Raw genomic sequence first — 56,110 nt, 5'->3', positions numbered from 1 at the left:
TGTACCCGAGCAGGCCGACCAGCGCGAAGATCAGGAACGAACCGGTGCCCGGTCCGACCGCACCGTCGTAGAAGCCGATCAGCACGCCGACACCGCCGGCCGCGAGGTAGTGGTCGCGGCCGTCGAACCGCAACGCGGTGCGGGCGCCGAGTGACGGCTTCATCGCGGTGTAGATCGCGACCAGCACCAGCAGCACCAGGACGATCGGCTTGAACCACGACATCGGGATCCTGGTCGCCACCAGCGCGCCGGCCGCAGCGCCGAGCCCGGCGAGGATCGCCAGCGGCAGCACGGTCCTCCGGTCCGGGCGCACCTTGACGCCGAACGTGACAGCGCTGGTCGTCGTACCGCACAGCGACGAGATCTTGTTGGTCGACAGGATCTGCGCCGGGGACGCGTTCGGCAGCCCGAGCAGCATCGCGGGCAACTGGAGCAGTCCGCCGCCCCCGACCACCGCGTCGATCCAGCCGGCCGCGAAGGCCGCGATCACCAGGAACACCAACGTCAGCAACGACACATCAGGCACAGCAGCACGTCCTCACGGCGTCGATGATCGGGTAAGGGCGTAGTACCGCTCAACCCTTACACCGGCGAGTGAGAGACAAACCACGTCCGTGATGCGACATTGGTGCGCATGGCGTCCTCGATCGTCCCGCCGGACGGCGAAACCCTCGCCACCGGCTGGGAGCCGGGCCTCGAACCGGCCGACTCACTGATGCGGCAGGCCGTGCTGGCGCACGCGTCCTGGGCCGTCGACGCCGCCCGGAGGGCCGGCAAACCGTGGTACGACGGCGACACCTGGGCCGGCGCGATCCTCGGCGACCGGAGCGCGCTGACGAACTGGGTGGTGCCGAAGCAACCGGTCGATCCGGCCGGGATCGTCGCCGAAGCCGCCCGGGAGCTGCCCAGCGGGGCGCCGTACCTGTTCGTCAGCGCCTGGCCGACCGGCGACCTCCGCGCGTCCGGCCTGGGGCTGGCCGGACATCCGCCGTTGATGCTCCGGCTGCCGCAGACCACGACCGCTCCCCCGACGACCGACCTCGACGTACGGCGGGTGACGGACGCAGCTGGTCTGGCCGACGCCGAACGGATACTCGTCGAGGGATACCCGCTGCCTGAACTCCAGCCGTTCCGGGCGGGGGCGGTCTACGCACCGTCGTTCCTCGACGGATCGGTGGTCTGGGTGGGGTACGACGGCGACGTACCGCTGGCGACCGCGACGGCGCACAGTGCCGCCGGGGTCACCGTCGTCGAGAACGTCGCGGTGATGCCGGCCGCGCGCGGCCGTGGTGCGGGCGCGGCCGTCACGTGGGCGGCGACCACGGGGTACGCCGATCAACCCGCCTGCCTGATCGCGTCCGACGACGGGCAGCCGGTGTACCAACGCCTCGGGTACCTGCGCGTCGTGCGCTGGACCGTCTGGGTTCGGTCCTGACACCTCGTCCGGGACAATGGCGGGGTGAAGTTTCTACTGCTGGTTCACAACAACCTCGAGGCACTCGAGGGACTGACCGAAGACCAGTTGACCGAGCTGGCCGGTGGACGGGAGCAGGTCGCCACGCTCACGCGCGAGCTGCTGAAGAGCGGCGAGCTGGTGACCGTGCTCGCGCTCAACGAGCCGGCCGAGACCAAGGACGTCCAGCTGGTCGCCGGTACGCCGGTGATCTCGGACCGCCCGCTGCTGGAGACCAAGGAGTTCCTGGCGGGCGCGCTCGTCGTGAACTGCGCGTCGCAGGAGCGCGCACTGGAGCTGGCGGCGATGATCCCGCTGGCGCAGTTCCGGCGCGTCGAGCTCCGTGAGATCCGGATGGACCAGGACGACTTCCTCCTGGAGCTCGATCAGCTGTGAGGACGTCGGCGCCCGAGCTGGAGGCGGCGATCCGCGCCGCGGCCCCGCGGGCGCTGGCGACGCTGGTCCGGCGGTACGGCGTGTTCGACCAGTGCGAGGACGCGGTGCAGGAGGGGCTGCTCGAAGCGTTCGTGCAATGGCGCGCGAACGGCGTACCGGAGCAGTCCGTCGGCTGGCTGATCAGCGTCGCGACGCGGCGGATGATGGACGGCTGGCGACGGGACAACGCGCGCAGGCAGCGCGAGCTCAACGACTTCCTCCGGGCCGCGGATCCTGACCCGGACGACTACCACGAGGACTCCGACGACACCGTGCGGCTGCTCGTGCTGTGCTGTCACCCGGCGCTGACCCCGGCGTCGCAGATCGCGCTCACGCTGCGCTCGGTCGGCGGTCTCACGACGGCCGAGGTGGCAGCCGCGCTGCTCGTCAGCGAGACGACGGTGGCGCAGCGGATCAGCCGGGCCAAGAAGACGATCGCGGGCGCCCGCTTCGAGCTCCCGACCGCCGACGAGTACGACGAGCGGCTCCGCGCCGTACTGCAGGTTCTCTACCTGATCTTCAACGAAGGCCACACCGCCAGTGCCGGCGACTCGCTGCAACGCGTGGATCTCGCCGAGGAAGCCCTCCGGATCACGCGCCTGCTGCAACAGGCCGTCGGCGGTCCGGGTGAGGTGACCGGCCTGCTGGCGCTGATGATTCTCACGCACGCGCGCCGTAACGCGCGGACCGGTCCCGGCGGCGACCTCGTCCCGGCCGACCGGCAGGACCGCTCCCGCTGGTACGCCGACGAGATCGCCGAAGGCACGCGGCTCGTCGAGGAGACGCTGCGCACCGGCGCCGTCGGCCCGTACCAGCTGGAGGCGGCGATCGCGGCCGTGCACAGCGAGGCCGACTCGGTCGAGACGACCGACTGGGAACAGATCGCCGGCCTCTACCGCGTCCTCGAGAAGGTCGACCCGAGCCCGATGGTACGGCTCGGGTCAGCCGTGGCCGTCGCGATGACCGAAGGCCCGGACGCCGGCATCGCGATCGTCGAAGAGCTGGCCGCCGACCGGTACCTCGGCGACCACCACCGCCGGCTGTCCGTCCTCGCCCATCTGCACGAGCTCGCCGGCCGCCCGGACCTGGCCCGCTCCAACTACCTCGCGGCGCTGGAGCGGACCCGGAACACGGCCGAACAGAACTATCTGCGCGACCGCATCGCCCACCTCATCAGGTGACGGCGGCCGCCGCTCCACTCGGGGCGCGGCGGGACGCTCAGTTCGCTGCGGAACACGTGGCCCGGATCCACCGCCTGCTTGAGCGCGGCGAGCCGGGCGCGGTGGTCCTGCGGGTAGCAGAGGTCGAGGTCGGCGTCCGTCGGGTTCGACAAGAAGTTCACGTAGGCCCCCTGAGGCTCCAGCGTCTTCCACAGCGCGTCGAACTCCTCGGGCTGCGAGCCCTGCTGCTCGGGCGATCCGACCACGACCGAGTTCACCAGGAACCGGGCGTCGCGGTGCGCGAACGCCGTCGCGTCCGCCGGCATCGCGGCGAAGGCGCCGCCCAGCGCCCGGATCTCGATCGCCATTCCCGGGATCCGCCCGCGGGCCTCGAGCAGCCGCTCCCCCAGCTCGGCCGGCACCGTCTCGAAGAAGCCGTTGCGGATCCGGGGCCGCCAGTCCGCGGGCATCTCCATGGCGGTGAACACCTCGGCGTACGGCACCTCGGCCACCTTGTCGGTGAGCAACGAGCCGAGGTTGCGCAGCGGCTCCAGGATCGCGTCGCGCGCGGCGGGCTCACCGGCCACGCACACCATGATCGCGACCGGCACCTGCCCGTCGGCCATCATCGTCGGCGCCAGCTGCAGCGTGGCCGTCAGGTCCTCGGGCGCGGTCGTCATGTACTCCGCCCAGCCTTGGAGGACCTGCGCCGCCTGCTTCCACGGGTACAGCAGCGCACCGAAGTGCACCGTGGGCTGCGGTGTGGCGGTGATGTCGTACGACGTGACGACGCCGAGGCTGCCCGCCGCGCCGCGCACTCCCCAGAACAGCTCCGGTTCGCTCGCGGCGTCCACCCGGCGAACCGAGCCGTCGGCGGTCACCACCTCGGCGGCGACCACGTTGTCGATCGCCAGCCCGTGCTTGCGGACCATCCAGCCGATGCCGCCGCCGGCCATCAGCCCGCCGACCCCGACGCCGGCCGTGTCGCCGGACGAGATCGCCAGCCCGGCCTTGCCGAGCCGCTCGGCCACCCTGCCCCACGTGCCGCCGGTGCCGATCCGTACGACGTTGTCCGGCAACAGCCGGACCTCGTCCATCGGCCGGACGTCGATCACGACACCGCCGTCGTTGGTGCCGAACCCGGCCGCGTGGTGCCCGCCGCTGCGGACCGCGATCGGCAGGTCGTTCGTCTCGGCGTACTTCAGCGCCGCGACCACATCACCCGCCCCGGTGCAGCGCACGATCACCCGCGGCCGCCCCTGGGCCATCACCACGCGCCCGGCGTCCGCGTATCCCGCGTCCCCGTCCACGAGCACCTCGCCCAGGACCGCCGCACGCAGCTCGCCGAGCCCGCCCTGGGCCACTACAGATTCCGTCATCGTCAACTCCTGACTCCCGGACGCCCCCTCAGGCGCCACACCCCGGGATCGGAGCCGACCTGCGTTCCTCGACATCCCCGGCCGAGAATCTTCCGGCCGTTCGAGGGGTTAACAACGCAGCTTGCCCCTCCACCCCTCGCAGACGGAGGGGAAAGGGGCATCGCTGGTGGTTAACCACTCAAGTGGCCACGGGGCGCGCCGGGCTGGCCGGCCGCGGAGTGGGGCGGGTCAGGCGCGGACTGTGGTGACCAGGTGGTCGACGACGTCCGCGACCGGGATGTCGGCGCGGTCGCCGGAGCGGCGGTCCTTGACCTCGATCGTGCCGTCGGCGAGGCCCTTGCCGACGACCGCGATGGTCGGGACGCCGATCAGCTCGGCGTCCTTGAACTTCACGCCCGGCGAGACCTTCTCGCGGTCGTCGTAGATGACGCTCAGCCCGCGGGCCTCCAGCTCGGCGGCAATCTCTGCGGCCTTGGCGAAGACCTCGCCGTCCTTGCCGGTGGCAACCAGGTGGACGTCGGCCGGCGCGATCTCCCGCGGCCAGACCAGACCGAGCTCGTCGTGGTTGCCCTCGGCGATCGCGGCGACCGCGCGGGTGACACCCACGCCGTACGACCCCATGGTGACCGTGACGAGCTTGCCGTTCTGGTCGAGGACCTTGAGGTCGAGGGCATCGGCGTACTTGCGGCCGAGCTGGAAGATGTGGCCCATCTCGATCCCGCGCGCTGTCTCCAGCTCGCCCGAGCCGTCCGGCGCCTGGTCCCCGTCGCGGACCTCGGCAGCCTGGATGGTCCCGTCCGCGGTGAAGTCCCGGCCGTGCACCAGGTTGACGACGTGGAAGCCGGACTTGTCCGCGCCGGTGACCCAGGCCGACCCTTCGGCGATCCGTGGGTCGAGCAGGTAGCGGATGCCGGAGGCGTTCTCCTTGCCGAGCACACCGGGGCCGATGTAGCCCTTCGCGAGCGACGGGTGCTTCTCGAAGTCCGCCTCCTCGAAGGCGACGACCTCGGCCGGCTCCATCTGCGCGCCGAGCCGCTTCTCGTCGATCGCGCGGTCGCCGGGGACGCCGATCGCGAGCGGCTCGCGGCTGCCGTCGGGGTGCACCAGCATGACGAGCACGTTCTTCAGGGTGTCCGCGGCGGTCCACTCGCGGCCGTCGGTGCGCGCGTGCTTGGCGTTCAGCGCGTCGACGAGGGTGTCGATCGTGGGGGTGTCGGGCGTCTCCACGACCTCGGCGGCCGGCACGCCGGACGCGTCGACCGGCGCCGCCTGCGGCACCACGACCGCCTCGACGTTGGCGGCATACCCGCCCGGGGAGCGGACAAAGGTGTCCTCGCCGTTCTCCGCGATCGCGAGGAACTCCTCGGAGCGCGAGCCGCCCATCGCGCCGGACATCGCCTGCACGATCACGTAGTCGAAGCCGAGCCGGTCGAAGATCTTGATGTAGGCGTCGCGGTGCTTCTCGTACGACGCGGCGAGGCCGTCGTCGTCGACGTCGAACGAGTACGAGTCCTTCATCACGAACTCGCGCCCGCGGAGCACGCCGGCCCGCGGCCGCGCCTCGTCGCGGTACTTGTTCTGGATCTGGTAGATCGACAGCGGAAGGTCCTTGTACGACGAGTAGAGGTCCTTCACGACCAGCGTGAACATCTCCTCGTGCGTCGGGCCGAGCAGCATGTCGGCGCCCTTGCGGTCCTTCAGCCGGAAGATGTTCGGCCCGTACTCCGTCCAGCGGCCGGTGGCCTCGTAGGGCTCGCGGGGCAACAGCGCCGGGAAGACCAGCTCCTGCGCGCCGATCGCGTCCATCTCCTCGCGGACGATCCGCTCGACGTTGCGCAGCACCCGCAGGCCGAGCGGCAGCCAGGTGTAGATGCCGGGCGCGGCGCGGCGGATGTATCCGGCGCGGACGAGCAGCTTGTGGCTCGGGACCTCCGCGTCCGCCGGGTCCTCGCGAAGGGTGCGGAGGAACAACGACGACATACGCAAAATCACGGGAGTCTCCAAGCGGGCAAAAATCGAGTACTGGACATCAGAGAGAATATCGGTCCGGTGGTGATGCTCTCACCACGTTATCCACAGGTCACTCGCGGGCAGCTTTCAGCGCCCACCGGATCAGCGGCAGCTGCAGCGGGAGCCGCGCGTACGCGATCGCCTGAGCGGTCCGGGACCCCTTCGTCCGCAGGTCGGCGGCCATCTGGACGTTCGCCGGGAACACCGCGACCAGCAGCCCCGCGCTCGCCAGCCCGGCCAGTCGCCGGGTCCGCGGGTGCAGCAGCCCGGCCGCGCAGGCCAGCTCGGCCGCCCCGGACACGTACACGAGCTCCTTCTTCCGCGGCAGCACCTTCGGCACGATCTGCTCGAACGGCCCGGGCTTCACGAAATGCAACGTCCCGAGCACGCCGAAGAGCGCGGCCAGACCCTTGGTGCTTCGCGATGGCATGCGTCGGAGCTTAGAACAGGATGGTGGCGAAGGTTTCGATGGTGCGGAACCCGACCCGCTCGTACGCCGCCCGCGCCGGCCGGTTGAACGCGTTGACGTAGAGCGTCACGACCGGGGCGATCTGCCGGGCCAGCTCGACCACCGCGGCCATGCCGGGTGCGGCCAGCCCGCGGCCGCGGTACTCCGGGTCCACCCAGACGCCCTGGATCTGGCACACACCGGTTCCGACCGAGCCGACCTCGGCCTTGAACACGACGCGGCCGTTCTCGATCCGCGCGAACGCCCGCCCGGCCCGGATCAGCTCCGCCACGCGTGAGCGGTAGAAGGTCCCGTCCGGACCGGTCTGCGGCGGTACGCCGACCTCCTCGGTGTACATCGCCACACACGCCGGGTACAAGATCGGCAGCTCGACCGGCTCCACCGCGCGCACCAGCGGGTCCGGCGCGATCGTCGGCGGCCCGTCGATCACCATGAACGGCTGATCGTCGCGCACCTCCCGGGCCGGCCCCCAGTGCGGCTCGAGAATGGCCCACAGCTGCTCGACCGAGCGCGCCTGCCCGAGGATCTGGAAGCAGTTGCGGCCGCGCCGCAGCGCGTACGCCGCGAACGCCCGCAGCGCCGCGCCGCCGGCGCCGACCGGCACCATGTTCCCGCCGGCGTGGCACAGGGCCTCGAGCGCGCCCTTCTCGACGTACCCCCAGACCTCCGCACCGCGCCGCGGGTCGAGCCCGGACGCCTGCACGAGACTGTCGACGAACACGTTCACCACCGGATCACGGGCGATGACCGCGCGCGCCGCCGCGAGGTCACGAGGACCGAGAACCCGTACTCCCACGCGCAGAACCTAGCGGATCAGCCCCGCGTTCGTATGCAACGGGGCCGGGTCAGGCCACCTGCGGTTCGTGCTCGGCGGTGATCCGGCGCAGCGGCGACGTCCAGGCGAAGACCACGCCGACGCAGCCGAACAGCCCCATCAGCACCATCCCGGTCCGCGCCCCGAACTCGGTGCCGAGCAGCCCGCCGACGACCGAGCCGAGCGTCCACCCGACTCCCCAGGAGAGCATCCGGCCCGCGGTGTTGACCCGGCCGAGCAGGTTCTCCGGCGTCACCTGCTGGCGGTACGACACCGCGTTCACGATCACCAGCACGTACGCCGAACCCCAGACGAGCAACGCCAGCGCGGCCACGATCCAGTGCGGCGACAACGGCGACAGTACGCCGAGCAGCGCCGACACCGGCAGCGCGTACAGCGTGATCGCCGCGGGCGACATCCGCTTGAGCAACTTCGGGAGGCTGAGCGCGGCGATCAGCCCGCCGATCCCCCACGTACCCCAGACCAGACCGAAGCGGAGTCCCGACGTACCGATGTGCAGGACGCGGTCGCACCAGACCACGATCAGCGCCATGAACCCGCCACCGGCGAAGGACTGGACGCTGCCGACGATCGTCATGGTGCGAACCCCGGCGTGCCGGATCAGGTAGCGCAGACCGTCGCCGATGTCGTTCAGGACCACCCGCGGCCGCAACGGCGGACGCCCGTCGCGGGACTCGGAGAGCGCCCGCACGATCCCGCGGACCGCGAACGCGGACGCCGCGAAGCTGAGCGCGTCCAGCGTCAGCAGGCTGGCCGGATCGAGGACGGCGAGCAGCAGACCGGTCAGCGGCGGCACCAGCAGCTCGATCAGGCTCGAGGCGGTCCAGACCGCGGAGTTCGCCTGGGCGACCCGGGCCCGGCCGACGAGCACAGGGAGCGCGCCGAAGTTCGCGCCGTCGAAGAACGTGTGCACGGCCTGGACGGCGAACGCGACGATCAGGACCTGGACGACGGTGAGCACACCGAGCAGATGCGCCAGTGGCACCGACCCCACCAGCACCGCGTTCACCGTGTCCGCGGTGACCATCACGCGCCGCCGGTTCCAGCGATCGGCCAGCGCACCCGCGAACAGACCGGTCAGCAGGTACGGCGCCGACTCCAGCGCGGTCACCACGGCGGTCAGGACCGTCGAGCCGCTCAGCCGGTACACCAGCACGGGCAGGGCGATCGCCGTCACCATCGACCCGGTGGTCGACAACGCTCGCGCCGACCAGTACCGCCGAAAGTCCGGGTCGTCCCGCAGCCGAGTCATGCTGGGCATCCTGCATCCTCAGGTGCGGTCGAGGTCAAGACTCATCCACATCAATTCGTCCCCGCGGTCGCGGTCGGCCCGGCGTACGGCGATCATCCGTGAACCACCACGAGCTGACCGTCCGGGTCGACGATCTCCAGCCTGTCCTCGGTGCGCGAACCGCCGACCCGCGCGTGTACGTCGTCCAGGTCCTCGGTCGTCACGAGATCGAGCCGTACGTCGAACTCTCCGTCGGCCGGTCCGAACCGGGCGGCCCGCGGCACCCGGAGCGCGTCGAGGAACCGCCGCCACGGCACCTCGTCCGCACCGGTCAGGTACGGCGTGACCGACCAGCGCTCGTCGGGCCTCGCGGTGTGCAGCTTGTAGCCGTACAGGTCGTCGTTGCGCTCGTCGATCCAGATCACCACGCCTTCCGGACCGCTGACCGACAGCACCCGTCCGTACGCCTCGTCGAACACCGTCGCGTCGACGAACCCGACCTGCTCCAGGCGGTCCTTCAACTCGCCGAGATCGTCGGCCTCGAACGACAGCCTCGTCTGCCCCGGCAGCCCGCCCGTCGAACTCGACGCCGCGTCGTGCAGCGCGACCATCCCCCGACCGGCCAGCATGTCGACCCAGCCGCCGCGTTCGGACTCGATCCGCGACCGCAACCCCAGCGTCTCCAGGAACGTCCGCATCGCCTCCACGTCCGCCGTGAACCGCAGCGGCCGGATCACCGTGTTGTTCATCCCCGGGCCTCCCCATGGTTGTCGAGGTACTCCGACAGCGCCTGCTCGACCAGCGCGGACAAACTCGCCCCGTCGTCGATCGCCTTGTGCTTCACCCGCCGCACCAGCGCCGGCGGCAGATACACGTTGAACTGCACCTTCTTGCCCGCGTCGTCCGCCATGGCTATATTGCTAGCATCCTAGATAGCTACCAGTCAATCGAGGAGCCGACGATGACACTTCGCTTCGACCACGTGGGCCTGCTGACCGACAGTCGCGACAAGAACCAGGAGATCGCCGAGTTCTTCTCAGCCGTCCTCGGCCTGGAGATCTCCGGCGACGCCGCCGAGGGGTACGCCGAGGTGAAGGCCGGCGCAACGACGATCGCCCTGCACATGGGCGCGATGACCGACTTCGCCCCGCACGGCGGTACTCTCCTGCACTTCACGAGCGACGACGTCCGCGCCGATGTCGAGGAGATCCGCCGCCGCGGCGGCACCATCGCCCTCGAACCCGTCGAGACCGATTGGGGCACCTCGGCGTACGTCCGCGGCCCGCACGGGATCTTGGTGGAGGTCTACGCAGGCTAGGACCGGATCTGTCCTAAGTGCGCGGCAGCATGGATGCCATGAGAGAGAAGCTGCTGGAGCTCGAAGACCTGCTGTGGAAGGCGAACCGGGAAGGGGACGGGGACTTCTACGAGAGGTACCTGCTCGACGACGCGGTCGCAGTGACCAAGTTCGGGATCATCGACAAGGCGACCGCGGTGCCGGGGATCCGGATCAACCACAACCCGTTCGTGAAGACCGACCGCAGCGACGAGCAGGTGATCACGGTCGACGACCACACGGCGATCGTCACCTACCGCGTCGACGTCACGGCCCTGGTCGACGGCAACGAGGTGCACCTGCCGGCGTACGCGAGCACGGTCTGGACCGACGTCCACGGCGACTGGCGCGTCGCCTTCCACCAGCAGACGGCACTCTGATGCCAACCGGCCTGACCAAAGACGCCGGCTGGAACGTCGGTGTCTCCAGAACGTTCCGCTGCCCCCTCGAAAAGGTGTGGGACGCCGTCATCAGCCCCGAGGGCGTGGCCGTTTGGCTCGGCGCCGGAGCTTTGCTCGAGGACGGAGCGTCGTACGAGACCGACGACGGGACTGTCGGGGCGGTGCGGAGTCTGCGCGCGAAGAACCGCGTGCGATTGACGTGGCAGCCGGTGGACTGGTCGCACGACAGCACAGTGCAGGTCACAGTGTCGGCTTCGAGCGGAGGGACCGTACTGCGGCTTCACCAGGAGCGGCTGGCGTCCGCGGCGGAACGCGAACGCCAGCGAGCTCACTGGTCGCGGGTGCTGGCCGCGGTCGCGGCGAGGTTAGACGGCGGCGAGTAGGGCGTCGTCGAGCTCTTTGAGGAGCTTGTGCTTCGGGCGGGCGCCGACGACCGACCAGATCATCTCGCCGCGGTGGAACAGGATCAGGGTCGGCAGCGCCATCACCCGGTAGCGGGCGGAGATCGCCGGGTTCTCGTCGGAGTTCAGTTTCACCACGGTCAGCTGGTCGTTGCGTTCGGCACCGATCTGCGCGAGGACCGGTGCGATCTGGTGGCACGGCGGGCACCACTGCGCCCAGAAGTCCACCAGCACAGGCTTCTCGGACCGCAGCACCTCCTCGTCGAACGTGGCTTCGTCAACACTGCGCAGGTCGCTCATGGCGTTCTCCAGTTCTCGGCGTCGGTCAGGAGGTCGGTCAGCCGGGCCCGCAGATCGGTCAGCTCGGCGATCCGCCGGTCCACCTCCGCGATCCGCGTCCGGTACGCCGTCAGCGACGCCGGGCACACGTCCGCCCGGGCGTTGCCGGCCCGCAGGCACTCGATGAACGGATACGTCTGCTCCGCGGTCAGCCCGAGGCTCAGCAACGCCTTCACCTCGCGCACGACGACCACGTCGTCCGCGTCGTACGACCGGTACCCGTTGGCCTCCCGCCGCGGCTTGAGCAGGCCCTGCGCCTCGTAGTACCGAACCGCCTTGACCGTCACACCGGCCTCGGCCGCCAGATCGCTGATCCGCATCCCGCCTCCTTCACCCCGACGCTAAACCTTGCCCCCAGGGTCAAGGTCAAGCCCAGTTTAGGAGGTGTGCGAGCGGACCCACTCCCCCAGCACCTTGGCGCTGGCGTCGACGAGGGCCGGCCAGTCGAGTGCGGTTTCGTCGGCTGAGTCCGAGACGTGTTTCACGACGCGGACCGGCACGCCGTACGCGCGGCAGGCGTACACGACGCCGTACGCCTCCATGTCGACCAGGTGCGCCCGCTCGGCCAGCCTCGCCCGGACGGCGGGGTCTGTCACGAACACGTCGCCGGACGCGAGGACCGTGCCGTCGCCACCCTCGACCGGTAGCTCCTCCTGGGGGTCGAGGCCGATCGCCCGGATCGCGTCCGCGTTGAGGTCGTGGTTGACGACCGTGCTCGGCAGGTAAAGCCCGGACAGCCCGTCGCGCAGCGCACCCGTCGTACCGACGTTCAGTACGACCAGTCCGTCGGTGTCCCGCTCCGCCAGGGCTCGTGCGGTGGCGACCGCCGCCGCGGTCTTGCCGACGCCGGTGGTGACGACCGGCAGGTGTTCCGGGACGTACCGAGCTTCTGCGCGGATCGCACTGACGATCAGGTAACTGGTCACCCGTCGAAGCGTAGTCGGCGGATGACCTGCTCTCCCTCGATCAGCTGACGGTGACGGTGGGCTCGGCGCCCTCCGCGGGCTCCATCTGCTCGGCGATGCGCATCGCCTCTTCGATGAGGGTCTCCACGATCGCCGACTCGGGGACGGTCTTGATGACCTCGCCCTTGACGAAGATCTGGCCCTTGCCGTTGCCGGACGCGACACCGAGGTCGGCCTCGCGGGCCTCGCCCGGGCCGTTCACGACGCAGCCCATGACCGCGACCCGGAGCGGGACCTCCATGCCCTCGAGCCCGGCGGTGACCTGCTCGGCGAGCGTGTAGACGTCGACCTGCGCGCGGCCGCAGGACGGGCAGGAGACGATCTCGAGCTTGCGCTCGCGCAGGTTCAGCGACTGCAGGATCTGCAGGCCGACCTTGACCTCCTCGACCGGCGGCGCGGACAGCGAGACGCGGATCGTGTCCCCGATGCCCTTCGACAGCAGCGCGCCGAACGCGACCGACGACTTGATCGTGCCCTGGAACGCCGGGCCGGCCTCGGTGACCCCGAGGTGCAGCGGCCAGTCGCCGCGCTCGGCGAGCATCTCGTACGCCTGCACCATCACGACCGGGTCGTTGTGCTTGACCGAGATCTTGAAGTCGTGGAAGTCGTGCTCCTCGAACAGCGACGCCTCCCAGACGGCCGACTCGACGAGCGCCTCGGGCGTCGCCTTGCCGTACTTCTCCAGCAGCCGCTTGTCCAGCGAGCCGGCGTTCACGCCGATCCGCAGCGACGTCCCGTGGTCCTTCGCGGCCTGCGCGATCTCCTTGACCTGGTCGTCGAACCGGCGGATGTTGCCCGGGTTCACCCGGACCGCCGCGCAGCCGGCCTCGATCGCCGCGAACACGTAGTTCGGCTGGAAGTGGATGTCGGCGATCACCGGGATCTGCGAGTGCTTCGCGATCTCGGGCAGGGCGTCGGCGTCCTCCTGCCGCGGGCAGGCGACCCGGACGATGTCGCAGCCGGCCGCGGTCAGCTCGGCGATCTGCTGCAGCGTCTTGTTGACGTCGTTGGTCGGCGTCGTCGTCATCGACTGCACCGAGACCGGCGCGTCGCCGCCGACGAGCACCTTGCCGACCTTGATCTGGCGGGTCTTGCGACGCGGTGCGAGGGTCGGGGGTGGCAAGGCGGGCATGCCGAGGTTGATGCTCATGTGTCCTTATCCGTTGAACAGCTTGATGGGGTTCACGATGTCGGCGATGACGAGCAGCACGCCCATCACCACGATCGCGCTGGCCGCGACGTACGCGATCGGGAGCAGCTTGGCCACGTCGACGTACCCGGGGTCCGGGCGGCCGAACAGCTTGGCGAAGCCGCGCCGGATGCCTTCCCAGATCGCGCCGATCATGTGACCGCCGTCGAGCGGCAGCAGCGGGATGAAGTTGAACAGGGCAAGGAACAGGTTCAGCGAGGCGAGCAGCATGATCAGGCTCGCGAACTTCGCGCCGACGTCGAGGTTGCTGGAGGCGATCTCGCCCGCGACCCGGCTGGCGCCGACGACGCTCATCGGGCTGTCCTGGTCGCGCTGACCGCCGACGATCGACTTGGCGACGCCGACCAGCTTCTCCGGGAACCGGCCGAGGGCCTGCACCGTGGCGACCGTGTAGGTGCCCATCTGGTCGAACGCGTAGCCGACGCTCTGCCGCTCGAGCTTGTTCTCCGGCGAGACGCCGAGGAAGCCGACCGAGACGTACTTGTCCGACCCCGGCTTGTCCAGCACCTGGTTGACGATCGTGCTGGTCTTCAGGGTCAGCTGCTGGCCGTTGCGCTCGACAACGATCGTGGCGGCCTTGTCGGTGTTCGCCCGGATCAGCGGGGTCAGCTGGTCCCAGCTGTCGATCGCGGTGCCGTTGAACGAGACGATCCGGTCGCCCACCTGGAACCCGGCCTGCTTGGCCGGGGACACCTTGTCCCCGTCCTGGCACTTGCGGTCCGCGGAGGCCTGGTCGGCCGGGATCACGCAGTCGGTGACGGTGGAGATGGTGGTCTGCGGCACCCGGGCGCCGTACAGCGTGAAGAGACCGGTGAACAGCACGGCGGCGATCAGCACGTTGACCAGCGGCCCGGACGCCATCACGATCAGCTTCTTCCACCACACCTTCTGGTAGAACAGCCGGCCGTTGTCCTCGGGCGCGATCGTCTCGTACTCCGCGGACCGGGCGTTCTCGACCATCGACTGGATCGGGCCGGTATTGGCCTTGCGCACCCGTAGCGGCTGAGCCGGGTCCTGGCCCTTGGCGGGCGGCATCATGCCGATGATCCGGACGAATCCACCGGCCGGGATCGCCTTGATGCCGTACTCGGTCTCGCCGCGCTTGGTGGACCATAGGGTCCGCCCGAAACCGACGAAGAACTGCGTGACCTTCATCCCGAACGCCTTCGCCGGGAGCATGTGGCCCAGCTCGTGCAGCGCCACAGAGAGCAGCACCCCGACAACGAACAGCACGATGCCGAGGGTGGTGAGAAGCACACTCATGCCTGCTGGGTCTCCTGTACGCCGGTGATCTCACGAGCCCGGTTCCGGGCCCACGCGTCCGCCGCGAGCACGTCGTCGACAGACAGTTCCTCATACGAGGGTACGTCGTGTTCGGTCACCACCCGGGACACTGTGTCGACGATCGCCGGGAAGGGCAGCCGGCCGTCCCGGAACGCCTGCACGCAGACCTCGTTCGCGGCGTTGAACACGGCCGGAGCGGTGCCGCCGCGGGTCCCGGCCTCGCGGGCCAGCGCCACCGACGGGAACTCTGCGTGATCGACCGGCTGGAAGGTCCAGGTGCTCGCCTCGGCCCAGCTCCACGGCGGCGACGCGTCCGGTATCCGGTCGGGCCAGCCGAGGGCGAGCGCGATCGGCACCGTCATCGTCGGTACGCCGACCTGCGCGATCGTGGCGCCGTCGGTGAACTCCACCATCGAGTGGATCGCCTGCTGCCGGTGGATCACCACGTCGATCCGGTCCATCGGGATCCCGAACAGCAGGTGCGCCTCGATCAGCTCCAGCCCCTTGTTGACCAGTGTGGCGGAGTTGATCGTGACGACCGGGCCCATCGCGAAGTTCGGGTGGTCGAGGGCCTCCGCGACCGAGACGTTCGCCAGCTCGGCGCGCGGCCGGCCGAGGAACGGGCCGCCGCTCGCGGTCAGCAGCAGCTTGCGGACCTCGTCCGGCGAGCCGCCGCGCAGGCACTGGGCGATCGCGCTGTGCTCGGAGTCGACCGGGACGATCTGCCCGGGTTTGGTCCGCCGGGTGACGATCGGCCCGCCGATCACCAGCGACTCCTTGTTCGCGAGCGCCAGCGTGTTCCCGGCGTCCAGGGCGGCCAGCGTCGCGTGCAGGCCGACCGATCCGGTGATGCCGTTGAGGACCACGTCACACGGCATCGCCGCGAGCTCACTGGACGCGTCCGGCCCGGTGACGATCTTCGGGATCCGGAACTCGCCCTGCGCGTACCCCTTCCGCTGCGCCTCGGCGTAGAACGCGAGCTGCAGGTCCTGCGCGACCGTGGCCTTCGCCACCGCCACGACCTCGACACCGAACTCGAGCGCCTGCTCCGCGAGCAGCGCCACGTTGCCGCCGCCGGCGGACAGCGCGACCACGCGGAAGCGGTCGCGGTTGCGCCCGATCAGCTCGAGCGCCTGGGTACCGATCGAGCCGGTCGAGCCGAGGATGACGACGCTGCGCGGGTTCACGGCGCCATTGTTCCAGGTCAGGACAGCAGGATGCGGAACGGGAGCGCCCCGAGCCGGATCTCGTCGCCGTGGACGACCGGCGCCGTCTCGATCGGTACGCCGTTCACCTGGGTCCCGTTGGTGGAGCCCAGGTCGCGCAGCTCGTAGGTGGACGCGTCGATCCGCAACAGCTCGGCGTGGTGCCGGCTGATCTCCTGCCGGTCCACGATCAGGTCGCAGTCCGGCGCGCGGCCGATCCGGACCAGGTCCAGCAGCGGTACGACGTCACCGTCCTGGCCCACCAGCGCGGGCTGCGGACCGGTCTCCAGCGCCGCTGCGATCTCCGCCACACCGGCGGTCCGGATCGACAGCGACACGATCAGGTCGTCGCCCTTCTCCACGAGCAGGTTGTGCTGAGCGCCGTACCCCTGCAGCAGGTCGCCGTACTCGTCGATGACGACGGCGGAGACGTGGTAGTACCCAGGCGGCAGCTGCGCGTACGCCGCCGCGCCGAGTGTCGTGGTCAGCACGACCGCGTCGTACTCGCGGTGACTGACATCGGTGATGGTGATGAGGACCGGATTGTTGGCGGCCAGATGCGCCTCGGCGCCGGTGTCGCCCGGGGTGAACTCGACCGTGATCATCGGAGCCGGGCGGATCTCGTCCAGCCCGACCAGGCGACCCACCGCGGGGACGGTGCCCGCCGGGACCGAGAGCGGTACGTACTGGCCGTGTGAGCGCACCAGCAGGTCGAGCTGCGGCCGCGCACATCCGTTGCGGCGCGCAAGCAGGTAGGCACTGACCATGCCCTTGCCGAAGATGAACGCCACATCTCCGACCACAGCGCGCACGAATCCACTGACCGGCTCCATCGGCACCCCCAGTGCTTCAGTATCCAGGAATCGCCACTCCGGTACGGCGATGCCCGGTGTGCCGCCGCCGTACCGTTGCCGCGTGACTTCTGTACTCATCATCGAGAACGACCGTGACAGTGGACCGGGCCGACTGCTCGACTGGCTCGACGAGCGCGGGATCACCCCGGCCGTCGTCCGGGCGTGGGACGGGGATCCCGTACCCGCGAGCGTGGACGGGCATGCGGCGCTGATCCTGCTCGGCGGCGGGATGCTGCCGGACGAGGACGAGCGCTCACCGTGGCTGCCGGCGGAGCGTGCGCTGTTGCGCGCGGCCCACAGCCGGGTGCCCGTACTCGGGATCTGTCTGGGGGCGCAGTTGCTGGCCCACACGTTCGGCGGCGAGGTGCAGGGGAAGTACGGGCAGCCGGAGAAGGGTGTGACGTCGCTGACGGTGCTCCCGGCCGCCAAGGACGACGTACTGCTGGCCGGCCTCCCGTCGACGGTGCTGGCGGTCGAGAGCCATCAGGACCAGATCACCCGGCTTCCGGACGACGCGGTGCTGCTGATGTCCAGCGAGCGGTGCCCGAACCAGATGCTGCGCATCGGCCAGAGCTGGGGCGTGCAGTTCCATCCGGAGGTGGAAGCTGACCGCGTACGGCGCTGGAACCCAGAGCGGCTGCGGTCCCTCGGGTTCGACCCGGACGCGGTGGTGGCCGACGCGGAGCGCCACGCCGCCGAACTGGACAAGACCTGGTCGGCCGTCGTCGGTCGATTCCTGTCCCTCGTCGGCTGATGCGGCGCTACCTTATGGGACATGAGTCTGGAGCAGCCGCCGCCGAATCACCGGGCATCCGACAACGACCGTGAACGCGCCGCCGCTGTGGTCCAGGAGGCGCACTCCGACGGGCGGCTGGACTTCCAGGAGCTGGACGAGCGACTGACGCAGATCTACTCGGCCAAGACGCAGCTCGAGCTCCGCAACGCGACCGCGGACCTGGTGCCGGTCGCCCACGGCAGCTCCCAGGAACTGACGCTCCGGGCACGGCACAGCGCGCAGAAGCGTGAGGGCGCGTGGGTCGTGCCGGAGCGGCTGACCGCGATCGCGGAACACTCGTCGGTGAAACTCGACTTCACCGAGGCGATCGTGCACTGGTCCGACATCCACGTCGACGCACAGGCCATCCACAGCTCGGTCGTGATGGTCATTCCCGAAGGCTGGAGCGTCGACATCGACCAGGTCGAGGCCAACCACAGCAGCGCGAAGAACAAGGCGGTCGCCCCGCGCCCCGGCGGCGTCCGCCTGCACGTCACCGGCAAGGCCCACCACGCCAGCGTCGTCGTCCGCCACCCGCGCAAGCGCCACTGGTGGTGGCCCTGGTACCGCAAGTGAGCCGACGCACAGCCCAGCGGGGGTTCGAGCGGCTAGCGTGAGCACATGCCTGCTTCGTTGGATCTGGTGGATGTCGACTCCCTGCTGACCTCGGAGGAGGTCGACGTCCGGGAGACCGCCCGGCGGTTCGCGGACGAGCGGTTGCGGCCTTCGCTGCCGCAGTGGTTCGAGACCGGGTCGATTCCGGCGCGCGATCTGGCCAAGGAGCTCGGGTCGCTCGGGTTTCTCGGGATGCACCTGACCGGGTACGGGTGCGCCGGTCTCGGACCGGTCGCGTACGGGCTGGCGTGTCTGGAGATCGAGGCCGCCGACTCGGGGATGCGGTCGCTGGTGTCCGTGCAGGGCTCGCTGGCGATGTACGCGATCTGGAAGTACGGCAGCGACGAGCAGAAGAACGAGTGGCTCCCCCGGATGTCCGCGGGTGCGGCGATCGGCTGCTTCGGGCTGACCGAACCCGACTTCGGCTCGAACCCCGCCGGGATGCGCACGAACGCCCGCCGCGACGGGTCCGACTGGATCCTGAACGGCTCGAAGATGTGGATCACCAACGGCTCGGTCGCCGACGTCGCGGTGGTCTGGGCGCGCACCGACGACGGCGTCCGCGGCTTCGTGGTCCCGACGGCGACGCCCGGCTTCTCCGCGCCGGAGATCAAGCAGAAGATGTCGCTGCGCGCGTCGGTCACCTCCGAGCTGGTGCTGGAGGACGTCCGGCTGCCGGAGTCCGCGATGTTGCCGGAGGCACGCGGTCTGTCCGGGCCGCTCGGCTGCCTGAACGAGGCCCGGTTCGGCATCATCTTCGGAGCGATGGGCGCGGCCCGGGACTGCCTGGAGACCGCGGTCGAGTACGCCGGTGAGCGGATCGTGTTCGACAAGCCGCTGACGGCGTACCAGCTGACGCAGGCGAAACTGGCCGACATGGCCGTCGAGCTGAACAAGGGCATCCTGCTCGCCGTTCACCTCGGCCGGCTGAAGGAGAAGGGCACGCTGCGGCCCGAGCAGGTGTCGGTCGGCAAGCTGAACAACGTCCGCGAGGCGATCGCGATCGCCCGCGAGTGCCGCACCATCCTCGCCGCGAACGGAATCAGCGGCGAGTACCCGATCATGCGGCACGCCAACAACCTGGAATCCGTCCTCACCTACGAGGGCACCTCCGAGGTTCACCAACTGGTGATCGGCCAGGCGCTCACCGGCCAGTCCGCCTTCCGCTGACGCATACCGTTGATTCCTTTTGGGCACAGGGAGTGAGATCGGTTACTCCGCGTTCGGAAGGAGCTGTTTATGCGGATCGGGGCCGGAATCGCACTCGTCGTGATCGGCGCCGTCATCGCGTTCGCCGTCCGGGACACGTCCGAGACGTTCAACCTGACGGCGCTCGGCATCATCATCATGCTCGGCGGCGCGGCCGGGATCTGGCTGTCGTACCGCCTCGCCAACCGGCGTCCGCGCGGCGAGCCCGCGGTCATGGACCCGGACGTCGAGCGGCAGTACCGCACCGATCCGCCGCGGCCCGTCGCCGACGACCCGATCGACGTGACGCCGACGCATCTGCGGGATCAGAAGCGCCACTGATCCCCGCGCCCGGCTAGGCTGCCGCCCGTGAATTCGCGGGTTGGGATCGTCGCCGCTGTCGTTGTCGCTGTCGTCGTGGCCGCTGTGGTCGTCGTACGGCAGGCGGGCGGGCGTGACGACGTACCGACGGCCGGTGCGACGCTGGCGGCGCGCACGACACCTACGCCATCTGTTGTTTCGTCGCCCACCCCTTCGTCGCCCGTGCCTTCGCCCACAGCGTCCAGCCCGACACGGACGGCCGCAGTGGACTCGACGAAGGCGATGCTGGCGGCGAAGCTGCGGATCGTCGCCCAGAACCCGCTCTACCGTGTGGGCCGGCTCCCCGCCTCACGCTGCAAGGAGCCCGCGATCCGCCCGACGTCGGTCGCCAACGTGCGCAAGTACTACGCCGCCTACATCTTGTGCCTCGACAAGGTCTGGAAGCCCGTCGTCGAGAAGGCCGGCTTCACCTTCGAGTCGCCCCGGCTGGACATCTTCACCGGCAAGACCCGCACCGCGTGCGACGTGCAGGACTCGGCGGCGTACTGCGGCAACGGCGTGATCTCGATGAACGCCACGTTCGATATCGACAACTACCGCAAGTACAACAAGCTCTGGGCTCGCACGACCATGGCGCATCTCGTCGCGCACGAGTACGGCCACCACATCCAGCACCTGGCCGGCATCAGCGACGCCTCCGCGACCCGTACGGCGTACGCGAACGGCGTCGACGCCCCGCTCCTGGAGAGCCGGCGCATCGAACTCCAGGCGTCCTGTCTGAGCGGCGCCTACCTCGGCGCCGACCGGAGCTTCTTCCCGGTCAGCGGATCGTGGCGGGAACGCTGGCTCTGGACCATCAGCCATCGCGGCGACGAGTGGGGCACGCAGCGCGACCACGGCAGCGCCAAGAACCACAGCCGGTGGACCCGTCGCGGCTTCGACGCGGGCTCGCCGGCGGCGTGCAACACGTTCACCGCGTCAGCGGCCAGCCTCGCCTAGAACTTCTTCAGCAAGTACTGGCACGAATCGCTGTGCGTCCGGACGACAGTCCCGTCCGCCGCCTGCTCGGTCCAGTGGTCCACGACCCGCGGACCTGACCACGGCTCGTACCCGAGGCGCCCGTACAGCGCGCGAGCCCGGTCGTTGTCGAGACCGACCGCAAGACCGATCGCCGACCGGTGCCACTCCCCCGCGGCGATCTCCTCGGCGGCGCGGATGATCGCCGTACCGATGCCCTGCCGCCGCACGTACGCGTGCAGGGCGTTGATCTCGGCCGGGTCCGCGTCGGCGTGGACCTCGTCGTACTTCGACCGCCGCAGCAGCATCGTCTGCCCGACGATCTCGCCGTCGCGCCACGCGATCAGGTAGACACCCTCGCCCGACTGTTGGACTTCCCAACGAGCCCTGATGTGGTGCTGCCTAGCCGGCTCGCCGTCCCGCGCGCCGATCATCCGGTCGATGTCGGCCCGCGTCGCGAGCTCGATCACCACGCCGGGATCCACTACTTCGCGACCTCGGTCGCCCGGGACTCGCGAACCACGGTCACGCGGATCTGCCCCGGATAGGTGAGCTCCTCCTCGACCTGCTTCGCGATGTCGCGGGCCATCACCTGCGCCGCGATGTCGTCGACCGCGTCCGGCAGCACCATCACCCGGATCTCGCGGCCGGCCTGCATCGCGAACACCTTCTCCACGCCGTCGTGGTGCATCGCGATCTCCTCGAGCCGCTCGAGCCGCTGCACGTACGCCTCCAGCGACTCCCGGCGCGCGCCCGGCCGCCCGCCGCTCACCGCGTCCGCCGCCTGCGTCAGCACGGCCTCGACGGTCCGCACCTCGACCTCGTTGTGGTGCGCCTCGATGCAGTGCACGACGTCGTCGTTCTCGCCGTACTTGCGGGCCAGCTCCGCACCGACGATCGCGTGGCTGCCCTCGGACTCGTGCGTGAGCGCCTTGCCGATGTCGTGCAGGAACGCGCCGCGCTTGCACAGCTTCGGATCCAGCCCGAGCTCGGCCGCCATCATCCCGGCGATGTGCGCCGACTCGACCAGGTGCTTCAGCACGTTCTGCCCGTACGACGTCCGGTACCGCAGCAGGCCCATCGTCCGGACCAGCTCCGGGTGCAGATCGGTGATCCCGACATCGGCCATCGCGTCCTCGGCCGCCCGCTCACACAGCTCCGCGACCTCGCCCTTGCTGCGCTCGTAGATCTCCTCGATCCGGCTCGGGTGGATCCGGCCGTCCAGCACCAGCGAGTCCAGGGTCAGCCGCGCCGTCTCCCGCCGTACCGGGTCGAAGCAGGACAACAGCACCGCTTCCGGGGTGTCGTCGATGATCAGGTTCACGCCGGTGGTCTGCTCGAACGACCGGATGTTGCGGCCCTCGCGGCCGATGATCCGGCCCTTCATGTCATCGCTCGGCAGATGGACGACGGACACGACCGACTCGCTGGTCTGCTCCGAGGCCAGCCGCTGCACCGCGCCGGTGATGATCTTGCGCGCCTTCGTCTCACCCTCGTCGAGCGCCTGCCGCTCGATCTCACGGACGATGCCGTGCGCGTGCCGCTTCGCCTCGTCCTCGATCGCCGCGACCAGCTCCGCCTTCGCCTGCTCGGTGGTCAGGTTCGCGACGCCTTCGAGGATCCGGCGGCGCTCGTCCTCGAGGTCCTTGATCTCCTGCTTGCGCTGCTCGAGCGCGGCCAGCTGCGTGGTCAGCTCGGTCTGGCGCTCCTCGATGCCGCGGTGCTGCTCGTCGAGCCGCTCCTCGCGTTCGGTCAGGCGGTGCTCGCGGCGCTCCATCTCCAACCGCTGCTCGCGCAGGTCGTCGCGGATCGACTGCGCCTCCCCCTCGGCCTCCCGGCGGACGTCGGACGCCCGCTGCTCCGCGTCCCGCCGTACCTCCGACGCCCGGTCCTCCGCGGCCCGGCGGATCTCCTCGGCGCGCTGCTCGGCCGCCTCGGCCCGCGTCCGCAGTACGGCGGCGTCCTCCTCGGCCTGGCGGCGGACCAGGTCCGCCTCCTCGCGCTGGGTGATCTCCTGCCGTGCGGTGTCGACGGCCTTCCGGCGAGAGAGGGTCAGGCCGATCCAGGCCAGCAGTCCTGCGATCAGCAATCCGATCAGGGCCAGGCCAACCGACATCGCGGTCATCGGCGTCTCCCCTCTCCTTCGAGTCCCACGCGGGACTGTGGCCATCGGTCGAAGGGATCAGCCACTCGGCCGCCCGGCCGTTCGGTAAGGCGTCACCGGGGTACGGCGGTGCCGGCGCCACCTCGGCTGAGGCGGTACCGGTGCTGCCCTGTCCGGCCGTGCCGACGGTGAAGCCGCTGTTCGTCTACCCTCAGCGTGGCTGCTGCCCAGCGTGCCCGCGGACCCCCGTCCGCCGACGACGCAGCGACTGCCTGCGCAGCCGTCCAGCGTTCGCCTGCTCACCGTGCGTCGCCGTACGACACCTCGGAGACCACGATGACTCCGCCCGCATCCCGTTCCGGCCTTGCGCGCGGTGCCGCCTATTCCGACGGCGATGCACAACGCCGTCGTCCTTCCTTCAGCTCGGTCGAGCGTGGTTGCGTTTTCGCGGCCGATCGGCACCTTTCACCAGCCGGCCGTACTTATACCCGCCACCGATCCGGTGGTTTCATCCCTTCCTGATGCCGAGGCTAGGCGCGCCCCCCACGCCGGTCAAGGCGGACACTCACAACCCCCCACCCCGATCCCACCCAGACCACTCCCCACCGTGGTCTACCCCCACCACTTAACCGGGCAAGCCCCAACCACACCCCCACCGCCACCGCGACCGCAGTCCCGCCCACCTCCGCGACCGCATTCCTGCCCACATCCGGTCCGCACTCCTGACCACCTCCGCGACCGCAGGTCCTGCCCGCCTCCGCGACCGCAGGTCCTGCCCGCCTCCGCGACTGCAGTCCTGACCGCCTCCACGGCCGCAGTCCTGACCGACTTCGCGCCGCAAGGCCGCCCAGCGCTCGTGTTCCCAGCGGCCTAACACTCGCCGCGGTCAACCGGCCGCCTCCGCCTCGGTCCCCGAGTCTCCCGGCTGCTCCTCCACACCCCCAGCTACCGGCTCCCTCGGGACTGCAACCACCGCAGCCACAGGCGCTCAGCCCCACATTCGCGGCCGCAGGCCCGCCACCAGCACGGCGACGAGCCTCACCGCCACCGCCCCAACGCTCACCTTGGTGGCCGAGCGGCCTCACGCCTACCGACCAACGGGCGCGGGCCTACCACCTGCGCACCCCAGGTCCCGCCGCTCGAGTTGCGGCAGGCCGTGTCCCGTGCCGCTGTGAGGCCCGCCGCCTGCGCCTCAGCTAGCTGTTCGTCCTGCCGTCCGACGTTTCCGACTGAGCCGTGCCCGCCGATGATCCGGCCGACGTGCCGGGAGTGGATCCGGGCGCCGTCTCACCGGACTGCGACGCGGGCTGAGAGGTCTCGGCCGGCTCCGCCCCCGCCTGGCCCGGCGCTTCCCCGGCGTTCTGCTTGTCGACGAAGCTCCCGACCTTCTCCTGCGCCGAATCGACCTTGTCCGCGTACTTCCCGCCGGTCTGCTTGTCGATCAGATCGCCGGCTTTCTCGACTCCGGCTTTGATCTTGTCCGGGTTCTGCTTGACGACATTCCGGAGCCAGTTCTTCGCCTGTTCCTGGAAATCGTTCATTGCACCCTCCGCGGTGTCTGGGGCGGATCGACGGAAAATCCCAGCCTACGGACCGGCCCAAGTACCAGCCCTACTTCGGATAACACACCGTCACGCCGCACCCGTCAACGCCCCTCGCCGCAGCCCGCCCCTGGAACCCCGTCACCCTCCGTGACAACCGGCTCGCGCGACACCCCCACAACAGCCGAAGACCGTCTACCGTCCGTCGAGATGAGCCTTGGCAACCTCGGCCGGCGCGTGCACCAACCAGGCGTCGAGCAACGCCTCCTCGAGTACCGCTTCGGACACCCGATCCAGCTGCACCAGCACAGCGGCGTACCCATTGAAATGCGGAATCGTGAAGAACCCGTCCCCCGCCCGCGCCGCGAGCACAGCTTCCTTCTCCGCGAGATCCTCGACCACCAACGCAAGAATCGGGCCGTCCGGCGGCGTCTCGTCCCCGAACCGTTTCACATCCGCCTTGCTGAACGGCCGCTCCCACGCGTACGCCTTCCCGCCGACCTTCCACGTCCGCATCCCATGCCGAGTGGCCTCCTCGGTCTCCGGCAACCCCGAGACCAACCGCTCCACATCACCCAGGCTCGTCATACCGCCCGACGCTACTCCCGCCCGGCGCCACTCCCTGCCCACAACCACGGCCCGACGCACCGATTGAACCCAGCCCGCACATAGAACTCGGCAGCCTCCTCATCGACCGCCGAAACAAACACGACCTCCGCCCCCGACGCCGCCAACCACGCCCGGCATTCACCAAGCAATGCCGCGCCAGTCCCCACCCCACGCCACTCAGGCGCCACCACCAACTCCTCGACCATCCCGTACGGCTCACGCCCGTAATCCACGAACGTCCCCACCACGACCCCCACCACGTCATCACCCTCAACAGCAACAAACGTCCGCGCATCCTGCCGCACAACAGGCAAACTCACCGACCCCGCCGAGCCCTCCCCATGCAACTCCCCCAACAACCGCCGAATCCCCACCCGATCCCCCACAACCCCCGCCCGCACAACCACCCCACCCATCCCCACACCTCCAACAAGCTCATGACACTGGGACCCGCCAATCCAACATCGCCTGAGCGTCACTCGAGCCGGCGGCCCAGCAGCGGACGGCACCGACGCCAAGCCCAGGCCCAGCCCGGTGCTGAGTCCTGCGGCCGCCCCAGCCGGTCTGCCCCTCAGGAACGGGTTACTCGGGTTCCAGGCCGGAGGAATCGAGGAGTAGGAACTCGTCGTGGCCGGCGTCGAGTTCTTGTTTGACGATGCTCATCGCGAGACCGCCCGAGTACCCCTTGCGCGCGAGCATGCCAACCAGCCGTCGCATCGCCACCTGCCGATCCAGCGAACGCATCGACCGCATCTTCCGCCGTACCAACTCGCGAGCCGTCTGCTCCTCCTGCTCAGGATCCAGCTCTTCGAGCGCATCCCGCGCCAGCTGGTCGTCCACTCCGCGCCGCCGCAGCTCCTGCGCCAGTGCACGCTTGCCCAGTCCGCGTCCGCGATGCCGCGACTCCACCCACGCGTTCGCGAACGCCGCGTCGTCGATCAACCCGACCTCGGTGAACCGATCCAGCACCTCGTCGGCGACCTCCTCCGGAATCTCCCGCTCAGCAAGCAGGTCAGCCAACTCGGTCCGCGTGCGCGGCTGTCCGGTCAGCTTGTCCAGCAGGATCGTCCGCGCCACCGAGTACGGATCACCCGCTTCCCCATCAAGTTGCGGATCCCCCGTCCCCTCAGGCTCATCACCCGTGGGCCGCTTCCCACGCCGCCCAAACCCACCACCAACCCGGCGCCGCGCCAAACCCCGCCGCTCCCCACTCGAAGTCCGGTGAGACACCGGAGCCGGCGCCTCACCGGACGCTGCGGCCGACGCCACGCGAGGCACCGCGGACGACGTCTCACCAGACGCTGCAGCGAGCGTCTCGCGAAGCGCTGCAATCGAGTCCTCACGAACCGCCGAGGACGGCGCATGCGGACGCGAATCAGTCGGCGTCTCCCTGGACGCGTCAGCGCCCGGGTCGCCAGACGCCGCACCGGCCGCGCCGCGGCGAGACCCACGAGGCGCTGCCGTCGGCGTCTTCCTGGATGCGTCGGTACCCGAGGTGCCGGACGCGACACCGGCCGAGCTGGGGCGGGACCGCTGCGCCCGGTCTGCCGTGGCACGCGATTCGGCACTCCCAGAGGCATCCGACGACTCGCCAGCAGATGCATCAGCGACATCCGCCCACAGCTCGTCGGCCGACCCGTCGCTAGGTTCGTCGGTGGATCCGTCGGCGGCGTCTCGCCTGAAGTCTTCGGCGGGTGAGTCGACTGACGGCCGCTCGTGACCGGAAGCGTTGGCTAGATCTGCCCATGGGTCATCGGCCGGGCCACGCCAGCCAGCTTCGGTGAGCGCGTCGTCAGACTGCGACGAGCGGTCCGCCGCGATGGGTGGCTTTGACTGCCCCTTGGCCGCGGGTCTGTCCTCCGTGCTCGAGGGGCGCTCGGCCTTGGGTGCGGCGGTCGGCTTTGGTTGGTCCTCGGCGGGGGCGGCGTCGTCGGTTGGGTCTGCCCAGGGGTCGAAGGCGGCCGGTTTCTCGCTGGTGTCGCGCGAGGTAGATGAGTCACGCCGGGCCGCGGGTGTTGCTGAACTGCTGGGCCAGGCCGGGGAGTCGCGGGGTGGCGTGGGGGTGTCTTCGGCGAACGCTTGGGCTTCGGCTTGGCGGGCGGCTGCCTGGGCCTCGAAGGTCTGGGCTGGACGCTCGTCCTCGTCGCCCCACGGGTCGATCGGATTCGCGTCGGTATGGCGCCGCGACGTACTGCGTCGGGCGGTCGATGGAGCCTGCGGCTCGGAATCGGGCCGCGCGGGTGTCTGGCGAGGACCTCGTTTGCTTGAGCCGCTCGACGGCTCGTCCCAGGGGTCGACCGTGCCGACAGTTCGCCTGATGGAGCTGGTGCGTCGGCCGGTGCTCCGCTCTGTCTCCCCGCTGTCGAGGAAGTCGTCGGAGTCGTCCCACGCGTTGACAGGCTTCGCGCCACGACCTCGCGTACGACGTGTTCCTCGCCTCGAGCCTGCGGACGAAGCGTCGCCTTCGTCAGCTGCAACATCGCCGCCACGCTCCGCGGACACCCGGCGAGCCGACGTACGCCGGTACGACGGGCGCTCGGTGGAGGCCGCTGTGTCCGTGGAGTTCGCAGCCCCGGTCACGCCCTCGGCCAGAAGCTTGCGGGCCAGGGCGAGGCGTTCGTCGTGGGGTAGAGACAGCGCCGCGGGGGCAGCGTCGTCGGCAGCCGGTGGCTGCCGGGGGACGCTGCCGCCCGCGGAGGGGCGATCAGAAGTCGACATCAACCTCGGCCTTGGCGGCCTCGTCGGCCGGGGCGTCGAGCGTCGGGCCGATGCCCATCTTCTCCTTGATCTTCTTCTCCAGCTCGTTGGCCAGATCGGGGTTGTCACGCAGGAAGTTCCGCGCGTTCTCCCGGCCCTGGCCGAGCTGGTCGCTCTCATACGTGAACCAGGCGCCGGCCTTGCGGACGAAGCCCTGCTCCACACCGAGGTCGAGCAGGCTGCCCTCGCGGCTGATGCCCTGACCGTAGATGATGTCGAACTCGGCCTGCTTGAACGGCGGAGCCACCTTGTTCTTCACGACCTTGACGCGGGTCCGGTTACCGACCACGTCCGTGCCGTCCTTGAGCGACTCGATCCGGCGCACGTCCAGCCGCACCGACGCGTAGAACTTCAGCGCGCGACCACCGGTCGTGGTCTCCGGCGAACCGAACATGACGCCGATCTTCTCGCGCAGCTGGTTGATGAAGATCGCCGTCGTCCCGGTGCCGTTGACCGCACCGGTCATCTTCCGCAGCGCCTGGCTCATCAGCCGGGCCTGCAGACCGACGTGGCTGTCGCCCATCTCGCCCTCGATCTCGGCGCGGGGCACCAGCGCGGCCACCGAGTCGATCACGACGATGTCGATCGCGCCGGAGCGGACCAGCATGTCGGCGATCTCCAGCGCCTGCTCACCGGAGTCGGGCTGCGAGACCAGCAGCGCGTCGGTGTCGACGCCGAGCTTCCGCGCATACTCCGGGTCGAGGGCGTGCTCGGCGTCGATGAAGGCCGCGATCCCACCGGCCCGCTGGGCGTTCGCGACCGCGTGCAGGGCGACCGTGGTCTTACCGGAGGATTCCGGACCATAGATCTCTACCACCCGGCCGCGCGGCAGACCGCCGATCCCGAGCGCGATGTCGAGCGCGATCGAGCCGGTCGGGATGATCTCGATCGGTGCCTTGCCCTGCTCACCCAGGCGCATCACCGCACCCTTGCCGCACTGCCGCTCGATCTGCGTCAGCGCGGTCGCAAGCGCCTTCTCGCGATCGGCCGCCGCGCGCTCCGCACTCGCTGCACCCGCCATGTGACTGCCACCTGACCCATCTGATAATCGGGGCCGCCGGCCGGCCGCCCGAAGGAACTTCGTTGTCGCCAGAGAAGGTATTCGCCGCCACGGACAGTTTTCGCAGCCACTTCGAATCTGTGGACAACTCGGCCGTCCCGGCCACCTTCCGAGCACCAAAGTATCCCGAACACGTGTTCGAATCACAACTGACACGCCGAAGCTTGTCCGGGCAACCATCCTGACCCGGCCGATCCCTACTCTTGCGGGCGTGACAGACCGTCCCGACGTACCCGATTCCGCCGTGGTCCTCGCGATCAGCCGGGTGGAGTTCGGGATCGACATCGTGCTCGACGCGCTCCGCTCGCAGGATCCATTCGGCATCCGCAGCTTCCTGACCGACTACTCCGACCAGGAGAAGCCCAACCTGGCCGAGAAGGGGCTGATCCTCGCGATCGACCGGCTGCTGCAGATGAAGGTGCCCGGCCACGACGAGTGGCCGACGCTCCCGCTGGCCGAGCGCTGCGACTGGTGGGTCGAGCGGCTGGGCGGATTCGCCGCGGTCGTCGCCGGACTCCCCCGGCTCAGCGGCGCGGCGGCGGATCGGCTGCCGATGAAGGACACCCTCGGCGCGGCGGTGCAGGCGATGGTGATCGGCGCGGTCTGCCGCGAGTACGGCGTGGAGGCGCACGCCGACCGGACGTCGATCATCATCCGGGTCCTCACCGACCGCCCGATCACGCCTGACGAGGTCCTCAAGTACGACGACCCGGAGGTCGCCGGCAAGGACGTCACGGAGCAACTGGGCCTCGACGAGGTGTCGAAGGACATGGGGCTGCGCAAGGGCGTGCGGCTGGTCTGGCGGCTCAGCAAGCTGTTCGGCGGGCTCAGCGAGGTGTTCGAGGAGCGTCCGCGCGGCAGCCTGGGCGCCCGGTTCGTCGGGAAGCTTCCCGGCGTCGGCGTGGTCGGCGGCTTCTTCGACGAGCGCAAGGGCATCAAGAAGGCGGCGTACGAGGCCGCGGACCTGCTCATCACCAGCGGGTTCCGGGTCAAACCTCTCTGAAGCTGTCCCAGGCCCGGGCGGGCTTGGGATGATCTGCGCATGAACGAGATCGTCATCGTGCAGCCGGACGAGACGTGGCCCGCGCAGTACGAGAAGACCGCGCACGCGATCCGTGGACAGCTCGGCGAACTGGTCCAGCGGATCGATCACATCGGCTCGACCTCGGTCCCCGGGTTGCCGGCCAAGGACATCCTCGACATCCAGGTGACGGTGGCCACCGAACCCGAACTGGACGACGTCGCCGAGCGGATGGTCGCGGCGGACTGGGAACTCCGCCCACCGCGACGCGACCATCCGGTGCCGGGGCTGCCCGCGGACGACATCCACTGGGTGAAGCGGATGCTGGTCGAGCCCATGTACCGCCGCCGGGTGAACTTGCACATCCGGGTCGCTGGCCGGGCCAACCAGCGGTACGCGCTGCTGTTCCGCGATTATCTGCGCAATCATCCGGAGACGGCACGCGCGTACGCCGTCTTCAAGCAGCACGCCGCCGCGCTCCGGCTCGAGATCGGCGACTACGCCGACCTGAAGGACCCGGTCTGCGATCTCATCTATCTACCGGCCGAGGAATGGGCCGCCCGCACCGGATGGACCAGCTAGCTGCGGGCGGCTCGAGTCGTTGCTCTGAGCATCAGCGCTCACTGGGTGGAAGGTTGAGGTGCGCCCACACGGCTCGCCACACCACCTTGGCGGCCTCACCGTCGGCCAGGGCCTCAACGACCGTGCGGCCGTCGAGCTCCTGAACCACCTGGGTCTCTGCCCAGGTCCGTGCATACGCGGGCCCGAGATGGTGATCCATCCGTGCCCAGAATTCCGTCAGTCTCATGCCTGCCCGTCGTCGTCCTTCGGGGGCTGACTCCACCCGCCCTGTTGCGGCGGCTGCTGGCCGTAGGGCGAACCCTGCTGCGGCTGACCAGGCTGCTGCCCTTGTCCAGGCTGCTGACCCCAACCACCGGGAGCCTGCTGCTGCGGCGGCTGCGAGCCCCACTGTCCCTGCCCCTGCTGAGGCTGCCCAGGGTACTGCTGCGGACCAGGCTGCCCCGGCTGCTGCCCGCCGTACGGCGGCTGTCCCTGACCGGGCTGCCCCTGCTGCGGCTGGCCCGGGTACTGGCCCGGCTGCCCGCCGTACTGACCTGGCTGGCCCGGCTGCCCGCCGTACTGACCGGGCTGACCCGGGTACTGCTGTCCGGGCTGGCCGTACTGCTGCTGGCCGTATCCGGGCTGCCCCGGGTACTGCCCCTGGCCGCCGTACGGACCCGGCTGGCCCGGGTACTGCCCCGGGAACTGCTGGCCGTAGCCCTGCGGACCCTTCGCCTTCCGGCTGCGCAGCATGAAGAAGACAACCGCGGCGATCGCGAGCACCACGAGCACGATGATCAGGATCAGGGCCCACATCGGGAACCCGCCGCCGGCCTCGGAGGTCAGGGAGATCTTCCCCAGCTTGTCGATGCTGTCGTAGGTCGCCGTCCGGCCGCTGACATTCGCACCGCTGTCGTGCTCGAGGATCTTGCCCGGCATGGTGATCTTGAAGTTCACGTCCGGCTGGCTGCCACCGGACGGCAGGTTGCTGCCCAGGTTACTGGCCTTGACCGTCACCGTGACCTTGTCGCCGTCCTTGGTGAAACTGACGCCGTCACCGCTCGAGCTGCCCATCTTGTCGAACGGCACGTTCTTGAAGGAGCAATCCGAGCCGACGTACTTGTCATCCTCGTACGACTTGCACTCGACGCCTTCGGTGGCGCCCGACTTGATGCTGCTCTCGATCTGCTGCCGGACCTTGTCGAGGGACTGGCCGCTGGACTGCAGCAGCTGCTTGTCCACCCCGATCTTCATGGTCCCCGAGACCGTCTCGTTCGACCCGACCTTCAGGTCGGCGTCGAGCTTGACGCACCCGGTCAGCCCGACCAGGCAGGCCACGACGACGAGGGCTGCACGTACGCGGTTCATCATGCCGTCGATCATTCCAGACGAAGGGGACAAGCTGTGCATCGGACGGAAAGCGTGTGCTCACGGTGGGCGACCGGACGGTTCGTGAAAACTGTCGGCGGGACCCGGCAAGATGGTCGGCGTGAAGAAGACCACCGCGTTGAGCCGGTTCTCGCCCGCGACCCGGGCGTGGTTCGGCGACGTCTTCGAGGCGGCCACCCCGGCCCAGCTCGAGGCGTGGGACGCCATCACCGCGGGCCGGGACGCGCTGGTGGTCGCCCCGACGGGCTCCGGGAAGACGCTGGCGGCCTTCCTCTGGGCACTCGACCGGCTGGCGACGACGCCGCCACCGTCCGACCCGAAGCTGCGCTGCCGGGTTCTCTACGTGTCACCGCTGAAGGCCCTCGCCGTCGACGTCGAGCGGAACCTCCGCGCCCCGCTGATCGGCATCCGCGAGACCGCCCGCCGGCTCGGTGAGGCGCCGATCGACGTCGAGGTCGCGGTGCGATCGGGCGACACCCCGGCCGCCGAGCGGCGACGGTTCGCGTCGCGGCCCTCCGACGTACTCATCACGACGCCGGAGTCGTTGTTCCTGCTCCTGACGTCGCAAGGCCGGGAGTCGCTGCGTGGCGTCGAGACCGTCATCGTCGACGAGGTGCACGCCGTCGCCGGGACCAAGCGCGGTGCACATCTGGCGCTGACCCTCGAGCGGCTCGATGCGCTACTGCCGAAGCCGGCGCAGCGCATCGGTCTGTCCGCGACCGTGCGACCGGTGGAAGAGGTTGCGCGGTTCCTCGGCGGCGAGCGACCGGTCACGGTCGTGCAGCCCAAGTTCACGAAGCAGTGGGACCTCAGTGTCGTCGTCCCCGTCGAAGACATGGCCGAGCTGGCCGCGACCGAGGTGGAGACCTCAGGGTCCGCGGCCGGGCCGCAACAGCACGCATCGATCTGGCCGCATGTCGAGGAGCAGGTCTTCGACCTGATCAGCCGGCACAGCTCCACGATCGTCTTCGCGAACTCGCGCCGCCTCGCCGAGCGCCTGACAGCCCGGCTGAACGAGATCGCCGCCGAGCGCGCCGAGCTGGAGCTGCCCGAGCTCGGCTCGCCGGCTCAGCTGATGGCGCAGTCAGGCGGATCACTTGCCGCGCCGCCGTTGATCGCGCGGGCCCACCACGGCTCGGTCAGCAAGGAGCAGCGTGCACTCATCGAAGCCGACCTGAAGTCCGGGCGGCTACCGTGCGTCGTGGCGACCAGCAGCCTCGAGCTCGGCATCGACATGGGCGCCGTGGATCTGGTCATCCAGGTCGAGGCGCCGCCGTCGGTCGCCAGCGGGTTGCAGCGCGTCGGACGCGCCGGTCACCAGGTCGGCGCCGTCTCCCGCGGCGTGCTGTTCCCCAAGTTCCGCGGCGATCTGATCGACACCGCCGTCGTCGTGCAGCGCATGCAGGACGGGCTGATCGAGAGTCTGCACATCCCCGCGAATCCGCTCGACGTGCTCGCACAGCAGATCGTTTCGATCGTCGCGCTCGAGCCCATCGACGTCGACGACCTTTTTGCTCTGGTGCGACGCTGCGCCCCGTTCGCGACGCTGCCGAGATCGGCGTTCGACGGCGTGCTCGACATGCTGTCCGGTCGCTACCCGTCCGACGAGTTCGCGGAGTTGCGACCGCGGATCGTTTTCGACCGAGTCAGTGGTGAGATCTCCGGCCGGCCTGGCGCTCAGCGGCTCGCAGTCACCAGCGGCGGGACGATCCCGGACCGCGGGCTGTTCGGGGTGTTCCTGGTCGGCGAGTCGACGAACCATCGGGTCGGCGAGCTCGACGAGGAGATGGTGTACGAGTCACGCGTCGGCGACGTGTTCACGCTCGGCGCGTCGAGCTGGCGGATCGAGGACATCACGCACGACCGGGTGCTCGTCTCCCCCGCCCCCGGTCAGCCGGGCAGGTTGCCGTTCTGGAAGGGCGACGCCGTCGGGCGACCGGCGGAGCTCGGCGCGGCGACCGGAGCGTTCGTTCGCAAGATGGCGTCGTTGCCGGCCAGCAAGGCGGTCGAGCGCGCACGGACCGCGGGCCTCGACGAGTTCGCCGCGAACAATCTGGTGTCGTATCTCGCCGAGCAGCGCGACGCGACCAGCCGCGTGCCTGACGACGTCACGATCGTCGTCGAGCGGTTCCGCGACGAGCTCGGCGACTGGCGGGTCTGCGTGCATTCGCCGTACGGCGGTCAGGTGCACGGTCCGTGGGCGCTGGCGATCGCCGCGCGGCTCCGGGATCGGTACGGGATGGACGCGCAGTCGGTGTCCGGCGACGACGGGATCGTGCTGCGGCTGCCGGAGACGGACGAGGCGCCGCCGGGCGCGGATCTAGTCCTGTTCGATCCGGCCGAGATCGAGGATCTGGTGACCAACGAGGTCGGCGGATCCGCCTTGTTCGCGGCGCGGTTCCGGGAGTGCGCGGCGCGGGCGTTGTTGCTGCCACGCCGCAACCCGGGACGTCGATCACCGCTGTGGCAGCAGCGGCAGCGCGCGTCGCAGCTGTTGAGTGTGGCCAGCAAGTTCGGCTCGTTCCCGATCGTGCTCGAGACGCTGCGCGAGGTCCTCCAGGATGTGTACGACCTGCCGGCGTTGAAGGATCTGCTGACCGGGATCGAAGAGCGCCGGATCTCGGTCGTGGAGGTCGAGACGCCGGAGGCATCACCCTTCGCGAAGTCGTTGCTGTTCGGCTATGTGGGCGCCTTCATGTACGAGGGCGACAGCCCGCTCGCGGAGAAGCGCGCCGCCGCGCTCGCGCTGGACCAGAGCCTGCTGGCGGAGCTGCTCGGGCGGACCGAGCTGCGAGAGCTGCTCGACGCGGAGGTCGTGCTGAGGACCGAGGCCGAGCTGCAACGCCTGGCCGAGGATCGTCGAGCCCGCGATGCCGAGGGCTTGTTCGACGTACTGCGGATCATCGGCCCGCTGTCGTTGCCGGAGGCAACCCAGCGGTGCGTCGACGGTTCGGACGCGGAGTCCTGGCTGACGTCGCTGGCCGCGGCGCGTCGCGTCGTACGGGTGCGGATCGCGGGCGAGCACAGATGGGCTGTCGTCGAGGACGTCGCTCGGTTGCGCGATGCCCTCGGTGTGCCGCTGCCACCCGGGGTCGCGGAGGCACACGCCGAGCCGGTCGCCGATCCGCTCGGCGACCTGGTGTCGCGGTATGCGCGGACGCACGGACCGTTCCGCGCGATCGATCTCGCGACGCATCTGGGGATCGGAGTCGCCGTCGTCACGGACACGCTGCGTCGGCTGAGTGCGGCCGGTCGAGTCGTCGAGGGTGAGTTCCTGCCGGGCGGGATCGCCCTCGAGTGGTGCGACAGCGAGGTGCTGCGCCTGTTGCGCCGGCGCTCACTTGCCGCGTTGCGGAAGGAGGTCGAGCCGGTCGATCCGTCTGCGCTGGCGCGATTCCTGCCGGCCTGGCAAGGGATCACGAGCAGTCGCGGCCGCGGGTATGACGTGCTGCTCGGCGCCGTCGAGCAACTCGCGGGATGCGCGGTTCCGGCGTCGGCGCTCGAGTCGATCGTGTTGCCGTCGCGCGTCCCCGGGTATCAGCCGTCGATGCTGGACGAGTTGACGGCGACCGGTGAAGTGGTGTGGGCCGGCTCAGGCTCGCTGCCGGGGACGGACGGATGGGTGTCGCTTCATCTCGCGGACAACTGCGACCTGACGTTGCCTGACCCGGATCCGGCCTTCGAGCTCGGCGAGACCCACGAGACCGTCCTCGACGCGTTGTCCGGCGGCGGCGCGTTCTTCTTCCGGCAACTGAGCGACGTCGTCGGATCTCGCTCGGGTGTGGTTGAGGACGAGACGCTGGTGACCGTTCTCTGGGACCTGGTGTGGGCGGGGTATCTGACGAACGACACCCTCACGCCGGTCCGGTCGCTCGTCGGCGGCGGCCGAGCCAGTCATCGGACACGTCGTTCCACTCCTCGCGCGCGTCCTGGGCGACCGCTTCGACCTGGGCGTCCCGCGATGCCGTCACGGAGTGGTCCGCCCACCGCGGGCGGCCGATGGTCGTTGCTCCCGGAGCGGAGCTCCGACGCGACTAGGCGCGCCCACGCCGCGGCGGAGACGCTGCTCGATCGCTACGGCATCGTGACGCGAGGTTCGGTGATCACCGAGCGGACGCCGGGCGGGTTCGCGGCCGTCTACAAGGTGCTGAGTGCGTTCGAGGAGTCCGGTCGATGTCGCCGCGGGTACTTCGTCGCCGGGCTGGGTGCCGCACAGTTCGCCTTGCCCGGCGCCGTCGATCGGCTACGGGCGCTCGCTGAGCTGCCGACGCCTACCAAACCTGACGGACCGTTCGGTCCACCGGGGCGCTTCGGCCCTGGCGGCTCCCGGGCAGGCGGCCGCAAGGACGAGGAACTCACCGCGCGGGCCGTCGTACTGGCTGCGTCCGATCCAGCGAATCCCTACGGCGCGGCGCTGCCGTGGCCTGAGCGAGAGAGTGCCGGCGGACATCGTCCGGGCCGGAAGGCGGGCGCGTTGGTCGTGATGGTCGACGGGCAGCTGATCGTGTACGTCGAGCGTGGCGGCCGGACCGTGCTGAGTTTCACCGAGGATCCGGACTTGCTCCAGCCGGCCGTGGACGCGTTGGCGTTGGCGATTCGGGACGGGCAGCTCGGCAAGCTCAGTGTGGAGACAGCCGACGGCGAGCAGGTCCGGCATACGGCGTTCGGCGACGCGTTGGCCAAGGCAGGGTTCCACGCAACGCCGCGCGGTCTGCGGCTGCGGGCCTGAAGTAGCGGGTCATGCCTGAAGGAGACACCGTCTGGCGAGCCTGCAAGCGGCTGAACCAGGCGCTTGCCGGCCAGGTGCTCGTACGCACCGATTTCCGCGTGCCGTCGCTGGCGACGACCGATCTGAGCGGGCGGACCGTGGCGGAGGTGGTTGCGCGCGGCAAGCACATCCTGATGCGGCTCTCCGGTGGAGTCACGGTGCACAGCCACTTCCGGATGGACGGTAGCTGGCATCTCTATCGACCGGGTGAGCGATGGCGTGGCGGGCCGGGCCACGAGATACGCGCGGTTCTCGAAACGGAAGCCTGGACTGCCGTTGGATACCGCCTTCCGGTGCTCGACCTCGTCGCCACCGACAAGGAAGACAGCGTCGTCGGGCATCTCGGCCCCGATCTCCTGTCGCCGTCGTTCGACCGGGCGACCGCGATCGCGAATATCGAGTCCGATGCTGGGCGCACGATCAGCGAGGCCTTGCTGGACCAACGCAACCTCGCCGGGATCGGCAACTTCTACCGCACCGAAATCTGCTTCCTGCTCGGCCTGCACCCGCGGCGCCCGGTGGCGGAGGTCGATGTCCCCGCCGCGGTCGACCTGAGCCGGAAGCTGATGAAAGCCAACGTACGCAACGTCGCGCAGGTCAGCACCGGCATCGACCGGCCGGGACAACGCTCATGGGTGTTCGAGCGCGCCGGGAAGCCCTGCCGCCGGTGCGGCACGACGATCCTCACCGAGATGCTCGGCGAGCCGACCCGGGAACGAGTCACCTACTGGTGCCCAGCCTGCCAGCCCGAGACGTGACCTCTCCGCCGCGGGAATGCCCTGTGGACAACTCCTCCGACGGCGTCGAACACGGATACCTTCTCTGACGCATCGAACAGATGTTCGAGCGAGAGGAGAAGGTGATGTGCGACCAGTGTGGCGGGCTGACCGACGAGCGGTACTCGCGGCAGATCGAGCGAAACATCCAGACGTACGGGTGGACGATGCAGTTCGTCGAGGGCGATGGCGACCGGAACCCGGCCTTCGGGTACACACTCGGCCTCAGCCTGTACCGGCATCCGGAGATCATCGTTTTCGAGCCTGAGCCGTGTCACGCCTATCTCGGGCTCAAGCCGCTCGCCTGGGCCGTGATGGACGGCGCGACGTTCGACGAGGGTGACGACTTGTCGGAGCTGTTCCCGCCCCCACACACGGCCGAGCTGCTCCGGTTTCCGGACTCAGCGTTGCACCTGTTCACCGCCAACGCGATGTTCCGGCAGCCTGGGCAGCCGTCCTTGCCGGCGCTGCAGCTCGTGTGGCCGGGCCGCACAGGTCTGATCCAGCCGCCCAGCAGTTGTCCCGGTCCCGACGGAGACGGGCGATGACCAGGTCAGGCGGCGGAGGCGACGACCTCGGTCTCGATGGCCGGGTGCGCCAGCACCAGAGCCTCTTCCCGCGCCAGATCCTCGCTCACCTCGGCGAAGACGGTCGACAGCGGCACATCCAGCGCCATACAGATGGCCGCCAGCAGCTCACTCGAAGCTTCCTTCTGACCGCGCTCGACCTCGGACAGGTAGCCGAGGCTGACCCGTGCGTCGGCGGAGACCTCGCGCAGAGTGCGCCCCTGGCGCAGCCGCTTACGCCGCAGCACGTCGCCCAGCAGGCCACGAACCAGCACCATGAGGTTTCTCCCTTCCGCCTGTCCGGCCGTACCTACTCGCACGGTAGCTCGGCCGTAGGAACCAACGGTACCTGTTGCTGGGTCACTACTTCTCGCAATGTCCACCTTCGGTGCGCCGTGCCAGTCTGCCTTACCTGTCCCCATGCTGGTCCCAACACCCCGTTCAGTCGAGATCTTCCGTCACAACTTCTGCCCCGAGTTCCAGGACGGCCCGCACACTCTCCCTGCGGACAACTGTCCGATCGCCGCTCAACTGCAGCTTCCGCACCTGCACGGACCTCGGCCCGGCCGCTGCGACGTACACCGTGCCGGCTTCGATACCCGCCTGCGGGTCCGGACCGGCCACACCTGTCGTCGCGAGCCCGTAATCCGCCCCCAGACGCTCCCGCACACCGGTGGCCAACGCTGCGGCCGTGTCCGGGTGCACCGGCCCCACAGCAGCCAGCAGATCCTCCGGCACACCCGCGAGCTTGGCCTTCAGGTCAGTCGCGTAAACCACCACGCCACCCCGATACACAGCCGACACCCCCGGCACATCCGTCAGAACCGCCCCGACCATCCCCCCTGTCAACGACTCAGCCGTGGCCAGCGTCACGCGATGTTCCAGCAAGAGCTCCACCAATCGGCCAACCGCCGCCTCAACTGCGTCTCCGGCCACGCCCACCTCCGACTCTCGATCCACACCGGCACTCCAGTGCCATCAGCCAACACCACACCCCCAACCCCACATCGCACACCATGCCCCTCGTGGTGTGTCGACGGTGACGACGGGTGCGTGTTCGGCTAGTAGCCGGCTGTGGCGATGCGTTCGACCAGGGGTTCGAGGTCGGCGGTGAGTTGGTCGATCTCGTGCGGCTGCAGGCAGTCGTACGCGGGGCGGCGAGCGCATCCGTCAGGGCCTCGATGCGGTTCCTCGTCTCGCGGCCGGCAGGCGTGAACTTGCCTTCTGCGTCCACGAGGCCGCGTTCGCGCAGGCCGTCCACGACCGCGTCGAGCTGAGCAGGCGTCAGCGGGTCGAGACGTCCGTAGTCGGCCGGGGCCATGCCCCAGTCGAGCGCCTGGAGTACGTGGGCTTCCTGGCCGTCGATACCTTCGGACACCAGGGCCACGACGTGGCCGTTGCCGCGGTGCTCGCGGAGGAGCGTGGCCGCGTGCCAGAGGCGGGTGAGCGGCTCGTCCGGCACCGGGAGTGACCGCAGGGCGGCGTACAGGATCCGTCCTTCCATAGGGGCGTTCATCGCTGCGCGGATCGCGAGGTCCGCGGCGCGGGCGACCTCCGGCGTGTCGGCGAGGTCACCCAGGATGCGCCGTAGTGCCGCGACACATCCTTGGCGGTGGGCCTCCAGTGCTGCCTCGGGCGTTGCGACGTCCCAGCAGGCCGGGATGCAGGCGGCGACCTCGCCAGGGGCGAAGTTGTAGAAGAGCGCGTCCACGACTTCGGCGGGTACCCGGCCCAGCGGGGCGGATCGTGCGGCGAAGTATCCGGGCCAGTAGCCCTCGTACCCGAGGGCCTGGAGCGCATCGTTCGGCTCGTCGGACATGTAGGCGACCAGGTGCAGCGGTTCCAGCAGTTCGTTCCCCAGCCGACGCCCGACGGCGGCCGGCGTGGCGAGAGCTGGTGAGGCGGTGCAGGTGTCCAACATGCTGATCTCCGGAGGTTGAAGCGACCGGCCCGTTGCTGGTCTCTCACAGTGGCTACGAAGACGGTCGTCCTGATCCGACACGCTTGAGGAAGTCTCACGGCACCCTGTCCGCGCAGTTACGAGATTGGTCGTACTTGGAGGCGGGCGGCGCGGGCGTGACTAGACTCGCTCGGATGCCGAAGTCGACTGCTGGAAGCGCGACGGGTGGCGGTCGCGCGCGTACGCTCGCGCAGACATATCGACGGTTCGGTGAGGTCGAAGCGCCGAAGATCTCACCGGTGTACGCGCAGATCGCGATCGCGCTGAGTGAGTCGGACGAAGCGCTGCGGGTCATCGAGAGCGCCTCTCCACGCGGCCGGCGTCCGGCGGGGATCCTCGCCGCACTTCACTACTTCGCCCTGGCCGGCCAGGCCCCCGAGCTAGCCGCCGCCTTCGCCAGCACCGCAGTTCACCCCAGCCCGTTGGGTGCGGAGGTTGGTCGGGTGGCTGTGGGGGTGGTGGGGCGGTTGGGAGGAGCCCTCGTGGAGGTTGCCTCGAGGCGGAAGGTGTTGGGGGACGAGGGTGGACGGCATGCCTTGGTGTACCCGGCTGTTGCTGAGGTGGCGCGGCGGGTGGGGGCGGAGTCGGTCGGGTTGGTTGATGTGGGGCGGTCAGCGGGGCTGAATTTGACGGTTGATCGGGTGGGGATCGCGTACGGCAACGGGCAGTCGTTGGGTGATCCGGGGTCGGCGATTCAGGTGTCGGCTTCGGTTGTGGGTGAGGGGCGGGTGCCGTCTCTGGGTATGCCGGAGGTTGGGGCTCGCGTGGTGGTTGATGCGGATCCGGCTGATGTGACGGATGCGGATGTGGCGCGGTGGCTACGGGCGTGTGTGCCGCCGGATCAGCTGGAGCGAGGGGCGAGGCTCGAGGCGGAGTTGGCTTTGGCGACGGCGGCTCCCCCGTTGCTTGTCCAGGGTGACGTTGTCGACGTTCTTCCGGAGGCGATCGGGTCGGTGCCGGACGGCGTACTGCCGGTGGTGATCACGACATGGGCGTTGTCCGGTCTGGATCTCGAAGGGCGGTTGCGGTTCCTGCAGCGACTGGACGAGGCAGCGACCCGGCGGCCGGTCGCGTGGGTGTCGGTCGAGGGGGTCGGGGTCGCGCCGGGGATCCCGACGTTCGGCGACCGGCGGGCTTCCGGCCACAGCATTCTTGGGCTGGCAGTGTTCGATCACAGCTCACTCCACGCCACCGCAGTCGGCCGCTGCTGGCTCCGCGGCGAAATGCTCACCTGGCTGGCCGAGTCGTAGCCCACTGACCGCCGTCAGCCCCCTCGCCAAGTCTTGAGCCGACCGGGCGAGTTCTTGAGCCTGCTGGGCGAGTCCTGAGCCCAGCCCTCCCGCGCCGGCCTCCTGAGTCGCGACGACGCCTTGCCCTGCTCCCCTGCGCGGGCCGGTCCGCTGGTCAGTGCGGTCCCTAGGTTCGACCATCCCCGGCCTGACCAGCCTTCGGTCCGACAGATCCGTAGGCCCAGGATCGCGGCGGTCACGCCGTACCAGTTCCACACCTGCCCGGGAGCCTGCACCTGTCGCCCCCGGCGCGCCGTACACGAACAATCCCAGGCAGCACGCCGTACCCGCACGCACCAGAACCCCCGGACCACGCACCTGTCGCACGCGGCACGCCGTGCGCGAACAGTCCCGGCAGCACGCCGCACCCCACGCGCCGGAACCCCCGGACCATGCCCCTCTCGCACGCGGCACGCCGTACGCGAACAGTCCCCGGCGGCACGCGGTACCCGTCCGCACCAGGGTTTCCTGGCGGCACACGCCATGCTCGCTGCCGCGTGTGCGAGCAGTCCCCGCCAGCACGCCGTACCCGGACGCACCGGAAGCCCCGGACCGCGCCCCTGTCGCTCGCAGCACGCCGTACGTGAACAGTCCCAGGCAATACGCCGTGCCCGTCCAGACCGGGTTCCCCGGCGGCACGCGTTGTTTGCTGCCGCCGTGTGCGAACAGTCCCCGACAGCACGCCGTGCCCGCACGCACCGCAACCCCCGGACCGCGCACCTGTCGCCCGCGGCACGCCATACGCGGGCAGGGGCCCGGCCGTACGCCGTACCCGGCCGCACCAGGTTGCCCGTCCGCACCGGGTTCCCGGGCGGTGGGCTGCGCGGCAAGTCGTGTTTGGCGGTTATGGGAGGGGGCGCTTGGCGGCGGCTCTGAGGCGGAGGGCTCGGAGGAGGTAGTCGAGGCCTGTGATGAGGGTGACCAGGACGGCTGCGGCCATGATGATGACGGCGGGCCAGTGGATCAGGGCGACGTCTTGCCATGGGAGGAGGTAGAGACCCAAGGCGATGGCTTGGAGGACGGTTTTGAGTTTGCCGCCGCGGCTGGCGGGCATGACGCCGTGGCGGATGACCCAGAAGCGGAGGAGGGTGACGCCCCATTCGCGGACCAGGACGACGACGGTGACCCACCACGGGAGTTCGCCCAGGTACGAGAGGCCGATGAACGCGGCGCCGGTGAGGGCCTTGTCGGCGATCGGGTCGGCGATCTTGCCGAAGTTGGTGACCAGGTTCCAGCGCCGGGCGATGTCGCCGTCGAAGCGGTCGGTGACGATGGCGACGACGAACGCGGCGGTGGCGAGCAGCCGGTCGCCGGTGCCCTCGCCGCCGTCGCGGAGCAGAAGCCAGACGAACAGCGGTACCAGGACCAGCCGCAGGACCGTGAGCGCGTTCGGCAGGTTCCAGGCGCTGGGCGCGTGGAGTGGACCGCCGGCGGCGCCCGGTGCCGGGTTCGTCGGGGGGTTGCTCACGCGGTCAGGTTAGCTGCCGGACGGCCGCTTGGGGTGCTCACGAGTGCCGCGAACTCGGCGATCAGGTCAACACCGTCGCTCGCGACGACCTTCGCGGACACCAGATCGCCCACCCGTACGCCGTCCGGAAGGCCGGTCAGCGTGGTGACTCCATCCACCTCCGGGCCCTGGTGCGCGGCCCGTCCCTCGGCCGACTGCCCGGAGGCCGACTCGGCAGCGTCCGACCCCGAGGCGTCCGACCCGGCAGTGCCCGACGCCGAAGCGTCCGACCCGGCACCGTTCAACCCCGAGGTCTCCGACCCGGCAGCGTCCGAACCCGAGATGTCCGAACCCGAAGCGTCCGAACCCAAGGCGTCGGAGGCGTCGGAGGCGTCGGAGGCGTCGGAGGCGTCGAGGGATTCGACCAGGACCTCGACCAGTTCGCCGATGCGGGACTCGGCGCGCGACGAAGTCAGGTCCTCGGCCAGGCGGGTGACGCGGTCCAGGCGGGCGGCGATGGTGTCCTCGTCGAGCTTGCCGTCGTACGTCTCGGCCTCGGTGCCGTCCTCGTCGGAGTAGCCGAAGACGCCGATCGCGTCCAGGCCGGCGCGGGAGAGGAAGTCGCAGAGGATGTCGACGTCCTCCTCGGTCTCGCCCGGGAAGCCGACGATGACGTTGCTGCGGATGCCCGCGGTGGGTGCGGCCGCGCGGACCTGGGCGATGAGCTCGAGGAAGCGTTCGGAGTCGCCGAAGCGGCGCATGCGGCGCAGCAGCGGGCCGGAGGCGTGCTGGAAGGACAGGTCGAAGTACGGCACGACGCCGGGGGTGCCGGTCATCGCGGTGATCAGGGTGGGGCGCATCTCGGCAGGCTGCAGGTACGAGACGCGCACTCGGGTGATGCCTGCGACCTGGGCGATCTCGCCGATCAGGGTCTCCAGGAGGCGGAGGTCGCCGAGGTCCTTGCCGTAGGAGGTGGAGTTCTCGGAGACGAGGAAGAGTTCGCGTACGCCGTTCTCGGCGAGCCACTCGGCCTCGCGGAGCACCTCGCCCGGGCGGCGGGACACGAAGGCGCCGCGGAACATCGGGATCGCGCAGAACGCGCAGCGGCGGTCGCAGCCGGAGGCGAGCTTCAGCGGGGCCATCGGGCCGCCGTCGAGGCGTCGGCGCATCACGCGGGGGCCGCTGGCGGGGGCGGTCGCGAGGTCTGGGGCGTCGATCTTCAGCTCGTCCGGGGCACCCGTGACGAAGCGTCCTTTGAGCTCGCCAGGAGCGCTCGGGCCGGCGCCAGCCGGCCGGAGCTGCTCGGGGATGTGCGAGCCCACAACAGCGGCCCGCCCGGAGGCGGCGGCCCCAGCGGCGGCCGAGCCGGTGCCGGGGGTCCCGGAGGTGGCGGCCCCGGACGCGGGAGTCCCGGACGCGGCAGTCCCGGACGCAGCGGCCCCGGACGCAGCGGCCCCGGACGCAGCAGTCCCGGACGCAGCAGTCCCGGACGCAGCAGTCCCGGACGCAGCAGTCCCGGACGCAGCAGTCCCGGACGCAGCAGTCCCGGACGCAGCGGTGCCGGTTGAGGCGTCGGGGGTTGTGTCGCCGTGGCCGGGGATGGCTACGCCAGGAGTGGTGTGGCGGTCGGCGGGGGCGAGTGGGAGGAGTTTGCGGCGGTCGCGGGGTACGTGGGGCTGGTGCTTGGCGCCGGAGAGGATGCTGCGGAGGCGGTCCGAGATGTCGGCGTAATCGTCGAAGCTGAGGATCGCGTCCGTCTCCGGGAGGGCCTCGGCGAGTTGTTCGCCGTACCGCTCGGCGAGGCAGCCGACCGCAACGACGGCCTGTGTGCGCCCGGACTCCTTGTAGTCGGCGGCCGCGAGCAGCGTGTCGACGGAGTCCTTCTTGGCGGCCTCGACGAAGCCGCAGGTGTTCACCACCACCGTGTCCGCCTCGGCGGCGTCGTCGACGAGGCGGAATCCGCCGGCTTCGAGCCGGCCGGCCAGTTCCTCGGAGTCGACATCGTTGCGGGCACAGCCCAGCGTGACCAGGGCGACGGTGGTGGGTGGCGTAGTCATCCCCACGAGTATGACGCGCTGTGCACGTCCGTACCTAACTCAGCAGCTTCAGGACCCAGTGCCGGTGGTCTTGCTGAGTGTGCCGTCCGGGTGGGCGGTGAAGCGGTAGAGCTTGGTCGGGATCTGCTTGCCGTTCAGCACGACGACGAGGTTGGCGGGGTTGCCCACTGTCACCCGGATGTCGCCGGAGCTGGTGACGGACTGCGCGATGCCGGGGCCGAGGCGACCCTGGAACAGGCGGCGGTTCTTCTTGTCGCGGACTGTCAGGTACGTGCCGTTGCCCTTCGCCGTCAGTGTCAGCGAGGTCTTCAGCGCCGGCGGCTTCGCCGAGGTCGGCGTCTTGGTGGGCTGAACGCTCGGCTGCGGCGTCGGCTTCGGGGTCGGCGTCGTGACCGTCGCGGTGGCGGTCGCGGTCTTCGACGCGTTGGCCTCGATGTCGCTGGGCAGGGTGAACAGGCGCACCATCCCCCAGCCCATCAGGATGACCAGGATCGCGCCGACCAGCAGTGCCCAGCGCGGCCGCGCCGGGCGCAGCGTCGGGGCCTTGACCGCGGCGCGCTCCTCGCGGCGGGACTTCTCCTCCTCGACGGCGTGTTCGGCGTCGAAGGCGGCGAGCAACGGGGCGGGGTCGGCCTTGACCACGCGGGCGATCGACCGGATGTGCCCGCGGGCGTAGAAGTTCCCGCCGCAGCGGGAGAAGTCGTCGGCCTCCATGGCGATCAGCAGCCCGGATCTGATTCGGGTCGCAGCGCTCAGCTGCTCGATCGTCATGTCGGCCCGCTCGCGAGCCGCCGTGAGATCGCTGCCGATGCTCACCTCGCCACCACCCTCTCGTTCGTCGCCCTGTCCCCCGGACGGGCTGTGCTCGCCGACGGCAGTGCCGCGGACATCATCTCAACGGCCCTCGCCCGACGGAGTCACGGACGAGTCAGAGTTGTTCCCTGACCGGACATCTCGCATCGGCCAGCATGTGCAGCGCCTGCACCACTTCCCCGTTGGACGGCCGGGCCGTCAACCCGAACGGTATCGCGAGCGAGGACCCTGTCAGGCGCCGGTTGGCATCAGTCGTCTTGCGGGTCGAACTCGGCATCGCGCCGAGGATCGGCCCGGGATCCTGCAGATGTACGGCGATCCGCCCGTCGTCGAGCGGATGCCGCCGCTGCAGCACCGTCACCTCTTCGATGTCCTCCCAGCGGGTACCCACCCACTCGCTGCCGATCCGCAGCCGGATGCCGACGTCGTCGGCGACCAGCATCTCCCCCACCGTCAGCGCGCAGGCGCACACCAGCGCCAGCACCGCGAACGCCGCGGCCGCGAGCCAGCGCAGGACGCCGGTCGGGCTGGTGGATCCCGACGCCGCGAAGCCGATCGCCACCAGCGCCGCGCCGACGGCGAGTCCGCCGTGCACCTTCTGGGAGGCCCGGACGGTGAACGGCGTGGGCTCGGGATCGACGTCGAATCGTTCCTGCCTGGGCAGTGCGCTCGCGGCGGTCACGGTTTCACTCTCCTCGGAGGGTGGTGATGAAGTCCTCTAGGTCGTCGGGCTTGACCAGGACGTCCCTGGCCTTGGAACCCTCACTGGGACCGACGACGCCGCGGCTCTCCAGGATGTCCATCAGCCGGCCGGCCTTGGCAAAACCGACGCGGAGCTTACGCTGCAGCATCGACGTGGAGCCGAACTGGGTGGAAACGATGAGTTCCGCCGCCTGCACCACGAGGTCCAGGTCGTCGCCGATCTCGTCGTCGAGGTCCTTGCTCGGGCCGGGCGCCGCGGTGACGTCCTCGCGGTAGGTCGGCTGCAACTGCTCCTTGCAGTGCTCGACCACGGAGCGGATCTCGGCCTCGTCGACCCACGACCCCTGGATACGCATCGGCTTGCTCGCGCCCATGGGCAGGAACAGGCCGTCACCTTGACCGACCAGCTTCTCCGCACCCGGCTGGTCGAGGATGACGCGGCTGTCGGCCAGCGACGACGTCGCGAACGCCAACCGGGACGGCACGTTGGCCTTGATCAGACCGGTGACGACGTCCACCGACGGCCGCTGCGTCGCGAGCACCAGGTGGATACCGGCGGCGCGGGCCAGCTGGGTGATGCGGACGATCGAGTCCTCGACGTCGCGCGGCGCGACCATCATCAGGTCGGCGAGCTCGTCGACGATCACCAGCAGATACGGGTACGGCGTCAGCACCCGCTCGCTGCCCGGCGGCGGCTTCACCTTCCCGCCGCGGACCGCCTTGTTGAAGTCGTCGACGTGCCGGAAGCCGAAGGCCGCCAGGTCGTCGTACCGCATGTCCATCTCGCGGACGACCCACTGCAGCGCCTCGGCCGCCTTCTTGGCGTTGGTGATGATCGGCGTGATCAGGTGCGGGATGCCCTCGTAGTTGTTCAGCTCGACCCGCTTGGGGTCGACCAGGATCATCCGCACCTCGTCGGGCGTGGCCCGCATCAGGATCGACGTGATCAGCGAGTTGACGAACGACGACTTGCCCGAACCGGTGGCGCCGGCCACCAGCAGGTGCGGCATCTTCGCCATGTTCGCGACGACGAACCCGCCTTCGACGTCCTTGCCCAGGCCGGCCACCATCGGGTGGTGGTCGTTGCGAGCGGTTGCGGACCGGATCACGTCGCCGAGGCTGACGGTCTCCTTGTCGGTGTTCGGGATCTCGATACCGATCGCGGACTTGCCCGGGATCGGCGACAGGATCCGGACATCGGCCGACGCGACGGCGTACGCGATGTTCTTGGACAGCGCCGTGACCTTCTCGACCTTGACCGCGGAGCCGAGCTCGACCTCGTAGCGGGTGACTGTCGGGCCACGGGTGTAGCCGGTGACCTGTGCGTCGATGCCGAACTGCTCGAACACCTCGGTCAGCCGGTCGACGACCTGGTCGGAGGCCTTGGTGCGTGCCTTGTGCACCGAGCCGGGCTTGAGTATCTGCCCGTCCGGCAGTGTGTAGGTGATGTCGCCGGAGAGGCTGAGCTGCTCGACCCGCTGTGGCAGCGGCGTGTGCGGCGGCGGCTCCGGGGCCGGCGCGGGCGGCTTGCTCACGGGGTCAGGTGCCTCGAAGGCGGGCTCGACAGCGGCGGCAGCGCTCTCGGTGCTGTCGACGTCGTACGCGTCGTCCTCCGGCGGCTTCGCCTTCTTACGGCCGCGCTTCGGGGATTCTGCGAGCACCGGCGAGTCGTACGGCTTGACCGTCGGCTCGCCGTCCTCGTCGAGCTCGGCCTTCGCGCGCCGCTGCTTGCGGGTCAGCCGGACGGTGTCGTCGGTCGGCGCGGCGGCCACGGACGGAGCGTCCTCGGGCAGCTCGGTGCGTCCCATCAGTACGTCGAACGCCGCGCGGAACCGCAGCGGGATCGCGTACACCGGCGTGCCGGTGACCACCAGCGCGCCGAAGATCGACAGCAGGACGAGCAGCGGCGCGGCGACGTACTGCGTCAGCAGGTCCGACAGGAACGACGAGATGAAGTACCCGATCGCGCCGCCGGCGTCACGCAGCGGGCCGTCGGCCGGGTTGCTGGGGCGCGGCAGGCCGTTGGCGATGTGGATCAGGCCGAGGACGCCGAGGCACACCGCGGTCCACCCGATGACCTGTCGTCCGGCAGGGCCGTTGCGGTCGGGGTGACGCAGGGTGCGGATCGCGATGACGACCAGCATCAGCGGCAGCGCCCAGCCGAGCATGCCGATGCTGCCGCCGACGACGGTCCGGACGCCGTTACCGACCGCGCCCGGGAGGTCCCACCAGATCGCGGCGGCCACGACGACCGCCAGACCGATCAGGAACAGGCCGGCGCCGTCCCGGCGATGCTCCGGCTCCAGGTCGCGGGCGCTGTGGCCGATCCCCCGCACCATGCTGCCGAGCAGGTGCGCGATGCCGATCCAGATCTTCACCACCCCGCGGCCGAGCGCGAGCATGGCGGCCGCGAACGGGCCCGGTCCGCTGTTTTTGGGCGTGCTGGTCCGCGCGGCGGTGGTTCCACCGCCGCGCTTCGTGCTCTGCCCACGCTTCTGGGCGCCTGACGGACGGGGGCGTCCACCGGCCGCCGAACGGGCCGTGCTCGGCCGTTTGGCTGCCGACTTCTGCGCCCGCGCCGGGGAAGACGTGCGGGTCGCCATATCGTTCAGGCTACCCCGATCACCCCTCGAGTCCCACGTGTCACACGCCGATCACGCTGCCCCATCCGTAGCGTCACGACACGTGCGTACGCCGCCGCAGCCGCCCCAGGTGCCACAACACGACGTACCAGGCGAGCGCGGCCAGGCCGCCGAACACGAGCCCGGACAGCACCAGCCGTACGGCGGTCTCCCCGGCGAACTCGCCGTCCGCCCGGCCGAGCTCGACGATCGCGCCGGTGACGCCGAAGACCATCAAGGCGGCCAGCACGAGGTAGCGCACCCAATCAGGCACCCCCGGCTCGACAGCAGACGGTGACGTACGGCGGTACCAGCGGTAGAGCCAGACGACGAGGACGAGGCAGCCACCGACGGTGCTGACGTACTGCAGGATGCGGTTCACGTCCCACGCTCCCGTCAGCTGAGCCCGGAAGAAGCCTGGGAATTCTCGGACGAAGTACCCGTCATAGTGCGTGAACGAGTCCCAGAGCACATGGGTCAGCGCACCCAGGACGGCGGAGACGACCATCCACACCAGATGGGGTCGGGCCGCACCAGGCAGGCGTGCGGCTAGCGCAGTTGGAGCCAGAGCCACCAGGGGTCGCTTCAGCACCACGCTGAAGACAAGAAGCAGCACAAGCGCCAGCAGCGGGTCCAGCCAGAGCGCCGACGTGAACTTGTGGGTGAGGGTCAGCGTGAAGTTGCCGTTGATCTGCGTGGCGACCCGGTAGATCGGCCCGACGTACAGCAGGTCGGGAGCGACCGCGCCGGCCACGAGAGCCGACGCCACCAACGGACGCCGGCACAGCGGAAGGACGGCCGCGGGGTGGGCGAGAGTGAACGGCACGGCGGCAGCCTAGGTGCGTGGCAGGTCGTGTTACGCGCCTGTGGTCCCGTCGAGTTGCTCCCGCAAGAGGTCTGCGTGGCCGCAGTGCCGGCTGTACTCGCCGATGAGGTGGATGTAGATCATCCGCAGCGTCGAGTCGTTGCCCTTGAACGTGAACCGCTCGTCCAGCGAGTGGCCGGCCGCCGCGTCGTCGGAGAGCTTCCACTCGGCGATCAGGCCTTCGTACGCCGCCTGCGCGTCGGCCGCGTCGATCCGCTCGAAGTCGGCGTCCTTGCCGAGCTCCAGCGGGAACACCGGCTCGGCGGGGACCTCGGCGAAGTGGATGCGGAACCAGATCCGCTCGACCTTGGTGAGGTGCCGGATCAGGCCGAGCAGCGACAGGTTGGAGGGCGGCGACGGCCGTTCGGCCAACTGCTCAGCGGTCAGCCCCGCGCACTTGAACAGCAGCGTGCTGCGGTAGAACTGCAGATAGCCTTGCAGCAGTTCGCGCTCCGGTGCGGTCAGCGAGCCGTCCGGCCGCTCGACCACGGGCGCTCTCCAGGTCATCGACTTCCTCACGTCATCCCACGATGTGTTCGCTCATCTCATCACATGAGATAGTCACTGGCGGCAGCCGTATCCCGTTCGTTACCGTTGTCGGCAGGTCATGAGTGCCAGCGACAAGCCCCGGCTAGCTGGCCGGCAACCCTCCTCCGCGGTGGGGTGCCCCGGGTGAAGACCAGGCCGTGCGGATACCCCGCTCGGCAAGTGCGGACTTCCCTGGGAGCAGCGTCATGTCGATCCTGTCCATCCTCGAGCCGGCCAGTACGACGACTTCGCGGCCGACCGTCACGCGTCAGGTCACCGGAAACATCCCCGCCACCGTCGGTTCGGACCTGCTGGTCCCGCTCGCCGACGGCCGCGTCACCGACTACGCGAACTTCGACCACGGCGCGAGCGCCCCGTGTCTGGAGTCCGTCCGGGCCAGTGTCGAGGCGGCCCTGCCGTCGTACGCGTCGGTGCACCGCGGCAACGGCTACGCCTCGCGGATCACCACCCAGTGGTACGAGCGGGCCCGCGCCGAGGTGCACGGCTTCGTCGGCGCCCGCGCGGACGACCAGGTGATCTTCACCCGGCAGACGACCGACGCCCTGAACTTGCTCGCCCACGCGGTGCCGGCCGACGCGACCGTCATCGTCTTCGAATCCGAGCACCACGCCGCGCTGCTGCCCTGGCCGGCCGAGCGGACCGTCCGCCTCGGGGCCCCGTCCAGCCAGACCGAGGCCGTGACCCGGGTCGCCGACGCGCTTCGTCAGGCGCCCGAAGGTCCTCGCCTCGTCGTGATCACCGGAGCGTCCAACGTCACCGGCGAGATCTTCCCGATCGCCGACATCGCCAAGGTGGCCAAGGCCCACGGCGCGCGGGTCTGCCTCGACGCCGCACAGCTCGCTCCGCACCGCGCGGTCGACATCGCCGCTCTGGATGTCGACTGGGTCGCCCTGTCCGGTCACAAGCTCTACGCGCCGTACGGCGCCGGCGCACTGATCGGCCGCTCCGACTGGCTCGACGCCGCCGACCCGTACCTGTACGGCGGCGGCGCGACCCACGCCGTCACGGGCGACACCGTGGTGTGGACGACCGGACCGGCCCGCCACGAGGGCGGCTCCCCCAACGTCATCGGCGCCATCGCCCTGGCCAGCGCGTGCGCCGCGATCAGCAAGCACCGCGACGCCATCGAGCAGCACGAGCGCAGCCTGCTGGCCCGGCTGCGCACCGGACTCGCCCAGATCGACGGCGTCACGACGTACTCGATCTTCGGCGAGGAGGCCGACCGCGTCGGCACGGTCTGTTTCACGCTCGCCGGCCGGACTTCGACGCTGGTGTCCGCGGCGCTGAGCGCCGAGTACGGCATCGGTGTCCGGGACGGCAAGTTCTGCGCCCACCCGCTGGTCGGCCACCTGCTCGCCGACTCCCCCGAGCACGGTACGGCGGTCCGCGCCAGCCTCGGCCTCGGGACGACCCGGGAGCACGTGGACCGGCTCGTCAACGCCGTCCGCACGCTGGCCACGACCGGTCCGCGCACCGAGTACACGGAGAGCGCCCACGGCTGTCAGCCGGCCGACGACCCGCGGGACCTTCAGGCCCCGCGGATCTGGTAGCCACAAGCAGCCCTCCTACTGCTCGGGAGGTACGAGACCTACATGGTGAGCAGCGAACGCCAGTAGGTCCGCCCACTCCGCCGCGACCATCGCGGCGGGCTTTCCGAAGCCATGGCCGGTGTTGACCTCGACCCGGGTCAAGACTGGTCGCGGACCGGACTGGGCATGCTGCAGCGCCGCGATGAACTTGTGGCTGTGCAACGGAACCACCCTGTCGTCGTGGTCCCCCGTGACCACCAGCGTGGCCGGGTACGACGTCCCGTCGCTGACGCGATGCAGTGGCGAGTACGCCAGCAGGTCCTCGAACTGCTCCGGATCGTCCGGCGAGCCGTAGTCGGACGCCCAGGCCGCACCAACGGTGAACTTGTGGAAGCGCAGCATGTCCAGGACACCCACACCGGGCAGTGCGACCGCGAACAGGTCAGGTCGCTGCGTCATGACGGCACCGACGAGCAGTCCGCCGTTGCTGCGACCGTGAACGGCCAGCTGTGCCGGAGTGGTCACGCCGGTGTCCCGCAGGTCCTCGGCAACCGCGATGAAGTCGTCGAAGACGTTCTGCTTGTTCTTGAGCCGCCCTGCGTCGTGCCAGTCGGTTCCGTACTCGCCGCCGCCACGCAGGTTGGTGATGACCAGCACGCCACCGGCAGCAAGCCATGCCGGCCAGCCGGGCCGGTAGTCGGCCTGGATCGGGATACGGAACCCGCCGTACCCCCACATGAGCGTCGGGCGCGGCTCGGAGAAGTCCAGGTCCGACCTGGTGATCAAGAAGTAGGGCACCGGTCCGGTCCGGCGTGTCACGGTGACCTGCGGCGGCGTGAAGCCCCCGGAGCCACGAACCAGCTCCGGCAGCACGCGTACGTCGCCTGACCCGGTCGAGACGACGTACGACAGCGTGGGGTCGGTCGTCGTCGACAGGCCGATGAACAGCTCGTCGTACTCGGGTCCGGCGTTGAGTCCGACCACTCCGCCCCCAGGCACGTCGACGACGCGCTCACCGGAGCCGTCCAGCGCGTAGAGCGTCAGCACCGGCTGCGCGTCGACAAGTGTCAACGTGGCCAGGCCGCCCGCCGTACCGCGGACTGCCTGCAGCGTCGACTCTCCCTCCGGGATCAGGTCGGTAAATGAACCGTCCAGCGTCGACAGCACCACCCGGCCGCGGGACGCGTCCCGGTCGGTGCGGAGGACCAGCTGGTCGCCGGACATCCGCACGAAGGCGATCTCGTCCCTGAACTCGTCGACCACCTTCACCGGCTCGCCCAGGCCGTCGGAGGTGATCGGGTAGACCCAGAGCCGGGTGGCGTGGTCGGTCCCCTCGGTGATGTGGACGACGAGGTACCGGTCGTCGTCGGACACCTCGGGAGTGATGAAGTACCGCTCGTTGTCCGGGAAGCTCAGCAGCAGCTCGTCTTCGGACTGCGGCGTACCGACGCGGTGCAGCATCAGCCGTCCGCCGGACAGGGACGTCGTCTCCGTGCCTTCGCTGCGCCCGCTCGCCGGGTAGTGCAGATACAGGTACGCCGAACTGTCGGGGAGCCACGTCGCCTCGCAGAACTTGGCCTCCGACACCTGGTCGTCGACAGGCCTTCGGTTGGCGATGTCGAGCAGCCGGAACGTCGTCCAGTCGCTGCCGCTCTCGTTGACGCCGTACGCGAAGTACTTGCCGTCAGGGCTCACGGTGAACGAGCCCAGCGAGTCTGTGCCGTCCTCGGACAGTGTGTTCGGGTCGATCAGCACCCGGCCCGCAGTCAGCAGCTCGTCGAGCGAGTCGGCGACGAAGATCACGTCCTGGGCCTGGGTGCCGTCGTTGCGGCCGACGAAGTACCAGCCCGCCTTCTTCACGGGCACACCGGCCCGCGGCCGCGCGAGGATCGCAGCCATCGTGGCCTGGAACCAGCCACGCTCGGGGTAGTCGGCCAGCTCGGCCTGGGTGAATGCGTTCTGCCGGTCGACCCAGTCCTGGGTATCGCTCGAGTCAGGGTCTTCCAGCCAGCGGTAAGGGTCGGCGATCTGGTGCCCGTGCAACGTCTCGACCACATCGTCGCGGCGGCTCTCGGGATAGACGGTCATGGACACAACCTACTGGCGGACTCACCGGCCTGCCGTCACACTGCGAGCGTGACCACCACGCGACCGGTCGACGACAATGCGGACCAGGTGCGGGTCGCTGCCGCCGTGGCCGGCCCGCGGGTCCGGCTGGACGTCCTGCAGCGGGTCGCCGGTCTCACCAGCGACGAGTTCGGGGACGCGGTCGACGTCCTGATCCGTGGCGGTGCGATCGTCGTGGCACCGGACACGGGCGAGTCGTGGTTCGCCGACGAGTCGGTACGGCGGGACACCGAAGCGCGGCTGGTCCTGAGCCGGCGCGCCGACCTGCACCGTCGTACGGCCGAGGCGCTCGAAGCGGACGTAGGCGCCGACACGGCCGAGATCGCACGGCACTGGGCCGGAGCCGTCGCGGCGACGCCTGATCCGCTCGATCGGGCAGCGCTCCAGCTCCGCCTCGCGACGGCATCCGTCCGCGCCGGTGACCTCGCGACGGCCCACGCTGCCACGCGCAGCGCCGTCGCGGTCGCGAGGAGCGCGAAAGCAGCCGAGCTGCTCGCCCAGGCAGCCGTCACGCTCGAGCCGCTTGGCCAGTCGGACTGGGACGGCGACATCGACCAGTGGTGCACCGAGGCACTCGCCGCAGCACACAGCTCGCCGAGGACGAGAGTCCGGTTGCTGGCCCGGCAGTCGCAGGCGGCTGTCTACCTCGCGCGGTGGAGTGAGGCGCTCCGAGCCAGCAGTGACGCGCTGGCCCAGGCCGAGGCGCTGCAAGATCCGTCCCTTCTCGTGGAAGCGCTGACCGCGCGCCAGCTCGCGACGAGCGGACCTGACGACGTGGCCGATCTGGCCGCCGCCGCGGACCGGATGATCGAGCTCGGTACGTCGACCGGTCGCGCCGAGGTGGAGCTGCGCGGGCGACTCTGGCGCGTCGACACGCTCTGGTACGCCGGGGACCTGGCCGCGATCGGCGGCGAGACCGGCCGGATCGCAAGCTGTGCGGGGCGTGCCGGCGGCCCGCAGGGTCAATGGCATGTCCTGATCACCCGCGCGTCGTTGGCCGCTGCCCGCGCCGAGTTCGACGACGCCGAGGCGCTGCTCGACGAAGCGCTCACCGTCTTCCGCGGCATCGGCCATCCGGCGGCGCACGGCGCGGAGGTCGCGTTCCGGCTGGTGCTCGGCCATCATCGCGGCCACTCCCCCGAACTGCTGGGGAGTGCCGTCTGGCAGTTCGGAACCGACGCCCGCTGGGATCTCGCCGCCCGGCTGACCCGCGCGTTCGTCCTCGTCGACGCCGGCCGGACGGATGAGGCAGCGGCTCTGTACCAACGCTGCGGCCGGCCCGAGTCGTGGCCGGACTGGCGTGCGGGCGAGCTGCTGCTGAACACCATCGGCGCGCGGGTCGCGGCCGCGATCGGCGCGACCGACGACGTACGACGCTTCCGGGACCGCCTGGAGCCCCGCCGCGGCTGGTACGTCGTCGGCGGCGCGGGCGCGACCAACTTCCTCGGACCGGTCGAGCTCGTCCTCGGGGTCTGCGCCGCAGCCCTCGACGAACCGGACGCGGCGGTCGCGGACCTCCGAACGGCCGAAGCGCGCTGCCGCAGCATCGGGGCGCCGGGCTTCGCGGTCGAGTCGGCCTGCCTGCTGGCCGAGACCCATCAGCGGTTCGGCGACGAATCCCGGGCGCGGGCTGTGACCCGGGACGCGCTCGATCTGGCGCAGGCGCTCGGCATGACGCCCTGGATGGAGCGCCTCCGGAGCCTGGCGGTCGCCACGGACCCGTTGAGCCCCCGCGAGCGCGAGGTGGCACGACTCGTCGCGAACGGCCTCAGCAACCGCGAAATCGCCGCCAGTCTGGTGATCTCCGAACGCACCGCGCAGAACCACGTCCAGCACATCCTCGACAAGCTCGGCTTCGCGAACCGCGCCCAGGTCGCGGCCTGGGCGAGCACCGGTCTGAGTACCGACTGAGCAATTCGGACGATGTGACGATGACCCAGGTGGCGGACGCTCGGACCATGCACAACGATCAGACCGGCGCCGACCGCGACCTGTGGGACCAGGTCACGACCCGCTACTACGCCGACCGCATCGGCGGCACACCCGCCGCCGGGTTCCTCGAGCGCACCGAATCAGCTCGTGCCGCCGAAATCGCCGGCACCACGCCGCGGGTCGA

The 56,110-nt window shown here is 69.9% G+C and carries 55 protein-coding genes, 1 pseudogene and 1 riboswitch (2 of these 57 only partly in view); of the genes and pseudogenes, 20 read left to right on the top strand and 36 right to left on the bottom strand.

Going from position 1 to position 56,110, the window contains the following annotated elements; translation table 11 throughout:
- On the bottom strand, window positions 1–526 hold the 5' portion of the coding sequence (locus tag AB0I12_RS24445; RefSeq protein ID WP_359933689.1) for a TSUP family transporter. 251 nt of this gene lie to the left of the window's left edge; 526 of the gene's 777 nt are visible here — the first part of the coding sequence; the start codon lies at window positions 524–526; the stop codon falls past the left edge of the window.
- Between the two features lie 108 nt (window positions 527–634).
- Here AB0I12_RS24445 and AB0I12_RS24440 point away from each other — a divergent pair, with 108 nt between their 5' ends.
- Genes AB0I12_RS24440 through AB0I12_RS24430 form a run of 3 tightly spaced genes read left to right on the top strand, consistent with a single transcriptional unit; the run spans window position 635 to window position 3,069 of the window.
- Window positions 635–1,435 carry a GNAT family N-acetyltransferase gene (locus AB0I12_RS24440; protein ID WP_359933687.1) on the top strand — a complete coding sequence of 267 codons (801 nt, stop codon included), beginning with the start codon at window positions 635–637 and terminating at the stop codon, window positions 1,433–1,435.
- A 24-nt stretch (window positions 1,436–1,459) separates the two neighbouring features.
- Window positions 1,460–1,849: a YciI family protein gene (locus tag AB0I12_RS24435; RefSeq protein ID WP_359933685.1), complete on the top strand. Its 390-nt coding sequence runs from the start codon at window positions 1,460–1,462 to the stop codon at window positions 1,847–1,849.
- Entirely contained in the window at window positions 1,846–3,069 is a 1,224-nt protein-coding gene (locus AB0I12_RS24430; protein WP_359933683.1) for a sigma-70 family RNA polymerase sigma factor, read from the top strand. Before AB0I12_RS24435 ends, AB0I12_RS24430 begins: the two co-directional genes overlap by 4 nt.
- Here the strand turns inward: AB0I12_RS24430 and AB0I12_RS24425 are convergent.
- From AB0I12_RS24425 to AB0I12_RS24395, 7 genes are all read right to left on the bottom strand, one after another.
- A complete protein-coding gene (locus AB0I12_RS24425; RefSeq protein ID WP_359933681.1) occupies window positions 3,033–4,427 on the bottom strand; it encodes an FAD-binding oxidoreductase in 1,395 nt (464 codons plus the stop codon). The genes AB0I12_RS24430 and AB0I12_RS24425 overlap by 37 nt on opposite strands.
- Window positions 4,428–4,655: 228 nt before the next feature.
- Complete coding sequence (locus AB0I12_RS24420; RefSeq protein ID WP_359933679.1) at window positions 4,656–6,419, bottom strand: proline--tRNA ligase; 1,764 nt, start codon at window positions 6,417–6,419, stop codon at window positions 4,656–4,658.
- 88 nt (window positions 6,420–6,507) lie between these two features.
- Window positions 6,508–6,867 (bottom strand): DoxX family protein, encoded by a 360-nt coding sequence (locus tag AB0I12_RS24415; RefSeq protein WP_359933677.1) that lies wholly within the window; start codon window positions 6,865–6,867, stop codon window positions 6,508–6,510.
- A gap of 10 nt (window positions 6,868–6,877) precedes the next feature.
- On the bottom strand, window positions 6,878–7,702 hold the full coding sequence (locus AB0I12_RS24410; protein WP_359933675.1) for a GNAT family N-acetyltransferase: 825 nt from the start codon (window positions 7,700–7,702) through the stop codon (window positions 6,878–6,880).
- 49 nt (window positions 7,703–7,751) lie between these two features.
- Window positions 7,752–8,993, bottom strand: coding sequence for an MFS transporter (locus AB0I12_RS24405; protein WP_359933673.1), 1,242 nt, complete (start codon window positions 8,991–8,993; stop codon window positions 7,752–7,754).
- A 92-nt stretch (window positions 8,994–9,085) separates the two neighbouring features.
- Window positions 9,086–9,721: a VOC family protein gene (locus AB0I12_RS24400; protein ID WP_359933671.1), complete on the bottom strand. Its 636-nt coding sequence runs from the start codon at window positions 9,719–9,721 to the stop codon at window positions 9,086–9,088.
- Window positions 9,718–9,882, bottom strand: a complete 165-nt coding sequence (locus tag AB0I12_RS24395; protein WP_359933669.1) for a CopG family transcriptional regulator — start codon at window positions 9,880–9,882, stop codon at window positions 9,718–9,720. The genes AB0I12_RS24400 and AB0I12_RS24395 overlap by 4 nt, the downstream gene beginning before the upstream one ends.
- Before the next feature lie 51 nt (window positions 9,883–9,933).
- Between AB0I12_RS24395 and AB0I12_RS24390 the strand changes: the two genes are divergently transcribed.
- The 3 genes from AB0I12_RS24390 to AB0I12_RS24380 are packed head-to-tail and all read left to right on the top strand — an operon-like array spanning window position 9,934 to window position 11,092.
- Complete coding sequence (locus tag AB0I12_RS24390) at window positions 9,934–10,290, top strand: VOC family protein (protein WP_359933667.1); 357 nt, start codon at window positions 9,934–9,936, stop codon at window positions 10,288–10,290.
- A gap of 38 nt (window positions 10,291–10,328) precedes the next feature.
- Window positions 10,329–10,688: a nuclear transport factor 2 family protein gene (locus AB0I12_RS24385; protein WP_359933665.1), complete on the top strand. Its 360-nt coding sequence runs from the start codon at window positions 10,329–10,331 to the stop codon at window positions 10,686–10,688.
- Window positions 10,688–11,092 carry an SRPBCC domain-containing protein gene (locus AB0I12_RS24380; RefSeq protein WP_359933663.1) on the top strand — a complete coding sequence of 135 codons (405 nt, stop codon included), beginning with the start codon at window positions 10,688–10,690 and terminating at the stop codon, window positions 11,090–11,092. The genes AB0I12_RS24385 and AB0I12_RS24380 overlap by 1 nt, the downstream gene beginning before the upstream one ends.
- Here AB0I12_RS24380 and trxA read toward each other — a convergent pair.
- Genes trxA through AB0I12_RS24345 form a run of 7 tightly spaced genes read right to left on the bottom strand, consistent with a single transcriptional unit; the run spans window position 11,075 to window position 17,048 of the window.
- Window positions 11,075–11,410 carry a thioredoxin gene (trxA, locus tag AB0I12_RS24375; protein ID WP_359933661.1) on the bottom strand — a complete coding sequence of 112 codons (336 nt, stop codon included), beginning with the start codon at window positions 11,408–11,410 and terminating at the stop codon, window positions 11,075–11,077. The genes AB0I12_RS24380 and trxA overlap by 18 nt on opposite strands.
- Window positions 11,407–11,769, bottom strand: a complete 363-nt coding sequence (locus tag AB0I12_RS24370; protein ID WP_359933659.1) for a MerR family transcriptional regulator — start codon at window positions 11,767–11,769, stop codon at window positions 11,407–11,409. Before AB0I12_RS24370 ends, trxA begins: the two co-directional genes overlap by 4 nt.
- A gap of 57 nt (window positions 11,770–11,826) precedes the next feature.
- Window positions 11,827–12,375, bottom strand: a complete 549-nt coding sequence (locus tag AB0I12_RS24365; RefSeq protein ID WP_359933657.1) for a nucleosidase — start codon at window positions 12,373–12,375, stop codon at window positions 11,827–11,829.
- Window positions 12,376–12,415: 40 nt separating this feature from the next.
- Window positions 12,416–13,564, bottom strand: coding sequence for a flavodoxin-dependent (E)-4-hydroxy-3-methylbut-2-enyl-diphosphate synthase (gene ispG / locus AB0I12_RS24360; RefSeq protein ID WP_355690133.1), 1,149 nt, complete (start codon window positions 13,562–13,564; stop codon window positions 12,416–12,418).
- Between the two features lie 6 nt (window positions 13,565–13,570).
- Entirely contained in the window at window positions 13,571–14,887 is a 1,317-nt protein-coding gene (locus AB0I12_RS24355) for a M50 family metallopeptidase (RefSeq protein WP_359933655.1), read from the bottom strand.
- Window positions 14,884–16,095 carry a 1-deoxy-D-xylulose-5-phosphate reductoisomerase gene (dxr, locus tag AB0I12_RS24350; protein WP_359933653.1) on the bottom strand — a complete coding sequence of 404 codons (1,212 nt, stop codon included), beginning with the start codon at window positions 16,093–16,095 and terminating at the stop codon, window positions 14,884–14,886. Before dxr ends, AB0I12_RS24355 begins: the two co-directional genes overlap by 4 nt.
- Window positions 16,096–16,112: 17 nt before the next feature.
- The gene (locus tag AB0I12_RS24345; protein ID WP_359933651.1) at window positions 16,113–17,048 is read right to left on the bottom strand and encodes an FHA domain-containing protein; all 936 of its coding nucleotides are present in this window, start codon (window positions 17,046–17,048) and stop codon (window positions 16,113–16,115) included.
- On the opposite strand from AB0I12_RS24345, the gene AB0I12_RS24340 reads away from it, so the two are divergent.
- The 5 genes from AB0I12_RS24340 to AB0I12_RS24320 all read left to right on the top strand — a co-directional run bounded on the left by AB0I12_RS24340 (window position 17,029) and on the right by AB0I12_RS24320 (window position 20,865).
- Window positions 17,029–17,721 (top strand): type 1 glutamine amidotransferase, encoded by a 693-nt coding sequence (locus tag AB0I12_RS24340; RefSeq protein ID WP_359933649.1) that lies wholly within the window; start codon window positions 17,029–17,031, stop codon window positions 17,719–17,721. The genes AB0I12_RS24345 and AB0I12_RS24340 overlap by 20 nt on opposite strands.
- 21 nt (window positions 17,722–17,742) lie before the next feature.
- A complete protein-coding gene (locus AB0I12_RS24335; RefSeq protein WP_359933647.1) occupies window positions 17,743–18,318 on the top strand; it encodes a DUF1707 domain-containing protein in 576 nt (191 codons plus the stop codon).
- A 45-nt stretch (window positions 18,319–18,363) separates the two neighbouring features.
- The gene (locus AB0I12_RS24330; RefSeq protein WP_359933645.1) at window positions 18,364–19,527 is read left to right on the top strand and encodes an acyl-CoA dehydrogenase family protein; all 1,164 of its coding nucleotides are present in this window, start codon (window positions 18,364–18,366) and stop codon (window positions 19,525–19,527) included.
- A gap of 69 nt (window positions 19,528–19,596) precedes the next feature.
- Complete coding sequence (locus AB0I12_RS24325; protein WP_359933643.1) at window positions 19,597–19,887, top strand: hypothetical protein; 291 nt, start codon at window positions 19,597–19,599, stop codon at window positions 19,885–19,887.
- Window positions 19,888–19,914: 27 nt separating this feature from the next.
- Window positions 19,915–20,865, top strand: coding sequence for a neutral zinc metallopeptidase (locus AB0I12_RS24320; protein ID WP_359933641.1), 951 nt, complete (start codon window positions 19,915–19,917; stop codon window positions 20,863–20,865).
- Here AB0I12_RS24320 and AB0I12_RS24315 read toward each other — a convergent pair.
- The 7 genes from AB0I12_RS24315 to recA form a co-directional block, all read right to left on the bottom strand.
- Window positions 20,862–21,356 carry a GNAT family N-acetyltransferase gene (locus tag AB0I12_RS24315; protein ID WP_359933639.1) on the bottom strand — a complete coding sequence of 165 codons (495 nt, stop codon included), beginning with the start codon at window positions 21,354–21,356 and terminating at the stop codon, window positions 20,862–20,864. The two genes, AB0I12_RS24320 and AB0I12_RS24315, sit on opposite strands and share 4 nt — an antisense overlap.
- Window positions 21,357–21,367: 11 nt before the next feature.
- Window positions 21,368–23,008: a ribonuclease Y gene (gene rny / locus AB0I12_RS24310; RefSeq protein WP_359933637.1), complete on the bottom strand. Its 1,641-nt coding sequence runs from the start codon at window positions 23,006–23,008 to the stop codon at window positions 21,368–21,370.
- Window positions 23,009–24,183: 1,175 nt separating this feature from the next.
- Window positions 24,184–24,528: an antitoxin gene (locus tag AB0I12_RS24305; RefSeq protein ID WP_359933635.1), complete on the bottom strand. Its 345-nt coding sequence runs from the start codon at window positions 24,526–24,528 to the stop codon at window positions 24,184–24,186.
- A gap of 195 nt (window positions 24,529–24,723) precedes the next feature.
- Window positions 24,724–25,116 (bottom strand): MmcQ/YjbR family DNA-binding protein, encoded by a 393-nt coding sequence (locus tag AB0I12_RS24300; protein ID WP_359933633.1) that lies wholly within the window; start codon window positions 25,114–25,116, stop codon window positions 24,724–24,726.
- Between the two features lie 11 nt (window positions 25,117–25,127).
- A complete protein-coding gene (locus AB0I12_RS24295; RefSeq protein WP_359933631.1) occupies window positions 25,128–25,553 on the bottom strand; it encodes a GNAT family N-acetyltransferase in 426 nt (141 codons plus the stop codon).
- 166 nt (window positions 25,554–25,719) lie between these two features.
- Complete coding sequence (locus AB0I12_RS24290; RefSeq protein ID WP_359933629.1) at window positions 25,720–26,214, bottom strand: regulatory protein RecX; 495 nt, start codon at window positions 26,212–26,214, stop codon at window positions 25,720–25,722.
- Window positions 26,215–27,841: 1,627 nt separating this feature from the next.
- The gene (recA, locus tag AB0I12_RS24285; RefSeq protein WP_359933627.1) at window positions 27,842–28,915 is read right to left on the bottom strand and encodes a recombinase RecA; all 1,074 of its coding nucleotides are present in this window, start codon (window positions 28,913–28,915) and stop codon (window positions 27,842–27,844) included.
- A gap of 250 nt (window positions 28,916–29,165) precedes the next feature.
- On the opposite strand from recA, the gene AB0I12_RS24280 reads away from it, so the two are divergent.
- Window positions 29,166–29,957 carry a hypothetical protein gene (locus AB0I12_RS24280; RefSeq protein ID WP_359933625.1) on the top strand — a complete coding sequence of 264 codons (792 nt, stop codon included), beginning with the start codon at window positions 29,166–29,168 and terminating at the stop codon, window positions 29,955–29,957.
- Between the two features lie 39 nt (window positions 29,958–29,996).
- The gene (locus AB0I12_RS24275; RefSeq protein WP_359933623.1) at window positions 29,997–30,557 is read left to right on the top strand and encodes a GrpB family protein; all 561 of its coding nucleotides are present in this window, start codon (window positions 29,997–29,999) and stop codon (window positions 30,555–30,557) included.
- Between the two features lie 31 nt (window positions 30,558–30,588).
- Here the strand turns inward: AB0I12_RS24275 and AB0I12_RS24270 are convergent, their stop codons facing one another.
- Together AB0I12_RS24270 and AB0I12_RS24265 are read right to left on the bottom strand one after the other, a co-directional pair.
- The gene (locus AB0I12_RS24270) at window positions 30,589–30,783 is read right to left on the bottom strand and encodes a DUF3046 domain-containing protein (RefSeq protein WP_355690102.1); all 195 of its coding nucleotides are present in this window, start codon (window positions 30,781–30,783) and stop codon (window positions 30,589–30,591) included.
- Complete coding sequence (locus tag AB0I12_RS24265; RefSeq protein WP_359933621.1) at window positions 30,780–31,907, bottom strand: hypothetical protein; 1,128 nt, start codon at window positions 31,905–31,907, stop codon at window positions 30,780–30,782. The genes AB0I12_RS24270 and AB0I12_RS24265 overlap by 4 nt, the downstream gene beginning before the upstream one ends.
- A gap of 109 nt (window positions 31,908–32,016) precedes the next feature.
- On the opposite strand from AB0I12_RS24265, the gene AB0I12_RS24260 reads away from it, so the two are divergent.
- From AB0I12_RS24260 to AB0I12_RS24250, 3 genes are all read left to right on the top strand, one after another.
- Entirely contained in the window at window positions 32,017–36,654 is a 4,638-nt protein-coding gene (locus AB0I12_RS24260) for an ATP-dependent helicase (RefSeq protein ID WP_359933619.1), read from the top strand.
- Between the two features lie 11 nt (window positions 36,655–36,665).
- Window positions 36,666–37,451, top strand: a complete 786-nt coding sequence (locus AB0I12_RS24255) for a DNA-formamidopyrimidine glycosylase family protein (RefSeq protein WP_359933617.1) — start codon at window positions 36,666–36,668, stop codon at window positions 37,449–37,451.
- Between the two features lie 80 nt (window positions 37,452–37,531).
- Entirely contained in the window at window positions 37,532–38,017 is a 486-nt protein-coding gene (locus AB0I12_RS24250) for a DUF4262 domain-containing protein (RefSeq protein ID WP_359933615.1), read from the top strand.
- A gap of 5 nt (window positions 38,018–38,022) precedes the next feature.
- On the opposite strand, the gene AB0I12_RS24245 is transcribed toward AB0I12_RS24250, so the two are convergent.
- The 3 genes from AB0I12_RS24245 to AB0I12_RS24235 all read right to left on the bottom strand — a co-directional run bounded on the left by AB0I12_RS24245 (window position 38,023) and on the right by AB0I12_RS24235 (window position 39,956).
- Window positions 38,023–38,313 (bottom strand): helix-turn-helix transcriptional regulator, encoded by a 291-nt coding sequence (locus AB0I12_RS24245; RefSeq protein ID WP_355690095.1) that lies wholly within the window; start codon window positions 38,311–38,313, stop codon window positions 38,023–38,025.
- 163 nt (window positions 38,314–38,476) lie between these two features.
- Window positions 38,477–38,932 carry a CinA family protein gene (locus tag AB0I12_RS24240; protein WP_359933613.1) on the bottom strand — a complete coding sequence of 152 codons (456 nt, stop codon included), beginning with the start codon at window positions 38,930–38,932 and terminating at the stop codon, window positions 38,477–38,479.
- A gap of 19 nt (window positions 38,933–38,951) precedes the next feature.
- Window positions 38,952–39,956, bottom strand: coding sequence for a MarR family transcriptional regulator (locus AB0I12_RS24235; protein WP_359933611.1), 1,005 nt, complete (start codon window positions 39,954–39,956; stop codon window positions 38,952–38,954).
- 173 nt (window positions 39,957–40,129) lie between these two features.
- Here AB0I12_RS24235 and AB0I12_RS24230 point away from each other — a divergent pair, with 173 nt between their 5' ends.
- Window positions 40,130–41,245: a DUF2332 domain-containing protein gene (locus AB0I12_RS24230; protein ID WP_359933793.1), complete on the top strand. Its 1,116-nt coding sequence runs from the start codon at window positions 40,130–40,132 to the stop codon at window positions 41,243–41,245.
- A gap of 883 nt (window positions 41,246–42,128) precedes the next feature.
- Here AB0I12_RS24230 and pgsA read toward each other — a convergent pair.
- From pgsA to AB0I12_RS24190, 8 genes and pseudogenes are all read right to left on the bottom strand, one after another.
- On the bottom strand, window positions 42,129–42,752 hold the full coding sequence (gene pgsA, locus AB0I12_RS24225) for a CDP-diacylglycerol--glycerol-3-phosphate 3-phosphatidyltransferase (RefSeq protein WP_359933609.1): 624 nt from the start codon (window positions 42,750–42,752) through the stop codon (window positions 42,129–42,131).
- Window positions 42,749–43,036 carry a hypothetical protein gene (locus AB0I12_RS24220; protein ID WP_359933791.1) on the bottom strand — a complete coding sequence of 96 codons (288 nt, stop codon included), beginning with the start codon at window positions 43,034–43,036 and terminating at the stop codon, window positions 42,749–42,751. Before AB0I12_RS24220 ends, pgsA begins: the two co-directional genes overlap by 4 nt.
- A gap of 9 nt (window positions 43,037–43,045) precedes the next feature.
- Window positions 43,046–44,788 (bottom strand): annotated as a pseudogene (locus AB0I12_RS24215) (radical SAM protein); the annotation flags it as partial.
- A gap of 48 nt (window positions 44,789–44,836) precedes the next feature.
- Window positions 44,837–45,604 (bottom strand): helix-turn-helix domain-containing protein, encoded by a 768-nt coding sequence (locus AB0I12_RS24210; RefSeq protein WP_359933607.1) that lies wholly within the window; start codon window positions 45,602–45,604, stop codon window positions 44,837–44,839.
- Between the two features lie 112 nt (window positions 45,605–45,716).
- Window positions 45,717–46,283, bottom strand: a complete 567-nt coding sequence (locus AB0I12_RS24205; protein ID WP_359933605.1) for a hypothetical protein — start codon at window positions 46,281–46,283, stop codon at window positions 45,717–45,719.
- Between the two features lie 4 nt (window positions 46,284–46,287).
- A complete protein-coding gene (locus AB0I12_RS24200) occupies window positions 46,288–48,906 on the bottom strand; it encodes a DNA translocase FtsK 4TM domain-containing protein (RefSeq protein ID WP_359933603.1) in 2,619 nt (872 codons plus the stop codon).
- A gap of 73 nt (window positions 48,907–48,979) precedes the next feature.
- Entirely contained in the window at window positions 48,980–49,750 is a 771-nt protein-coding gene (locus tag AB0I12_RS24195; RefSeq protein ID WP_359933601.1) for a DUF4184 family protein, read from the bottom strand.
- Window positions 49,751–49,780: 30 nt separating this feature from the next.
- Window positions 49,781–50,296: a DinB family protein gene (locus tag AB0I12_RS24190; protein ID WP_359933599.1), complete on the bottom strand. Its 516-nt coding sequence runs from the start codon at window positions 50,294–50,296 to the stop codon at window positions 49,781–49,783.
- A 96-nt stretch (window positions 50,297–50,392) separates the two neighbouring features.
- A riboswitch (SAM riboswitch) is annotated at window positions 50,393–50,506 on the top strand.
- 17 nt (window positions 50,507–50,523) lie between these two features.
- Here AB0I12_RS24190 and AB0I12_RS24185 point away from each other — a divergent pair.
- Entirely contained in the window at window positions 50,524–51,888 is a 1,365-nt protein-coding gene (locus AB0I12_RS24185; protein WP_359933597.1) for an aminotransferase class V-fold PLP-dependent enzyme, read from the top strand.
- 15 nt (window positions 51,889–51,903) lie between these two features.
- Here the strand turns inward: AB0I12_RS24185 and AB0I12_RS24180 are convergent, their stop codons facing one another.
- The gene (locus tag AB0I12_RS24180; RefSeq protein WP_359933595.1) at window positions 51,904–53,955 is read right to left on the bottom strand and encodes a prolyl oligopeptidase family serine peptidase; all 2,052 of its coding nucleotides are present in this window, start codon (window positions 53,953–53,955) and stop codon (window positions 51,904–51,906) included.
- 48 nt (window positions 53,956–54,003) lie between these two features.
- Here AB0I12_RS24180 and AB0I12_RS24175 point away from each other — a divergent pair, with 48 nt between their 5' ends.
- Together AB0I12_RS24175 and AB0I12_RS24170 are read left to right on the top strand one after the other, a co-directional pair.
- Window positions 54,004–55,905, top strand: a complete 1,902-nt coding sequence (locus tag AB0I12_RS24175; protein ID WP_359933593.1) for a LuxR C-terminal-related transcriptional regulator — start codon at window positions 54,004–54,006, stop codon at window positions 55,903–55,905.
- Window positions 55,906–55,925: 20 nt separating this feature from the next.
- A protein-coding gene (locus tag AB0I12_RS24170; RefSeq protein ID WP_359933591.1) for a disulfide bond formation protein DsbA crosses the window boundary here: on the top strand, window positions 55,926–56,110 show its beginning. 628 nt of this gene lie beyond the right edge of the window; only the first 185 of its 813 coding nucleotides appear in the window; the start codon lies at window positions 55,926–55,928; the stop codon falls past the right edge of the window.

The organism is Kribbella sp. NPDC050459 (assembly GCF_040655315.1).
Taxonomy (GTDB): Bacteria; Actinomycetota; Actinomycetes; order Propionibacteriales; family Kribbellaceae; genus Kribbella.
Note: the sequence above shows the minus strand (reverse complement) of the source record. Positions and strands in the feature narration are given on the sequence as shown.

Excerpts from the sequence above, each read along its gene's own strand:
- AB0I12_RS24440 (WP_359933687.1), top strand. The coding sequence starts at position 635 with ATGGCGTCCTCGATCGTCCCGCCGGACGGCGAAACCCTCGCCACCGGC.
- AB0I12_RS24425 (WP_359933681.1), bottom strand. The coding sequence starts at position 4,427 with ATGACGGAATCTGTAGTGGCCCAGGGCGGGCTCGGCGAGCTGCGTGCG.
- AB0I12_RS24415 (WP_359933677.1), bottom strand. The coding sequence starts at position 6,867 with ATGCCATCGCGAAGCACCAAGGGTCTGGCCGCGCTCTTCGGCGTGCTC.
- AB0I12_RS24405 (WP_359933673.1), bottom strand. The coding sequence starts at position 8,993 with ATGACTCGGCTGCGGGACGACCCGGACTTTCGGCGGTACTGGTCGGCG.
- AB0I12_RS24400 (WP_359933671.1), bottom strand. The coding sequence starts at position 9,721 with ATGAACAACACGGTGATCCGGCCGCTGCGGTTCACGGCGGACGTGGAG.
- AB0I12_RS24395 (WP_359933669.1), bottom strand. The coding sequence starts at position 9,882 with ATGGCGGACGACGCGGGCAAGAAGGTGCAGTTCAACGTGTATCTGCCG.
- AB0I12_RS24390 (WP_359933667.1), top strand. The coding sequence starts at position 9,934 with ATGACACTTCGCTTCGACCACGTGGGCCTGCTGACCGACAGTCGCGAC.
- AB0I12_RS24385 (WP_359933665.1), top strand. The coding sequence starts at position 10,329 with ATGAGAGAGAAGCTGCTGGAGCTCGAAGACCTGCTGTGGAAGGCGAAC.
- AB0I12_RS24380 (WP_359933663.1), top strand. The coding sequence starts at position 10,688 with ATGCCAACCGGCCTGACCAAAGACGCCGGCTGGAACGTCGGTGTCTCC.
- trxA (WP_359933661.1), bottom strand. The coding sequence starts at position 11,410 with ATGAGCGACCTGCGCAGTGTTGACGAAGCCACGTTCGACGAGGAGGTG.
- AB0I12_RS24370 (WP_359933659.1), bottom strand. The coding sequence starts at position 11,769 with ATGCGGATCAGCGATCTGGCGGCCGAGGCCGGTGTGACGGTCAAGGCG.
- ispG (WP_355690133.1), bottom strand. The coding sequence starts at position 13,564 with ATGAGCATCAACCTCGGCATGCCCGCCTTGCCACCCCCGACCCTCGCA.
- AB0I12_RS24355 (WP_359933655.1), bottom strand. The coding sequence starts at position 14,887 with ATGAGTGTGCTTCTCACCACCCTCGGCATCGTGCTGTTCGTTGTCGGG.
- AB0I12_RS24345 (WP_359933651.1), bottom strand. The coding sequence starts at position 17,048 with ATGATGAGTACAGAAGTCACGCGGCAACGGTACGGCGGCGGCACACCG.
- AB0I12_RS24335 (WP_359933647.1), top strand. The coding sequence starts at position 17,743 with ATGAGTCTGGAGCAGCCGCCGCCGAATCACCGGGCATCCGACAACGAC.
- AB0I12_RS24330 (WP_359933645.1), top strand. The coding sequence starts at position 18,364 with ATGCCTGCTTCGTTGGATCTGGTGGATGTCGACTCCCTGCTGACCTCG.
- AB0I12_RS24325 (WP_359933643.1), top strand. The coding sequence starts at position 19,597 with ATGCGGATCGGGGCCGGAATCGCACTCGTCGTGATCGGCGCCGTCATC.
- rny (WP_359933637.1), bottom strand. The coding sequence starts at position 23,008 with ATGACCGCGATGTCGGTTGGCCTGGCCCTGATCGGATTGCTGATCGCA.
- AB0I12_RS24305 (WP_359933635.1), bottom strand. The coding sequence starts at position 24,528 with ATGAACGATTTCCAGGAACAGGCGAAGAACTGGCTCCGGAATGTCGTC.
- AB0I12_RS24300 (WP_359933633.1), bottom strand. The coding sequence starts at position 25,116 with ATGACGAGCCTGGGTGATGTGGAGCGGTTGGTCTCGGGGTTGCCGGAG.
- AB0I12_RS24295 (WP_359933631.1), bottom strand. The coding sequence starts at position 25,553 with ATGGGTGGGGTGGTTGTGCGGGCGGGGGTTGTGGGGGATCGGGTGGGG.
- recA (WP_359933627.1), bottom strand. The coding sequence starts at position 28,915 with ATGGCGGGTGCAGCGAGTGCGGAGCGCGCGGCGGCCGATCGCGAGAAG.
- AB0I12_RS24275 (WP_359933623.1), top strand. The coding sequence starts at position 29,997 with ATGAACGAGATCGTCATCGTGCAGCCGGACGAGACGTGGCCCGCGCAG.
- AB0I12_RS24270 (WP_355690102.1), bottom strand. The coding sequence starts at position 30,783 with ATGAGACTGACGGAATTCTGGGCACGGATGGATCACCATCTCGGGCCC.
- AB0I12_RS24265 (WP_359933621.1), bottom strand. The coding sequence starts at position 31,907 with ATGATGAACCGCGTACGTGCAGCCCTCGTCGTCGTGGCCTGCCTGGTC.
- AB0I12_RS24260 (WP_359933619.1), top strand. The coding sequence starts at position 32,017 with ATGGTCGGCGTGAAGAAGACCACCGCGTTGAGCCGGTTCTCGCCCGCG.
- AB0I12_RS24255 (WP_359933617.1), top strand. The coding sequence starts at position 36,666 with ATGCCTGAAGGAGACACCGTCTGGCGAGCCTGCAAGCGGCTGAACCAG.
- AB0I12_RS24250 (WP_359933615.1), top strand. The coding sequence starts at position 37,532 with ATGTTCGAGCGAGAGGAGAAGGTGATGTGCGACCAGTGTGGCGGGCTG.
- AB0I12_RS24245 (WP_355690095.1), bottom strand. The coding sequence starts at position 38,313 with ATGGTGCTGGTTCGTGGCCTGCTGGGCGACGTGCTGCGGCGTAAGCGG.
- AB0I12_RS24235 (WP_359933611.1), bottom strand. The coding sequence starts at position 39,956 with ATGTTGGACACCTGCACCGCCTCACCAGCTCTCGCCACGCCGGCCGCC.
- AB0I12_RS24230 (WP_359933793.1), top strand. The coding sequence starts at position 40,130 with ATGCCGAAGTCGACTGCTGGAAGCGCGACGGGTGGCGGTCGCGCGCGT.
- AB0I12_RS24200 (WP_359933603.1), bottom strand. The coding sequence starts at position 48,906 with ATGGCGACCCGCACGTCTTCCCCGGCGCGGGCGCAGAAGTCGGCAGCC.
- AB0I12_RS24190 (WP_359933599.1), bottom strand. The coding sequence starts at position 50,296 with ATGACCTGGAGAGCGCCCGTGGTCGAGCGGCCGGACGGCTCGCTGACC.
- AB0I12_RS24185 (WP_359933597.1), top strand. The coding sequence starts at position 50,524 with ATGTCGATCCTGTCCATCCTCGAGCCGGCCAGTACGACGACTTCGCGG.
- AB0I12_RS24180 (WP_359933595.1), bottom strand. The coding sequence starts at position 53,955 with ATGACCGTCTATCCCGAGAGCCGCCGCGACGATGTGGTCGAGACGTTG.